The following is a 57,671-nucleotide window of genomic DNA, read 5'->3' as shown; positions in this document are numbered from 1 at the left end:
GAATACATCTAACATTGGTAAGCCAGTTGTCGTACCGAATAAGATGACAGAAACTAGCATCATCGGTACACCAACGATGAACGTTACTTTCACACGGCTAATACGAATTTTATCTTGGATTGCAGAAATAATTACTTCAATTACAGAAATGAATGAAGTTAATGCCGCAAAGGTTAATGAGCCAAAGAAAAATACACCTAGCACTTCACCAAATGGTGCTTTGTTGATGATGGTTGGGAACGCAAAAAATGCCAAACCAATTCCGCCTTTTGCCACTTCGCTAACCTCTTGACCTTGCGCTGTTGCAATAAAACCTAACGCCGCAAATACGCCGATACCCGCTAACACTTCAAAGCTACTGTTAGCAAAACCTACAACCAAGCCACTGCCAGTCAAATCGGATTCTTTTTTAAGATAAGAGGCGTAAGTCACCATAATCCCAAAGCCGATAGAAAGAGAGAAGAAGATTTGCCCATAGGCCGCAATCCACACACTTGGATTAGAAAGTTTCGACCAATCTGGCGTGAATAATGCATCCAAACCTTTTGCCGCACCTGGTAAGAATAAGGAATAAATCACAAGCGCTATAAACATTACAACGAGCACTGGCATTAATACAGAAGATGCTTTAGCAATCCCTTTTTGAACACCCATAGAAAGTACGCCTAATGCAACAATCCACATCGCAATTAATGGGCCAGTCACCATACCGACAAATTCAAAACTTACACCGTTTTTAATATCGCCCATTTTTAAGAATTCACCGATGAAGAAATCAATTGGTTTATCCCCCCATGCGCCAGTGAAAGAAAAATAGGTGTAGCTTGCCGCCCAGCCTAATACCACAGCGTAATATAATCCGATGATGACATTCACCATCATTTGCCACCAACCAAATACTTCAAAGTGCGGGCTAACGCGGCGATAAGAAAGTGGTGCACCACCACGATTGCGGTGACCAATTGCATAATCTAAGAATAAAAGAGGAATCCCTGCGGTTAACAACGCGATAAGGTAAGGGATGATAAATGCTCCACCACCATTTTCATAAGTGGTATAAGGGAAACGCCAAATATTACCAAGACCGACGGCTGAGCCAATCGCGGCCATAATAAATGCACGACGACCAGAAAAAGTCTCACGCTTTTGCGCTTTTTGGGCTGAGTGCGCCATAAATTATCCTATGTAAAAAAATGAAAAGAGTTTCAATATAATGAAATCTAATCATCAGTCAATAAATAAGCCAAAAGAGCGGTAAAAATTCACGAATTTTTTAATAAAAAGACCATAAACATTCAAAAAAAGCCAATTTTCACCGCACTTTTTTCGTTTTTTTCGCCCCAAACCCTACCAATGACTCGAAATTTCGCTACAATGCTGAACTTATCCCAAAATAAAAACAACTGGACGCAAACACAATGACAGGTGCACAACTCATCATGGAGTGCCTGAAAGCACACCATGTCACGACTCTTTTCGGCTATCCTGGTGGCGCAATCATGCCAACCTACGATGCCCTTTATGACGCAGGCTTAGATCACTTACTTTGTCGTAATGAACAAGGTGCAGCCATCGCAGCGATTGGTTATGCTCGTTCCACAGGAAAAGTGGGCGTCTGTATTGCAACATCAGGCCCTGGAGCCACCAATTTAGTTACTGGATTAGGCGATGCCATGATGGACTCCATTCCAGTTGTAGCCATTACCGGTCAAGTTTCCTCGCCATTAATCGGCACGGATGCGTTCCAAGAAGCGGATGTTCTTGGACTTTCCCTTGCTTGTACCAAACACAGCTTTATCGTGCAAAGTGAGGATGAATTAGCCGATGTTTTTGCGGAAGCCTTTGAAATTGCCCAAAGCGGACGTCCAGGCCCTGTTCTTATTGATGTGCCTCGCGATATCCAAATCGGTGAAGTGCCTGAGAATGTAAAAGCCTACGTTAAAACACCAGAAAAACCGACCGCACTTTCAGGAGATAAACTCGCTGAAGCAAAAGAATTATTAAAAAATGCTAAAAAACCTGTGCTTTATGTGGGTGGCGGCGTTGGTATGGCGAAGGCTGTTCCAGCCTTACGCGAATTTTTAGCCCAAACCCAAATGCCATCAGTCTCAACTTTAAAAGGTTTAGGTGCAATTGATCCAAATGATGATGTGTATATGGGAATGATTGGTATGCATGGTACAAAAGCTGCTAATTTTGCCGTGCAAGAAAGCGATTTATTACTTGTATGCGGCGCTCGTTTTGACGATCGTGTAACAGGTAAACTCGATACTTTTGCGCCTCATGCTAAAGTGATTCATTGTGATATTGATGCAGCGGAAATCCATAAATTACGCCGTGCAGATGTTGCCCTACAAGGAGATTTAATCCAAGCACTTAATGCTCTCAAACAAGAGCTTGATATTGAGCCTTGGCGTGAACAAATCAGAAATTTCAAAGCAAAATTAGATTTCACTTATATTGAAAATCAAGGCAATCGTCCAATTGATCCTTGGGCATTACTCAACAGCCTATCTAATCGCAAACCAAATAATGCTGTAATTTGTACCGATGTAGGTCAGCATCAAATGTGGTCAGCGCAACACATGAAGCATTTTGCGCCAGAGAACTACATTACTTCGGCAGGTTTCGGCACAATGGGCTTTGGCTTACCCGCTGCTGTAGGTGCAAAAAAAGCACGCCCGCAAGATGAAGTCATTTTGGTTACGGGTGATGGCTCACTCATGATGAATATCCAAGAATTGGGTTCAATCAAACGTGGCAATTTACCGGTAAAAATTTTGCTATTGGATAATCAACGCTTAGGTATGGTTCGTCAATGGCAGGATTTATTCTGGAATAAACGTCGCAGTGAAACTATTTTAGATGACAACCCAGATTTTGTGGTGCTTGCTAATGCGTTCGGTATTCCTGCAGAACGTATTGAGTCAGCCGATGATGTGGATGCAGCACTCAACCGATTATTAAACAGCAAGACAGCCTACTTATTACAAGTATGTATTCCACCGGATGAATGTGTATGGCCACTTGTGCCACCAGGTGCATGTAACGCGGATATGGTAGAGGAGATGAACTAATGAATGAATATAAATTGGAACTCGTCGCTCGCCATCGTCCTGAAGTACTAGAACGCATTTTACGCGTAACACGCCACCGCGGGTTTACCGTTACAACGATGGAAATGACACTAATTGAAACCCAAGTGCGATTAAAAATCACTGTAAAATCTGACCGCACTTTAGATCTATTAGTGAATCAGTTGGCGAAATTGCCAGATGTGCTGGAGATAAAATAATGAAAAATATACGTTTGTTATTGGAGTTACTTATTACTTTCGTACTATTTGGATGCACTTCATTACAAGATAAAGAACTATCTTCTCAAAAAGAAGTAATACACTCTTTCTTTATAGCAGAAGACAACATTTATGCTATAGGGCAACTTAATAGTTATCACTTTGCTGGTTCAAAATATAGTGAAACTGGAGATTTAATTCGCATCTTACGATCACCTTATGTAAAAAACATATCATCTGTAAAAATTCATTCTATCGCTAAAGATGTTGAAAAAAACAAAGTGAAAGCTACATTAACACTATATTTTAATGATAAAGAGCTTACCCAAAAGCAATCTAATGAGCTCTATGGACAAAATTATTACAATATGCAGGAGCATAATATATTTTTTAGAATGGAAGATGGTGAAATTGTTGATATTAAAAATAAAAATGAGATTTTAAAAAAAGCCAAATTGATTAAACCTTTGGAAACTAAGTACTTAGAATATCGTCAAGAAAAAAGATTCAGTGCTGAAGCAACAGAGGATAACATTACAGTAGCTGGACGAGCATCAGCGGCAATGATTATTTTTGTACCATTAGCAATTATCTCATTACCTTTTTATGCAATTCAGTCTTTATCTGGAAAATAAAAACAAACCCTAAAATTTACTCGGAGAGATTATTTATGCCAAAACTACGTTCAGCGACTAGTACACAAGGTCGTAATATGGCAGGCGCACGTGCCTTATGGCGTGCAACAGGGATGAAAGAAAATGACTTTGGTAAGCCGATTATTGCGGTGGTGAACTCTTTCACTCAATTCGTACCTGGTCACGTGCATTTAAAAGATATGGGACAGCTTGTTGCCGCAGAAATTGAAAAAGCAGGCGGCGTAGCAAAAGAATTTAATACCATTGCGGTGGATGATGGTATCGCGATGGGACACGGCGGGATGCTTTATTCTTTACCAAGCCGTGATTTGATCGCTGATAGCGTGGAATATATGGTCAATGCGCACTGTGCTGATGCGATGGTGTGTATTTCCAACTGTGACAAAATCACTCCAGGAATGTTGATGGCGGCAATGCGCTTAAACATTCCGACAATTTTTGTCTCAGGCGGCCCAATGGAAGCGGGCAAAACTAAACTTTCTGATCAATTAATCCGCTTAGATTTGGTTGATGCGATGATTGAGGCAGCCGATCCAAATGTGTCAGATGAACGCATTGATGCCATTGAACGCAGTGCGTGCCCAACTTGTGGTTCTTGCTCAGGGATGTTTACCGCTAACTCAATGAACTGTTTAACTGAAGCTTTAGGTTTATCTTTACCCGGCAATGGTTCCATGTTAGCCACTCACGCAGACCGCAAAGAATTATTCTTAAAAGCAGGTCGTCAAATTGTTGAGCTTTGCAAACGTTATTACGAACAAGATGATGTAAGCGTATTGCCTCGTTCAATCGGTACTTTTGATGCCTTTGAAAATGCAATGAGCCTCGATATCGCAATGGGTGGTTCAAGCAATACAGTTTTACACTTGTTAGCAGCAGCACAAGAAGCAGGCGTAGATTTTAAAATGGAAGATATTGACCGTTTATCGCGCAAAGTACCTTGTTTAAGCAAAATTGCACCAAACACCAATAAATACCATATGGAAGACGTACACCGTGCAGGCGGTATTATGGGATTGTTAGGTGAATTAGATCGCGCTGGATTAATTCATAAAAATACACACACCGTGCTTGGAATGAGCATGGGAGAACAACTAGACCAATACGATATTATTCGCAATCAAGATGAAGAATTACATAAATTCTTCCGTGCAGGCCCTGCAGGCATCCGCACAACTCAAGCATTCTCACAAGATTGTCGCTGGGATACCGTCGATAATGATCGTGTAAACGGCTGTATTCGAAATAAAGAAAATGCGATCTCGCAAGAAGGGGGCTTAGCCGTATTATTCGGTAATCTCGCTGAAGACGGATGTATCGTTAAAACCGCTGGTGTAGATGAATCTATTTGGAAATTCACTGGCACTGCTATAGTATTTGAAAGCCAAGAAGATGCGGTTGCAGGCATTTTGGGTGGCAAAGTCAAAGAAGGTCATGTGGTTGTTATTCGTTATGAAGGGCCTAAAGGCGGACCAGGTATGCAAGAAATGTTGTACCCAACCAGTTACTTAAAATCGATGGGTTTGGGCAAAAAATGTGCTTTATTAACGGACGGACGTTTCTCTGGTGGTACATCAGGTTTGTCTATTGGACATGCTTCACCAGAAGCTGCTTCTGGCGGTGCAATCGGCTTAGTACGCGATGGCGATATTATCAACATTGATATTCCAAACCGTGCAATTAACTTAGAAATCAGTAATGAAGAACTCGCTGCACGCAGAGCTGAACAAGATCAAAAAGGTTGGCAGCCAGCTAACCGTGAACGTGAAGTCTCTTTCGCATTGAAAGTATTCGGTCACTTTGCAACCTCTGCAGACAAAGGTGCGGTACGCGATAAAACATTATTAAAATAATTTAACGGTTCCCCCTCCTTCATAAGAGGGGGATAAAACAAAGGAAAAACTAACCGCACTTCATCATCAAAACAAACACTATGAAAAACCTACTCACCAATCCTCAACCCTCTCAATCAGATTATATCAATGCTATTGTTAAACTTGGTTCACGCGTATATGAAGCTGCGCAAGTGACCCCTTTACAAAAAATGGGAAAACTTTCTGAACGACTGCACAATAATATCTGGATCAAGCGCGAAGATCGCCAACCAGTAAATAGCTTTAAACTACGCGGTGCTTACGCAATGATTTCTAGCCTTCCAGCAGAACAAAAAGCAGCAGGCGTAATAGCGGCCTCTGCGGGTAACCATGCGCAAGGCGTGGCATTATCAGCGAAACAACTAGGCTTAAAAGCATTGATCGTCATGCCACAAAACACTCCAAGCATTAAAGTGGATGCCGTGCGTGGTTTTGGTGGTGAGGTGTTGTTGCATGGTGCTAATTTCGATGAAGCCAAAGCAAAAGCTATCGAGCTTTCAAAAGAAAAAAACATGACATTTATTCCACCATTCGATCATCCATTAGTGATCGCAGGACAAGGCACGTTAGCGATGGAAATGCTACAACAAGTGGCAGATTTGGATTATGTGTTTGTACAAGTCGGCGGTGGTGGCTTAGCTGCAGGTGTAGCAATTTTGCTTAAGCAATTTATGCCAGAAATTAAAATTATCGGTGTAGAATCAAAGGATTCTGCATGCTTAAAAGCCGCTCTCGATAAAGGTGAACCAACAGATTTAATCCATGTTGGATTATTTGCGGATGGTGTTGCCGTAAAACGCATTGGTGACGAAACATTCCGCCTATGCCAACAATATCTTGATGATATGGTATTGGTCGATAGTGACGAAGTATGCGCAGCAATGAAAGATTTGTTTGAAAACGTTCGTGCTGTTGCAGAACCATCAGGTGCATTAGGTTTAGCTGGTTTGAAAAAATATGCCAAACAAAACCATATTGAAGGCAAAAATATGGCGGCAATTTTGTCTGGCGCGAACTTAAATTTCCACACATTACGTTATGTATCTGAACGTTGTGAAATTGGTGAAAACCGAGAAGCTTTATTAGCCGTGACCATGTCTGAACAACCCGGTAGTTTCTTAAAATTTGCTTATGTATTAGGTAACCGAGCAGTAACAGAATTCAGTTACCGTTATGCAGATGATAAACGTGCTTGCGTGTTTGTCGGGGTAAGAACGACAAATGAGCAAGAAAAAGCAGACATTATTGCAGACCTCACTAAAAATGGTTTTGATGTTGAGGATATGTCTGATGATGATATTGCGAAAACGCATGTTCGCTATTTAATGGGTGGTCGCGCATCAAATGATAACGAACGCTTATATACGTTCGAATTCCCAGAGCAAAAAGGTGCGTTATTGAAATTTCTAGAAACCTTGCAAAATCGTTGGAATATTTCATTATTCCACTATCGTGCCCACGGCGCGGACTATGGAAATATCCTTGCTGGTTTCCAAATTGAAGAACGCGAACAAGCAGAATTTGAACTGGCACTTGCCCAACTCAATTATGTTTTTGAAGATGTAACAGAAAGCAAATCTTATCGTTATTTCTTACGTTAATCTTATAAAAATGGCGTGATATTTTTCGCGCCTTTGTATTATTCAAACTCTAATTCCACCGCACTTTCGCCAAGTAAATTCACCAATTCCGTCAGAATTTCATCTGTTGGAATGATCGACCATTGCACGCCCAAACGTAACAACGCACGACCTTTCGGACTTTGATAATACACATTAATCGGCAACGTTCCACCACTCACCGGCTCAAGTAATGCTTTAAGTAGTTTAATAAAACTTGGTGTAATTTGATGCTCAGAAAGACTAATAGCTAAGGATTTGATATAACGGGAACGAGCTTCATCTAAGGTCATTAACTCGCGCACCGTCATTTTTAAGCCACCAGAGAAATCATCAAAGCTAACCTGTCCAGAAGCAACAATCACTGTATCTTTTTGTAATTTCTCACCAAATTGTTCTAGGCTTTCACCAAATAATGTTAAATCTAAGCGACCTGAACGGTCATCCAATGTAGCAATACCTAGCCGATTGCCTTTTTTCGTCATCGCAATTCTCGATGCCACAACTAGCCCCGCCACAGTGCTAATTTGTCCACGACGATTTGGTGCAAGATCTTTTAAGCGAGTTGAAGTGTAATGAGAAAGTTCTTTCAAATAACGGCTAACAGGATGGCTACTTAAATAAAGCCCCAAGGTTTCTCGTTCACCATCAAGGATTTGTTTTTCGGTATAAGGTGGTGTATTAGCGTAAGCATTTTCCACTTCTTCATGGGTTTCTGTCAGCACGCCGAACATATCCGTTTGCCCCATTGCTTCATCTTTCGCATGCTGATCGGAAGCTCTAAGCGCGTCTTCCAAATTCTTAGAAAGTGCGGCGCGATGTGGGCCTAATTTATCAAAGGCACCTGACATAATTAGGCTTTCAAAGGTGCGGCGGTTAATTTTTTTCAAATCTACACGAGCGCATAAATCGAATAAATCTTTGAAAATTCCCCCTTCATTTCTTGCCGTAACAAGTGCTTCAATCGGGCCTTCCCCCACACCTTTAATCGCGCCAATCCCATATACAATTTCACCTTGTTCATTAACGCTAAAATGGTGTTTGCCGATATTAATATCTGGTGGCGTTACTTTTAAGCCCATACGCAGACATTCATCGTATAAACCTACGATTTTATCCGTATTATCCATTTCAGATGTCATTACCGCTGCCATAAATTCCGCAGGGAAATGAGTTTTTAACCAAAGGGTTTGGTAAGATACCAAGGCATAAGCAGCGGAGTGAGATTTATTAAAACCATAGCCAGCAAATTTTTCTACCAAGTCGAAAATCTTCATAGATAGCTCGCCATCAACACCGTTTTTCTCCGCCCCTTCTTTAAACACTGAGCGCTGTTTTGCCATTTCTTCTGGTTTCTTTTTACCCATTGCTCGACGCAATAAGTCAGCCCCACCCAGCGTATAGCCAGCCAACACCTGCGCAATTTGCATCACTTGTTCTTGGTACAAAATAATACCGTAGGTCGGCTCAAGAATAGGTTTCAAGCTTTCATGTTGATATTCCGCATCAGGATAAGATACTTCTTCTCGTCCATGTTTACGGTCGATAAAGTTATCCACCATGCCTGATTGCAACGGACCAGGACGGAACAATGCCACCAACGCGATGATATCTTCAAAACAGTCAGGTTGCAGGCGCTTAATCAAATCCTTCATTCCTCGCGATTCCAACTGGAACACGGCTGTAGTTTCGGAACGTTTAAGTAATTCAAAAGATTCTGGATCATCAAGTGGAATAGATGCAATATCTACTCGAGGCTTGCCCTCACGCACCATACGAGCATTAATCATATCCAATGCCCATTTAATGATGGTGAGAGTACGCAAGCCCAGAAAGTCGAATTTCACAAGCCCCGCATATTCCACATCATTTTTATCAAAGTGAGTAACAGGATGTAAGCCTTCATTATCACAATAGAGTGGTGCAAAATCAGTAATTAAGGTTGGTGAAATGACCACGCCACCAGCATGTTTACCTGCATTACGCGTCACACCTTCCAGCTTACGCGCCATATCAATCAACGCTTGCACTTCTTCATCGCTGTCGTAGGCTACCTGTAATTGTGGCTCGGCTTCAAATGCTTTCGCAAGCGTCATACCAGGATCTGGCGGAATTAATTTCGAAATACGATCAACGAAACCATACGGATGCCCCAGCACTCGTCCTACATCTCGAATAACAGCTTTCGCTGCCATGGTTCCAAAGGTGATAATTTGTGATACAGCGCCACGGCCGTAAGTTTCAGCAACGTGCTCAATCACTCGGTCTCGACCATCCATACAGAAATCCACGTCGAAATCGGGCATAGACACACGTTCTGGATTTAAGAAACGTTCAAATAGCAAATCAAACTCTAGCGGATCTAAATCAGTGATTTTTAATGCATAAGCCACTAATGAACCCGCACCAGAACCACGACCCGGCCCAACAGGAATGTCGTTATCTTTCGACCACTGAATAAATTCCATTACGATCAAGAAATAACCTGGGAATCCCATTTGGTTAATCACATCTAGCTCAACTTGCAAGCGCTCATCATATTTTGGTCTTTTTTCTAACCGCACTTTTTCATCAGGGAATAAAAAAGCTAAACGTTCTTCCAAACCTTCTTTGGCTTTTTGCACCAAGAAATCTTCTGTACTCAAATCTCCCGTCGGGAATTGAGGCAAGAAATATTGACCGAGACGAAGCGTTACACTACAACGCTGCGCAATTAATAAGGTATTTTCGAGAGCGGAAGGAATGTCAGCGAATAACTTGCACATTTCCTCTTCGCTGCGGAAATATTGTTGTGGGGTATAACGTTTTGGACGTTTAGGATCATCTAATGTATAGCCATCACGAATCGCAACACGAATTTCATGAGCTTCAAAATCATCAGATTTCAAAAACATCACATCATTCGTCGCCACCAAAGGCAATCCATGACTTTTAGCTAATTTTAATGCGGCTTGGATATAACGTTCTTCATCAGGTCTTCCAGTGCGCGTAAGTGCAAGATAAAAATGATCAGCAAAAAATTCTTGGTAAAAAGCAACCGCACTTTCAATTTCTGCAGCGTTTTCTTTCAACAATTTTTTACCCACATCGCCTTGCGTACCACCAGATAAAATAATCAGCCCTTCTCGGTGTTCAATTAACCAATTTTGATCGATATAAGGATAGTCATCATAACCGCGCTGATAGGCTTTTGAGAGTAATAATGTAATGTTTTTATAGCCTTCGTTATTCTTCGCCAAAAGCGTCAAATCAAACATTTCATTACCGCATAGTGCATTTTTCACTTTAACATCGGCGCCAATAATCGGCTTCATACCCGAAGAAAGCATTTCGCCATAAAAACGCACCACACCACAAAAATTAGCAAAATCCGTTAATCCCATTGCGACCATTTCATTGGCAGCACAAGCTTTCACAAGAGGTTTCACTTTGACAATACTGTCAATCATCGAAAAATCTGTGTGCGTGCGAAGATGGACGAAACGAGGCTGGGATGACATTGAAAATCCTTAAAGTGCGGTTAAATTTTGCCGTAAATATTGAGGCGGTATTATAGCGAATTTTTCAAACAAATGCCTATGCAACAAATGGCTTTCCTAATTAGTTCGGATAACCGATTGCGTGAACAAAAAATGTTAAGTAGATCAAAATTTTGATAATTATCCGTTCCCATTTTGGGTGATTTCGGCTAGTCTAGCAGCGATTTATTTATTTCAAGAGAATAAGGATGATCCTATGACAACTCTTTTTCATGTAGCGCAAAATTGGTTAAACCAAGATCCTGACGCAGAAACTCGTGCAGAATTAACCGCACTTTTAGATGCGGCAAAAGGCGGAGATAAAGCGGCAGAAGCAGAATTACATGCGCGTTTTGATGGTCGTTTACAATTTGGTACGGCAGGTTTACGTGGCCGTTTACAAGCTGGCTCAATGGGGATGAACCGAGTTTTAGTTTCTCAAGCTGCTGGCGGTTTAGCGGAATATTTAAAAGGTTACGATAAAGAACCATCAATCGTAATTGGTTACGATGGCCGTAAAAACTCTGATGTATTTGCCCGTGACACAGCTGAAATTATGGCCGGTGCAGGCGTAAAAGCTTATTTATTACCACGCAAATTACCGACTCCAGTTTTAGCTTATGCTATCCAATATTTTGATACCACTGCGGGTGTAATGGTGACAGCAAGCCATAATCCACCGGAAGATAACGGCTATAAAGTATATTTGGGCAAAGCAAATGGTGGCGGTCAAATCGTTTCACCGGCAGATAAAGACATCGCAGCATTAATTGATAAAGTTGCGGCTGGCAATATCCAAGATTTACCACGTAGCGATAATTATGTAGTGTTAAATGATGAAGTGGTAGATGCATACATTGCAAAAACTGCATCATTAGCTAAAGAGCCAGCTTGCGACATTAACTATGTTTATACCGCTATGCACGGTGTTGGCTATGAAGTGTTAAGTAAAACGCTAGCAAAAGCAGGCTTACCACAACCTCACGTAGTCGCAGATCAAATTTGGCCAGATGGCACATTCCCAACTGTGAATTTCCCAAATCCAGAAGAAAAAGGCGCATTAGATTTAGCAATTAAAGTGGCAAAAGAAAAGAATGCTGAATTTATCATTGCTAATGACCCAGATGCAGACCGTTTAGCCGTTGCTGTGCCTGATGCGCAAGGCAACTGGAAATCACTACACGGCAACGTGGTAGGCTGTTTCTTAGGTTGGTACTTGGCAAAACAATATCAAGGTAAACAAGGCACATTGGCTTGCTCACTTGTTTCTTCTCCTGCGCTTGCTGAAATTGCGAAAAAATATGGTTTCCAATCAGAAGAAACCTTAACCGGTTTCAAATATATCGGTAAAGTATCTGGCTTATTGTTTGGTTTTGAAGAAGCATTGGGCTATTTAGTTGACCCCGACAAAGTACGCGATAAAGACGGTATTTCTGCGGCAATCGTGTTCTTAGATCTTGTGCGTAACTTGAAAAAACAAGGCAAAACTTTAGCAGATTATGCTGATGAATTTACCAAAGAATTTGGTGCTTATGTGAGTGGACAAATCTCTATTCGAGTAAGCGATCTTTCAGAAATCGGAAAATTAATGACCGCACTTCGTAACAATCCACCAGCAGAAATCGCAGGCGTGAAAGTGGCACAATTTATCGACCATACTAAAACAGATCGTCAAAGCGATATCCTTGTATTTAACTTGGAAAATGGCGGACGCTTAATTGCTCGTCCTTCAGGTACTGAACCAAAAATTAAATTCTACTTAGATGCGCGCGGTAAAGATCCAAAAGATGCAGATCGCGTATTAGCAGAATTTGATGAAGGTGTTCGTCACATTCTTCGCCAAGATGCTTATGGCAAACAAGCTTGCTAATTGCTTCTAAAAATAACAAACCGCACGTAAAACGTGCGGTTTGTAGTTAGGGGTAAATATAATATGATACTTAGATAATTACAAAAACTAATGACGACCTAAGTCACATGTAAAGCGACTTAAATACATATTATTCTAATTAAATAAAAATTAGTTTTTCGCTGCTGCCGCTGCTTTCACGATGACTGCAAACGCAGGCGCTTTAAGTGAAGCACCGCCCACTAATGCACCATCGATATCTGGTTGAGTGAATAATTCTGCTGCATTAGCGTCATTTACCGAACCACCGTATTGAATGATCATTTGATCTGCTACAGCTTGTGATTTTGCTGCGATGTGGCCACGGATAAATGCATGAACAGCTTGTGCCTGTGCTGGAGTCGCTGATTTACCAGTGCCGATTGCCCAAATTGGTTCGTATGCGATCACTGCACCATTAAATGCTTCTACGCCTAATGCGTTGATGACGGCATCAATTTGACGTGCACATACTTCTTCTGTTTTACCTGCTTCGTTTTCAGCTTCAGTTTCACCAATACATAATACTGGTACTAAACCAGCTTCTTTTAATGCACCAAATTTCTTCGCTACAAATTCGTCGCTTTCTTTGTGGTAAGTACGACGCTCAGAGTGGCCGATAATGATGTATTTTGCGCCAAAATCTTTTAACATTTCACTAGAAATATCACCAGTAAATGCACCTTTCACATTGATATCTACGTTTTGTGCACCTAACTGAATCACACTTTTACCGCCGCAGCTGCAACCACAACCAGAAAGTGCTGCTTCAGCCGTACCTAAATACATCACTGGTGGGGCAATTGCCACATCACAACCTGTTACATCATGTAATTCTGCTTTTAATCCTTCGATTAATTCTTTGGTGAACGCTTTGGAACCGTTTAATTTCCAGTTACCCATCACTAAAGGACGACGTGCCATTTTTGTTTCTCCATAGTTGATAAAATTAACTTGCTTACTATACCAAAATTTCACCACGATTCTTTGCAGAAGATCATAAAATTAAAAAAATTCTCATAGAAAGATGATTATCTTGTGCTAAAAAGCTACAATTACCTGTATGGAACCAATAAAAAATAACCAATTATGAAACTTTTCAAAGCCGAACAATGGAATATTGACGTGCTTCTTCCTCTTTTTGAAGCCTATCGCCAAGCCTATGGACAAGCAGAGAATCCAGAACGCACCTTGGCTTTTTTAACTAATCGTATGCGTTTTAATGAAAGTCTGTTTTTTATTGCGGTGGATGAAAATGAAAAGGCTATTGGCTTTGTGCAGCTTTTCCCTCGCCTTTCTTCTTTACAATTACAACGCTATTGGCAAATCACCGATATTTTTGTGTTGGAACATGCTCAACAAACGGAAATTTATGCGGCGCTGATTTCTAAAGCAAAAGACTTTGTGCATTTCACGCAATCCAATCGTTTAGTGGCAGAATTAGCGCAAAATCAATATTCAATGTTGGAATCGGAAGGGTTTAAATTGAACCCGAAAGAACGTTTATTTGAATTGAGTTTGTAATGCTAACCGCGTTAAATCGTTATTGGGATTATTTGCGGATTGAACGCCAAATGAGCCCTCACACGCTCACTAATTATCAACATCAACTTGATGCCATCATCAAAATTTTAGCGCAACAAGACATTCATGCTTGGGCACAAGTAACACCCAGCGTGGTGCGCTTTATTTTGGCAGAAAGCAAAAAACAAGGCTTAAAAGAAAAAAGCTTGGCTTTGCGTTTATCCGCATTGCGCAGATTTCTCAGTTTTTTGGTGCAACAAGGCGAATTGAAAGTGAATCCCGCCACAGGCATTTCCGCACCGAAACAAGGCAAGCATTTACCGAAAAATATGGATGGAGAGCAAGTTCAACAGTTGCTTGCCAACGATAGCAAAGAGCCAATTGATATTCGTGATCGTGCTATTTTGGAATTAATGTACAGTTCAGGTTTACGTTTATCTGAATTACAAGGCTTAGATTTAAACAGCATTAATACCCGAGTGCGGGAAGTGCGTGTTATTGGGAAAGGCAACAAAGAGCGTGTGGTGCCGTTTGGGCGTTACGCTTCGCATGCAATTCAAGAATGGTTAAAAGTGCGGGCATTATTTAACCCAAAAGATGAGGCATTATTTGTTAGCCAGCTTGGAAATCGTATTTCTCATCGAGCGATTCAAAAACGTTTGGAAACTTGGGGCATTCGTCAAGGCTTAAATAGCCATCTTAATCCGCACAAATTACGTCATTCTTTTGCGACGCATATGTTGGAAGCCAGTTCTGATTTACGCGCCGTTCAAGAATTGCTTGGGCATAGCAATCTTTCCACCACTCAAATTTATACTCACTTAAATTTTCAACATCTGGCGGAAGTGTACGATCAAGCTCATCCAAGAGCAAAACGTAAAAAATAAAAATACGGTAAAAATTAAAAGCCTACACTATTTACTCAAGGACGGATGACGATATTTTATCGAACTCAGTCCTTTTAATTTTAGTTGAATCTGTCGGTAATTATACTAATCTCAACAATCCCTAACTGCATCAACTATCATCTCTCTACTATTAAATTCCCAATCATAAAAATATTCTGTTTTTAATAGCCTAAAGAAACTTTCCATCACAATATTGCCCGAGCAATTCCCTTTTCTCTACATACTTTGAATAATGCTATTTTCAGCCAATATTTGACAATAAGCCACTATTTGATACAGCCAAGCTTTGGCCTGAATGTAAAATGACTTCATAGGCTTTATTTAATCAGAATAGATTGGAGAACCTATCATTTAAATTCGATTGTGTAGTATTTACCCATAAAAAAATCTGCACCTCAATTGTTAGTTTGTTCAATCCAACTTTTGGGGTGCAGATCATTTTTCATCATACTTTTTTTATTATCGTCTTGTTTTCAAGAGTTTTTCAGTCAACTCATAAGCTCGAAGTTTTGCTAACTCTTTAGAAAGTTTCGCAACCAGTAAATCATGATCTACATCTGATGCATGAGATACAATGTTCTCTTCAGCTTTACGTTTTGCTTCGCGAATACGATCTGCATCTAATTCACTACCACGGATAGCAACATCTGCTAGCACCGTAACAATATTTGGTTGAACCTCTAAAAAACCACCGGAAACATAGATAACTTCTTCATTTCCATCTTGAAGAGTAAATTTAACAATCCCTGGCTTAATTGCCGTTAGCAATGGAGTGTGTCCAGGGAGAATACCTAATTCCCCCTCAACACCTGTTGCTTGGATTTGTTTTACTTCACCTTCAAAGATTTTTCGCTCTGCGCTTACTATTGTTAAATTAAATGTCGCCATTTTTGTTCTCCTTCAAATGACTTGAAGTGATTACATATTTTTGGCTTTTTCTAGCGCTTCGTCGATTGAACCTACCATATAGAACGCTTGTTCTGGGATATGGTCGTAATCACCGCTTAAAATACCTTTAAAGCCGCGAATGGTTTCTTTTAATGGAACATATTTACCCGGAGTACCGTTAAATACTTCAGCAACGAAAAACGGTTGTGATAAGAAACGTTCAATTTTACGCGCACGTGCTACCACTAATTTATCTTCTTCAGATAATTCGTCCATACCAAGAATTGCGATAATATCTTTCAATTCTTTATAACGTTGTAAAATACCTTGTACACCACGAGCAATATCATAATGTTCTTGACCAACAACAAGTGGGTCTAACTGACGTGAAGTTGAATCTAATGGGTCAACCGCAGGGTAGATACCTAAAGATGCAATTTGACGACTTAATACAACGGTTGAGTCTAAGTGTGCGAAAGTTGTTGCTGGAGATGGGTCAGTTAAGTCATCCGCAGGTACATATACCGCTTGTACAGAGGTAATAGAACCTGTTTTGGTTGATGTAATACGTTCTTGTAACACACCCATTTCTTCAGCTAAGGTTGGTTGATAACCTACCGCTGATGGCATACGACCTAATAACGCAGATACTTCAGTACCAGCAAGGGTATAACGATAGATATTATCCACGAAGAATAATACATCACGACCTTCATCACGGAATTTTTCTGCCATGGTTAAACCAGTTAACGCAACACGTAAACGGTTACCTGGTGGCTCATTCATCTGACCATAAACCAAAGATACTTTATCTAATACGTTAGAATCTTTCATTTCATGATAGAAGTCGTTACCTTCACGAGTACGTTCACCTACACCCGCAAATACAGAGTAACCTGAGTGTTCGATCGCGATGTTACGAATTAATTCCATCATGTTTACGGTTTTACCTACACCCGCACCACCGAATAGACCAACTTTACCACCTTTAGCAAATGGACAAATTAAGTCAATAACTTTGATACCAGTTTCTAATAATTCCGTACTGTTTGATTGTTCTTCATAGCTTGGTGCAGAACGGTGGATAGCCCAACGCTCTTCTTCACCGATTGGACCTTGTTCGTCAATTGGTTCACCCAATACATTCATAATACGACCAAGGGTTTTTGTGCCTACCGGTACTTGAATCGGATCATTCGTATTTTCTACTTTTAAACCACGTTTTAAACCGTCAGAAGCACCTAATGCGATACAACGTACCACACCGCCACCTAATTGTTGTTGCACCTCAAGTGTTAAACCTGATTCAACTTTTAATGCATCGTAAACTTTTGGCACTGCATCTTGTGGAAATTCAACGTCAATCACCGCACCGATGATTTGTACAATTTTTCCTGCTGACATTACCGTTCCTCTTTTCTTAAATCGCTGCCGCACCGGCTACGATTTCATTCAATTCATTTGTGATACTTGCTTGACGAGCTTTGTTATACACCAACCGCAGATCATTAATTAAATTACCTGCATTATCAGTTGCTGCTTTCATTGCTACCATTCGAGCCGCTTGTTCTGAAGCTAAATTATCTACAACCGCTTGATAAATTTGAGATTCTAAATAACGAACTAAAAGACTATCTAATAGTACTTTTGGTTCTGGTTCATAAAGATAATCCCAAGTCTGTTGTCTTTCATTTAAATGATCGTCTTTAGATTCTGGTAAAGGAACTAATTGTTGTACAACAGGTTTTTGCGACATCGTATTAACAAATTTATTGTATGCAATATAAACTGCATCAATTTCACCATTACGATAAGCATCAAACATTGTATTTGCGACACCAATTAATTCTTCTAGAGCGGGCGTATCGCCTAAACCAGAAAGTTGACCTTTGATATTAAATCCAAAGGAACGGAAAAAACTAATCCCTTTTGAACCTATTAAGCCCAAATCTGTAGAAATATTTTGTTCTTTCCAATTTTTGATTTGGTTAAGTGTGGTTTTGAATAAATTAACATTTAAACCACCACACATACCACGATCTGTTGAAATAACCAAGATACCGATTTTCTTCACTTCACGCTCAACTAAGAACGGATGTTTATAACCGACACTTGCTTTAGACACATGACTAATAACGTTACGGATAGTTTCAGAATACGGACGAGATGCAGCCATACGATCCTGCGTTTTACGCATTTTCGAGGTTGCCACCATTTCCATTGCCTTAGTAATTTTTTGTGTACTTTGTACACTGGCAATTTTGGTTTTTATCTCTTTTGCACCTGCCATCTTATCTCTCCGTTACTACCAAGCACTATTCGCTTTAAAACTATCTAAAATACCTTTTAATGTATCTTTGATTTCGTCATTATAGTTACCGGTTTTAGTAAGCTCTTGCATAAACTCAGCGTGATTACGGTTAGAATAATCTAAAAGTGCGGTCTCAAAACTTGCAATTTTTGATAATTCCACGTCATCCAAATAACCAAATTCAACAGCAAACAATACAACCGCTTGTTCTGCAACAGATAATGGAGCAAATTGTTTTTGTTTTAATAATTCAGTTACTTTTTCACCGTGAGAAAGTTGCTTACGAGTCGCATCATCAAGATCTGATGCAAACTGTGCAAACGCTGCTAATTCACGATATTGAGCTAGCGCGGTACGAATACCACCCGCTAATTTCTTAATAACTTTAGTTTGCGCTGAACCACCAACACGAGATACCGAAATACCTGGGTTTACCGCAGGACGAATACCTGAGTTAAACAAGTTAGATTCTAAGAAGATCTGACCATCGGTAATAGAAATTACGTTGGTTGGAACAAACGCAGATACGTCGCCAGCTTGGGTTTCAATAATCGGAAGTGCGGTTAAAGAACCAGTTTTTCCTTTCACTTCACCTTTAGTGAATTTTTCTACGTAATCTTCGTTTACACGAGAAGCACGTTCTAGTAAACGAGAATGTAAATAGAATACATCACCTGGATAGGCTTCACGACCTGGTGGACGGCGTAATAATAATGAAATTTGACGATAAGCTACGGCTTGTTTTGATAAATCATCATAAACAATTAATGCATCTTCGCCGCGATCACGGAAATATTCACCCATCGCACAACCAGCATAAGGTGCTAAATATTGTAACGCTGCTGATTCAGATGCTGATGCGGCTACCACGATAGTGTTTGCAAGCGCACCATGTTCTTCTAATTTACGCACGACGTTTGCAATAGTAGAGGCTTTTTGACCAATCGCAACATAGATACATTTAATACCAGAATTACGTTGGTTAATAATAGCGTCAATTGCTAACGCAGTTTTACCCGTTTGGCGGTCACCGATGATTAATTCACGTTGACCACGGCCGATTGGCACCATTGAGTCAACAGCTTTATAACCAGTTTGAACAGGTTGATCAACAGAACGACGATCGATAACACCTGGCGCAATCACTTCTACTGGTGAGAAACCATCATTTTCAATTTCGCCTTTACCATCGATTGGTTGACCAAGCGTATTAACTACACGACCTAATAAACCACGACCAACTGGTACTTCAAGAATACGACCTGTACATTGAACTTCCATACCTTCCGCTAAGTCTGCGTAAGGACCCATTACTACCGCACCAACAGAATCACGTTCAAGGTTAAGTGCCATTGCGTAACGGTTGCCTGGTAAGGCGATCATTTCGCCTTGCATCACATCGCTTAAACCGTGGATTCGAATAATACCATCGCTTACAGAAACAATTGTCCCTGTATTACGCGCTTCACTTACCACGTCGAATTGAGCAATGCGTTTTTTAATCAATTCACTAATTTCAGTTGAATTTAGTTGCATCTTGTATTCCTCTTATAATTGCAACTCGTTTGCGAGACGAGTAAGTTGCCCACGGCTACTTCCGTCAATCACAAAGTCTTCAGTACGAACAATCACACCAGCAATAAGTGCGTTATCCACGTTGCAATTTAATTTCACTTTGCGAGCTAATCTTTTTTCCATTGCAGCTGCAATTTTTTCGATTTGTGTTGCATTCAATGGTTGCGCAGACGTTACTTCAACTTCTGCAATAGCTTGGTGCTCCTCTACGTGATGTTTAAATTCTTCAAACACCGCAGGAATAGCACTCAAACGCTTATTTTCAGCCATTAACCGAATAAGATTTTGCCCATATTGATCCAATTGTTCGCCACAAATAGAAATTACTGTATCAGCTAATTTCTGTGCAGAAAGAGAACTACTTAAATAAGCTTTTACCGTTTCATCTTCAGCTACGGCTGCAGCAAAACCTAACATTTCAGTCCATTTTTCGACCGCACTTTGTTCAATGGCAAAGTCAAATGCAGCTTTTGCATAAGGGCGAGCTATTGTAGTTAATTCTGACATAAGCTAAGCCTCTTATAACTCTGCAACTAATTTATCAATAATGTCATTGTTTGCCGCTTCATCAATAGAACGACCCACAATTTTCTCAGCACCAGCCACTGCCAAGGAAGCCACTTTAAGACGTAATTCTTCTTGAACACGTTTACGTTCTGCTTCTACTTCTGCATAACCTTGAGCAATAATTTTTGCTTTTAGTTCTTCGGCTTCTGCCTTCACTTCGTCTAATACTTCATTGCGACGTTTATTCGCAGCATCTAAAATGTCTTGAGCTTGTACTTTTGCAGCTGAAAGTTCTTGTTCAACAAGATTTTTCGTATCTGCTTGCTCTTTTTTAGCTGCTTCAGCTGACGCTAAAGCGTTCGCAATTTGGCTTTGACGTGTTTCAATCGCATTAATAATTGGTGGCCAAACAAACTTCATGCAAAACCACACGAAAAGTGCGAATGCGATAAGTTGACCAATCAATGTTGCATTTAAATTCACAACGTCCTCCTTACTATGCTTGTTTTACGTTGATAAGCAAATAAGGTGATTAGTGTAATAAACCGATGAATGGGTTTGCGAAAATGAAAAGTAATGAAATACCAACAGCAATCATTGCAATCGCATCTAAAAGACCAGCCACGATAAACATTTTAGTTTGTAAGCTAGATGCTAATTCTGGTTGGCGAGCTGATGATTCTAAGAATTTACCACCTAGAATAGCAAAGCCAATTGCAGTACCTAATGCAGCAAATGCAAGAAGAATTGATGCACCGATGATTGTAGCTGTAATTACAGTTTCCATAATTTTCTCCAATAGAAGTTAAGTTTTAGCCCTAGAGCCGGTTAATAAAAAATGATTAATGATCTGCTTTGTTATAAGCAATACTTAAATAAACAACCGTCAACATCATAAAGATGAAAGCCTGCAAGGTAATAACCAAAATATGGAAAATAGCCCAAGCAAGATGTAACGGAATCCCTAATGCTGCAATGGCCATATTAGCGGAATACATCACAGCGATAAGAATAAAGATCAATTCCCCTGCATACATGTTACCAAACAAACGAAATGCGAGTGAAATTGGTTTAGCCAATAAAGTCACGGTTTCAAGAATAAAGTTAACAGGAATAAACGCCCAATGGTTGAATGGATGAAGCGTATATTCTTTAACTAAACCTTTGAATCCTTTAGATTTTATTGTGTAGAAAAGAATTAAAAAGAAAACACAAATGGACATACCCAAAGTTGCGCTAATATCTGCTGTCGGCACTGCACGAAGATAATGAATACCGAACAAACCTGCAAATTGAGGTAAGAAATCAACAGGAATTAAGTCGATAGCATTCATGATGAATACCCAACAGAAAATGGTTAATGCAAGTGGCGCAACTACGTTACGTGGACCATGAAAATTTTCTTTCACGATTCCATTAACCCATTCCACAACAATTTCAACTAAGCATTGCATTTTTCCTGGAACGCCAGTTGTTGCTTTTTTCCCTACTCGAGAAAAAACAAATAGGAAAATAACCGCAGCAAGAATAGAAAAGAACAACGTATCTATATGAACATTCCAAAATCCATCCCCTGTTTTGAGAAAGGATAAATGGTGGCTAATGTATTCTGATGTTGTTTGTCCAGACATAATAAACCCTTAGTACAAGTATAAAAATCAAATTCGGCGAAGCAAAAATGGAACTAAATTATTCAACATTAATGCAATAAAAAAACCACTAAAAAAAATAATAAAATTTGTAACCGAAAAGTATTTAAATGAAATACTAATAAAAACAATGGTTAGAGCAAATTTTATTGCTTCTCCTTTATAAAGTGCGGTCAATTTTGTGGCTAAATGTTGTTTTCTATAAAAAACCACATACACAAAAACACCGAAAGGAATTAATGCCGAAAGAAATCCGAATAAAAAATCAAGCGCACTTTTCATTTGCCATAAAGCAAAAAAACAAGCCAATAGCAGCATAATGACTATTTCAATAAAAATAGCTTTTTGATACTGAACTTTCGCTTGTTGTACAATTCTCGACATTTTTAAAACCTTAAAACGTTCTAATTATACATTTGATCAAATTAGATTCAACTTAAAAAGCACTGAAAAACGTTAACTAAATCACACTTTTAGAAAAATTTTTACAAAATTGTAACTATTTAACGCAAAACGATTAAATGTCGTTCACCTACAAGTTCTGGAACATGTAATTCAATCACTTTTTGAATAGTATGTTTTTTATTCAATTCATTAATTTCATCTTCCTGATAAATCCCTTTTAATGCATAAAAATATCCATTTTCTTTTGGTAAATGATGACACCAATCTGTCATATCTTTTAACGAAGCAAAAGCACGACTTAATACACCGTCGAATTTTTGTTCAGGTTGATATTCTTCTACTCGACTTAAAATAGGGGTTGCATTAGTTAGTCTAAGCTCACGTATAGCATTTCGAATAAAACTAATACGCTTGCCTAAACTATCAAGGAGGACAAATTGTTTGGAAGGATTAATAATTGCCAAAGGTAAACCAGGCAAGCCAGGGCCTGTACCGACATCAATAAAACGATCACCCTGTAAATAAGGACTTACAACAAGACTATCTAAAATATGTTTAACTAACATTTCTTGTGGATCACGAACTGACGTCAAATTATAAGCTTTATTCCATTTATTGAGTAAATTGACCAGATCAATCAACTGCTGAATTTGTTGATCACTTATTTTTATATTTGCTTGCGCAAGTAAACTGACTAATTTGGCTTTCATATTTATTATCTCTTTGGAAAATTGCGCTATTTTACTTAAAAGTGCGGTAGATTTCCTTAATGTTTTTTTGTTGCAGCCAAAATTCCTGTCAAATTTGTTTCCAACCAATCCACCAACTCAAACATCTTATTAGATGCTTCTGTCCCAAATTCTGTTAACGTGTAATCTACTTGTGGTGGCACAGTATTATAGGATTTACGAATTAACATGCCATCTGCTTCTAACTCTTGTAGCGTTTTTGTCAACATACGTTCGCTAACACCATCAATCGCACGGCGAAGCTCACTAAAACGCTTGGTACCAGAATGTAAACTCACCAACACCAATGCTCCCCAACGACTGGTTAAATGTTGCAAAATTTGGCGAGAAGGGCAAGCTGAAGCCAGAACATTCCCACGATTTAAATTTTTTTCCATTTTTAATTCATTAAAAATCAACAGGTTAAAAATTATTTTTTAAAAAATTCCAAAACTTACGTTTATGTAAGTACTTCTCAAAAGTAAGTATTGAAATATAATACGCCACATCAAGCGAACAATCAAATGTTCAAATATCATTTCAACTTAACAAGAAGGAAAACATCATGACAACTAAAACTATCGCAATTACTGGTGCAACAGGTCAATTTGGCGCAATCGCATTAGACTTATTAAAAGCAAAACACGCAAACGTCATCGCGCTTGTACGTAATCCTGCAAAAATTTCAGGTGTAGAAACCCGCAAATTTGATTATTCAAAAACAGAAGGTCAAGTAGAAGCATTACAAGGCGTAGATACTTTAATTCTTGTTTCAAGTAATGAAGTCGGTCAGCGAGCAGTACAACACAACAACGTGATTGAATCAGCGAAAAAAGCAGGCGTGAAACATATTATCTACACCAGCTTACTCGGTGCCACCAACGACAACACAGTGAAATCTCTTGCCGGTGAGCACGTTGAAACTGAAGCCGCATTAAAAGCTTCGGGCATTACTTACACCATTTTACGCAATAGTTGGTACACCGAAAACTACACTGAATCAGTCTCAGCTGCATTAGCAAACAATGATTTCTATGGTTCAGCAAAAAACGGCAAAATTTCGTCTGTACTCCGTGCAGAACTTGCTGAAGCAGCAGTAAACGTTGCATTAAGTAAAGGGCATGAAAATCAAACTTACGAGCTTTCCGGGTCAACCAGCTGGACATTAGCTGACCTTGCAGCAGAAATCAGCAAACAAACAGGTAAAGATATCCCTTACGTGGATATTCCTGCAGCAGATTATGCCGCAGCACTTGTACAAGCAGGATTAGATGAAGGCTTTGCAGGATTAATTGCTCAATGGGATGTAGATGCGTCAAACGGTGCATTATTCTCAGAAGACAAAACCCTTGAGAAATTACTAGGTCGCACAACAGCTGGATTGGATGTGGCGGTAAAACAGGCTCTTGCCCATTAATTATATTTTTTAAATTAATCTATAAAAAAGTGCGGTCAAAATTAACCGCACTTTTCATTTCTAAACATTATTCTCCACGTTTTAGCATGCCTTGTTTTTTCAAATTCACTAGGATAATTGAAATCGCTGCAGGGGTAACACCTGAAATTCGGCTCGCTTGGCCAATGGAAACTGGACGATGCTGTTCCAATTTCGCACGTACTTCATTAGATAAACCAGACACTTTGCTGTAATCAAAGTTAGCCGGGATAGCTGTATTTTCGTGACGTTTTTGTTTTTCAATTTCTTCTTGTTGATGCTCAATATAGCCTTGATACTTAATAGCAATTTCCACTTGTTCTACGGCTTCTCTATCTTCCATTGCTGGTTTGTATGGCGTTAAAGAAGTCAAAATATCGTAGGTCATTTCTGGACGGCGCAATAAATCTTCACCGCTGGCTTCACGCACAAGTGGGCTACCAAGCACTTTATTCGCTTCTTCTAAATATTCAGAACGCGGATGCAACCAAATGCTACGTAAACGTTGGCGTTCTTGTTCAATATTTTCCATTTTTTGATTAAAGCGTGCCCAACGAGCCTCATCAATCAAACCTAATTCATGGGCTATTGGCGTTAAACGAATATCCGCATTATCTTCACGTAATAACAAACGGTATTCTGCACGAGAAGTAAATACGCGATATGGTTCTTTGGTACCAAGTGTACAAAGGTCATCCACCAATACGCCTGTATAAGATTGATCACGACGTGGATACCATGCCTCTTTTTCTTGTACGTAAAGACCTGCGTTAATCCCCGCCAATAAGCCTTGTGCCGCCGCCTCTTCATAACCTGTTGTACCGTTAATTTGACCTGCGAAGAATAAACCTGAAATAGCTTTTGTTTCTAATGTTGGTTTTAAATCACGTGGATCAAAATAATCGTATTCAATGGCATAGCCTGGCTTCACAATACGTGCATTTTCTAAACCTTTCATGGAATTAACAATACCCATTTGTACGTCAAACGGTAAACTGGTAGAGATCCCATTTGGATACACTTCATTACTGGTTAAGCCTTCTGGTTCCAAATAAATTTGATGTGAATTACGATCCGCAAAACGCATCACTTTATCTTCAATGGATGGACAATAACGCGGACCGATCCCTTCAATTACACCGGTATACATTGGACTGCGATCCAAGTTATTACGGATCACTTCATGAGTTTGTTCATTGGTGTGAGTAATATAACAAGGAATTTGTTGTGGGTGATCAGAAACAGATCCCATAAAAGAAAATACGGGTAATACGGCATCACCATGCTGTTTAGCTAAAATATCAAAATTGATCGTACGCGCATCAATACGTGGTGGTGTACCTGTTTTAAGGCGATCCACACGTAATCCGAGATCTCTTAATCGATGTGAAAGATTTACAGAAGCAGGATCTCCAGCACGACCACCTTCATAATTTTCCAATCCAATATGAATTTTACCAGCTAAGAAAGTACCTGCAGTTAATACCACTGATTTAGCACGAAAAGTTAATCCCATTTTTGTACTAACGCCTGTAACTCGATCTTGCTCAATCAGAATATCTGTCGCTTCTTGTTGGAAAATATCTAAATTGGGTTGATTTTCTAATGTAGTACGAACAGCTTGACGATATAAAACTCTGTCAGCTTGAGCTCGAGTAGCACGTACTGCTGGGCCTTTACTGCTATTTAAAGTACGAAATTGAATCCCTGCTTTATCTGCAGCATGCGCCATTAAACCGCCCATTGCATCTACTTCTTTTACTAAATGACCTTTACCGATCCCACCAATTGCAGGGTTACAAGACATTTGCCCTAAAGTATCTACATTATGTGTTAATAAAAGGGTTTTTAATCCCATTCGAGCTGGTGCAAGCGCGGCTTCTGTACCCGCATGACCACCACCGATCACAATCACATCATAAGTTTCAGTGTAAAACATATCTATCTCTATATTATTCGGATCAAAAAATTGGCGTTATTTTACAGAAATTTAAAACACCTGACAAAAAAAGAATGGATCTATTGATCCTTTGAAAGATCACGTTTGTATTAGTAAATAAGATCTCTTTTTATATATAAAGATCTTATTATTGTTACTATTAAGATCCTTTGCGGTTGTGAGTAACCTTATTCGATCCTTACGGAAGCTGGTGTTATAGAATCTAAAGATCTTGTGAAAATGCGATCATTTTCTTTAAAAATCTTGTGTGTAAAATGGAAAGTTATTAACAACTTTATTTTTTCTCAAAGTTATCAAGTGAGTAAAAACAGTTTTATGACAGATTATTTATGAGTTATCCACAGATAAAAATGAATTTTTATTGAAATCTCTATAATTTAGATTTTTTTAAGCAATTAATTTTATTAAATGTAAGTTTTATGATTTGACTTTGTAGTTACTACAGGTTTTATGCTTCCTTCAAATCAAATAGTTAAGGAAATAAAATGAAAGAAGTTTCTCTAGTAAAAAATTATACTCCTAAAGAATATCAGCAGCACGCATCTTGCCCTCATAGTCAAATTTCTAAAAATAAAATGGTATTAGGCATCAGTTTTGCAATTATTACCTTTTATATGGTTGTTGAATTTCTAGGGGGATATTGGTTTAACAGCCTTACTTTGATGGCTGATGCTGGGCATATGGCAAATGATAGTTTATCTATTTTTTTAGCATGGATTGGGTTATTTTTAAGTCTAAAATGGCAAAAATGGTTAGCTTTAATCAATGGAATTTCATTAGTTTGGGTCGCTATTTGGATTTTTATTGAGGCTGTAACACGTTGGCAGGCTCCGATAGAAATAGCCGCTTTGCCAATGTTAGATGTAGCTTTACTAGGGTTTGGGATTAATTTGTTGGTAGCTTTTATAATGCTAAAAAGTAATCGCCATAATTTGAATATTCGTGCAGCATATTTGCATGTTTTAGTAGATTTATTTGGTTCGGTTGTTGCTATTATTGCAGGAATAAGTGCTTGGTGGTTAAATTGGCAGTGGGTTGATGTAGTTGCTAGTGGTATCTTAAGTATTTTTGTATTACAAAGCGGTATTTCTACAGTTTTTCAAGCTATTAAATCCTTATATAGTAGCGATGACAATTCATTGCCGAATGATCATTCTCATTAAAGTAAAAAATTGCTTGAGGAAATAATGAAAATTAATGAATTAAGTAAATCTACACATACTAATATTGAAACTATTCGCTACTATGAGAAACAAGGAGTATTACCTCCACCTAAGCGATTGGCTAATGGTTATCGATTTTATGATGAAGAGAGTATAGAGCAATTAAACTTTATTAAAAAATGTCGAATGTTGGGCTTCTCTTTAGAGAATATTCGGGAACTCAATCGTATTAGATTTAGTACGAAAGATCATTATCAAGCAGATCAATTAGTACTTAATCAACTTATTCAAGTAGAAAATAAAATATCTCAATTATTAGAAATTAAAGCTTTTTTACAATCTATTGTTACCGAAAGTGAACATAATGAAGAGGAATGTAAAGCAATAGAAGGATTGAAAAGCGAATGCAATTTGTAAAAGAGAGAAGGTAGATTAAAAATACTCAGAAATTTGACCGCACTTTAGAAGAAAAAATGCCGTCTAAATTTTGATATTCAGGCGGCATTTTATTTTTCTAATTATTATTTAGATAAATCAATTTGGTATACAGCAAATCCAACTTCATCTGTACCCACTTGTTTCATTGGATACTGTGCTTTTTCTTTGATGAATTGGGCTGCTTGTTCGCTTGGTGAGGTTTCAAAACGAACATCTAATTTATCGTTGCCTTTGATTGGCGTAAAGCGCCAGTTTTTATCTGCGCTAGGGTTTACAGAACCTTCTTTTTCACTGGTTACTTTAATGTAATCAGCTAAAATTTGACGGTTTTCATCTGGTGATGCGTAAACAATATGTTGATCGCCAGTGCCTGGGAATTTATTACCATAAGCACGATAGTTATTCGTTGCAATCAAAAATTCTGCTTTTGGATCAACTGGTTTGCCTTGATAAGTGAGGTTCACTACACGATGCGATTCTGGGTTAATTAATTTACATTCACCATCGTAACGAGCAGGTTTGGTTAGATCGTATTCATAATTAACGCCATCAATCACATCAAAGTTATAAGTGCGGAAACCTTCCCAGTCGATTAATGATTGTGGTTTATCACTTGTAGGGTCAATTTGTTTAAACATACCTGCACTGCATTCTAACCATTCTTTTAATTGCTCGCCTGTCGCTTTAACAACTACTAATGTATTTGGATAGAGATATAAGTCCGCAGCATTACGGAAAGTTAATTCACCTTTGTTCACTTCGGTATAGCCCGTTGGGTCATTTTTACGACCACCCGCTTTAAATGGAGCACCTGCACTTAGAATAGGTAATCCAGCCATTGCTGCAACACTTGGTGCAACTTTTTCTACATAGGCTTTTTGTGCTTGATTCACAATTTGAATGGTTGGATCATCTTGTACTAATGCAAGATAGCTGTACATATTATCTGTTGCTTTACCAATAGGTTGAGAAACAAACTTACGTGTCGCTTCGTGAACTGGTTTTAAAAGTGCGGTAATTTCTGGGTCATTTTCTGCAAGCGCTTTTTTATTTTCTGCATCATAGATTGGACGAAGAACCGCTTTTCCAGAGGTAACAATCCATTTACCTTTGTGTTCTGTTAATCCTAAATCCACCACGCTGATATTATTTGCCCAGTAACCAGCCATACTTTCTGGTACACCTTTTACTGTACCATTCACAATGTCTGCATTTGGTGATTTCGCAAATTCTTTATTTGGGAATAAACGGTGTGAGTGACCAAAAATGACGGCGTCAATATGTGGAACATCCGCTAAATAGAATGCCGAATTTTCAGCGCCTTCTTGATAAGGTTCATCAGATGGGCCTGTGTGAGCTAATGCAACGACAATATCAGCCCCTTTTTTCTTCATTTCAGGTACATATTTTTGTGCTGTTTTTACAATATCACGGGTTTCAACTTTGCCTTGAAGGTTCGCTTTATCCCAAACCATAATTTGCGGTGGCACAAAACCGATGTAACCAATTTTTAATTTATGTGTTTTACCGTGATTATCCACCACAGATTTTTCTTGAATGACATAAGGTGTGAAATAAGGTTCTTCAGTTCCGACTTTTACTACGTTGGCATTTACAATTGGGAATTTAGCTTGTTTGATACAGTCAGCTAAATAATCTAAACCATAGTTAAACTCATGGTTACCTAAAGTTCCTACTTCATAGTGCATTGCATTTAAGCAATCAACTGCAGGGTTAGATTTGCCTTCTTTATAGCCTTGTGCCGCTTGATAATCAGCAATAGGGTTACCTTGAATTAAATCCCCGTTATCAACCAATACGCTATTTTTTACTTCAGAACGTGCTTGACGAATAAGACTTGCTGCACGAGTAAAACCGAATTTCTCGGTTGGTGCGTCTTTATAATAATCAAAGTCTGTTAAGAAACTGTGAACGTCAGTAGTAGCAACAATACGTAAATCTACATCATGTTTACCTTTTGCTGTTGCAAAATGGCTTGCACTTAATGCAAGAATACTGCTTGCACCGATTTGAATAAAATGACGTCTATTAATCATTGAGTTTTCCTTATAAGGTGGGTAGATATTGCCTTTATTCTAAGAAAAATAGAGGATTCTTAAAAGAAAGGAGTAAAAATATTTTTTATTTAATTAAGCTAATAATCTTTGTACTAAAGAAGTATAAATATTAACCCCAGTAAGCAATTGATTTTCATCAAAATCAAATTCAGCTTCATGATGACCTGCTGTGCGATCTGCACCAAGAATGAAGTAAATAGCTTTGCCCCCATGTTCTTGTACACGTCTACCTAAAATAGTCGCATCTTCACTTGCATTGAAAGCATAATCTGAATTTACGTTATTTATTTGTGGTTGTTCAAGAGATATTTCTTCGATGAGTTTTATAAGTTCAACATCATTATTCATATCCACGGCTTCACCTACAATTTCAGTTTCATATGCGACATCAAAACTTATAGAGATACCTTTGGCTATTTGCATGACTTGTTCAGTCATGTATTCATTAATTGCTTTATTTTCTCCCCGCACTTCTAATTGTAATTCAGCAGAGGATGGAATGACATTTCGTCCTTCACCTGCTTTTAGCACACCCACATTAATTCTTGTCATGCCTTCACCATGGCGTGCAATACCATGAAGTTGAGTGACTGTATGCGCTGCAGCTAATAAAGCATTACGACCTAAATGAGGCGCAGCACCTGCGTGTGCAGGTTTACCTTTATAGTGAATATCAATTTTTGTGGTGGAAAGAAAATTTCTTGGATTAGCAATAACTGTGCCTGTATTCGCGCAAAAACTAATGTGTGAAGAAGCAAAATAATCTGCATCATCAATTATGCCACTTTGTGCAATGGCTGCTGCACCTCGAACACCTTCTTCTGCTGGTTGGAATACAATTTTTACTTTTCCAGTGAGTTTATCTTTGTTCTGAGCGATCCATAATGCAACGCCTAAACCTATTGTAATATGTGAATCATGTCCACAAGCATGCATAAAACCATCGTTAATTGAGGCAAAACCTTCTTTATTTGGAATATGCTCGGGCGAGCGAGTTTCCGTTACATTCACACAGTCGATATCAAAACGTAATGCGATGGTTTTTCCTAGTTTACCTGAATCAAATAATGCCACACAACCAGTATATCCTTCCATTTTTTCGAGCCATTTTTCATTGGCTCCATAGGCTTTTGCATTAGCTAAACCTTTATCTACTGCGGCTTGTTTTCGTCCACGAACAAAGTCTGGATTTATAATTTGTTTGCCAAGAAAAATTTCAAAACAACCTAAGTCTTCCAAGTAATCCGCAATGCGAGAAGTTGTCCAAAATTCACTCCAGCCAATTTCTGGAAAACGATGAAATTCACGACGCCATTTAACAAGTTGATTTAAATCTAAGTTCATTTTTTTCTTCCTTTAAAAGTCTATAAAAACAGACCGCACTTAAATAAAGTGCGGTCAATTTTTTACTATTTCTACAACATAAATAATGCTAAGAATAAAACAGCAAGTATCATGCCTGGTGCGGTACGTTTTACCATTTCTACTGGGCTTACCATCGCAAGGCCTGCACAAACAATGGTTACACCTGCAATTGGTGAAGCTGTACGACCAATTGCACCAGCAATGGCTGCTGCCATACCAAGATTTACATGAGTGTAGCCAAGTTCTACAGCATGTGGTGTGACGGCACTGTTAAAGGCAATCGCTGCTGCATCGCCAGAGCCTGTAATTAAGCCCATTAAGAATGGTCCAATTGTTGCGCCCCAACGTACAAATTCGTTGGATTCTTTTAAGAAAGAAATTGCAGCATCAACTGCGCCCGTAGATTTTAATCCTGCTACAAATACGCTGGCTGCAATGATGATACCAAGTACGTTTGCATAAGAATTTCCCATACCATTGAAAAATTCTTCAGTGATTTTTACTGGGGAAATGCGAGTTACTATAATGCCGTAAATTGCACCAATAAGCATCGCTTGAGGAACGCCCATTTTAGTCCATTCAAGACCCGGCACTTGTTGTAATGACGTTCCACCAATTACTAAAATAACTAATGGTATTAATGGTGCAAGGGCATAAAGTACATTGACGCCTTCAACAACTTTTATTTCACTTTCTTTTTGTTCTGCAAGATAAGCTTGGCGATGTTGTTCACCATAATCTTTAAAAACAAGCGCAAGAATTGTTAAAACAACCGCACCTATTGCTCCCGCAATCATATTATATGGCGCATGAGAAAGGTTTACTTGAGCGATAGTTAAGCCTGACATTTCACTAATCATTGCTGAGTGAGAAGAACCTGGGCTCATCATTGATCCAAAAGTCCCAGCTAAAATAGCTGCACCAGCAGTAGCTGGTCGAACACCCGCACTTTTTAAAACAGGAATTAATGTTGCACCAACCGCAGCTGCACAACCAGCAGCAGAAGGAATAGCAATATTGATGAAAAAGGTGATGACTGTTGCAATCGGAATTAAGAAGAATTTTAATCCGCTTAATGGTTTGGTAAGTAAATGTACCAGATGAGTATCACATTGAGTGTATTTCATTACATAAGCAAAACCCATACTAGAACAGATAGCCATAATTAATCCGCCAGATGTCATGCTTTTAGCAAAAGCATCTAATGCACCCATTGGATTAAGCGTCAGAATGGACATTATTAAACCAACACCAATCAAAACGGTTCGGGTTTCGGCTTTTTTAATTAGAAAATAAATTGTGGCAATAATGCCAACCACTGCAACGATGGATTTAAATAATTCCATTATATGTTCCTTTTAAGTTAATAAGAAAAAGTTGTATTGATATCAAATGTGCCACATTCCATATTTTCACTGAAGCACAAAATAGGATTTTCGCCCAACACAGTTGCTATTTCATTTTGTATATGAAGCGCAGAACCTTCAGGTAAGGCATATACAAATGCAGTTGGATTAACGAGTAAAAATTCTGCCAAACGTTCTTCTCGGCTTTCACCATTGTGGCCTTGCATTTTACCTGAAATAAAGTGCGGATTAATTTGATGAGGAAAAAGTTGTAATGCTTGAAATGAAGGAGGATAAGTAATTGGCATATCATTAGTTGTCATAATAGATGCGCCAGCTACATTGGCCCCAGCACTCCAACCAAAATAAGGCGTACCGTTATTTACTTTTTCACGAATGATATCAATCAAATTGTGTTCATAAAGCTGTTTTAACAAACAAAATGTATTCCCGCCGCCAATAGCGATGACATCTGCTTGTTCAATGATATCTCGATGTTGTTTACCACGATGAACGGAAACAATATTCATCCCTAAATCAGAAAGTGCATTTTGCACAGTTTTTTCATATTCATCAAAAGTGCGGCGTACCCCAGCATAAGGCACAAAAGCAATTGTTTTACCACGATAATCAGTCAGGAAATTTTGTAACCAAGGTAGGGTATGTTCAAGATAACCCGTGTTCTTGTATTTTGAGCTACTGAGCAGTAACATGTTTTTCATATTTATAATCCTTTTTAGGGATGAAATATTATTGCTATTATGCCGAAGCTAAAAACAAAATCCAGCATAAAAGCTGGATTTTTATAAAGGCAATTCAGTTGTTGACTTAACCGTTTTTAGAGTAACTTCTGATTTTAAGGTTTTAATGCCAAGCCTAGAATTGAGATAGGTGTTTTTGATGTAATTAAATTGGTCAAGATCGGATACATTGAGTTTCAATAAGAAATCAAAGCTACCAGCCATAAAATGGCATTCGGTAATTTGAGGGATTAATTTCATTTCAAAAATAAACCGCTCTTTTAATTCTGGATCTTCTTCAAAGAAAGAACCTAATGCATAAACGATGAGATTACAGTTTACTTTTTTAGGATTTAATAAAGCTACATAGTTATCAATAACGCCAGTTTCTTCCAAGTGATTCACTCGACGTAAACAAGCTGAATTGGAGAGACCTATTTCGTTGGCCAGTTCATTATTTTGTAATCGACCATTTCGTTGTAATGCTTTAAGAATTCGAGTATCGATATTATCGAAACATTTTTTAAGCATAGTAAATCCTTTTTATGCTAACAAAAAAGATAACTTATTATAAAAGAAACCGCCTAGAAAAACTGTGATCTAGGCGGCAATTTGACTAATTAGTTAAACACTATATAAAGATACTTGTACTACCAATAAAATGGAACCAATTAGCAATAAGCATCCAATCATTGGCATGACGAATTTAACCCATCTATCAAATGGAATATGCAACATTTGGAGAGTCACCAATACTAATCCTGTTGGTGCCAAGAATAGCATTGCATATTGTCCCCAGTTGTAAGCGGAAACCACGATATCACGTGGAATACCCACTGAGTCAGCAAGTGGTGCCATAATTGGCATTGAAAGTACAGCTAAGCCAGAAGAAGATGGTACGATTAAACCTAGGAAAATAAATACGACTAATTGACCTAAGATAAATACGCTACCTGGCATACCACTAACCACATTAGACATATAATCAAGGATAGTGTCAGAAATCATACCTTGTTCGAGCACTAAGTTCACGCCACGGGCAAGACCGATGATTAAGGATACCCCTACTAATTCTGATGCACCTTCTGTGAAAGATTCCACAATATCTTTTTCAGACAATCCACTGATAAACATAATAATGATAGTAATGGCAAGGAAAGATGCAGCCATTTGAGGGAACCACCATCCGCCAACCATTACACCCCAAATCATAATAGGGAATGCGATGCAGAAAAGCGTTAAGATTAATTTGCGACGAGCTGAGAATGCGATAGTTGTGTTCGGATCAAAGTTTTTCATATAACGTTGACGGAATTCTTCGCGATCGTCGTAAGTATAAGAAAAACTTGGGTCAGCTTTGATTTTTTTACAGTACCAATAAAGATATGCGATTACGCAAGTTGCCCCTAAAACTAAACCTAGAGCACGGAAACCAATACCTTCAGTAAATTGAATACCAGCTGCATTTGATGCAATAACAACGGAGAATGGGTTAATTGTAGAGAATGCGGTTCCCATAGATGAAGCAAGGAATATAGCCCCTACGCAGACTATCGCATCATATCCCAGAGCCAAGAATACTGGCACCAGAATTGGATAGAATGCCACGGCCTCTTCTTCAATACCACATGTTGTACCGCCTAACACCATTAAGACGGATACGCTGAATACAATAAAAAACTCATTACCTTTGGTTTTCTTCGCGAGTGCCATTAAACCAGCATTAAAAGAACCTGTGCGGTTAATGACACCAATCATACCACCTAACACGAAAATAAAGACCATGACATCAACAGCTTCAATGGTGCCTTCCACCATACTTTTGGTGATGTCTTCAATGCCTTTGTGGTGTTGTTCTACACGTTGATAAGTGCCTGGAATAGCGATTGGTTTTTTGATCACGCCTTCGGTGAAGTTTGAGAGTTTAATTTTGATATTGAGATTATCAAGAGTGTCTGTTGTGGCGGGATAAGTTTTATCGTCAACGCCGTAAGCTTTGACCACAAAAACATTATCAGTGGAGTTATATGTTAATTTTGAATATGAACCGGATGGAATAACCCAGGTCAATCCAACAGCGAGAATTAAGATTGCAAATAAAATAGTAAACGCTGATGGGAAATTAAACGTTTTCTTCTTTTTGGACGCATCCATAGTGAGCTCCTTATGTTAACGTTTAAAGTGCGGTTGGTAAAAACATCGGTTAAACCGACCGCACTTTTTACTTTGAGAATGACTTCTCAAAGTTCTTTTATTATTTAAGCATAATAGGATATGCCTTCAGCTTTTTTCGTAATACGAGTACCAGCTTTTCCTTTCACAATGTCCACAATATCAGATAAAGAGCCTATTACTGCATCTTTTCCTGTTTGTTTCGCAAAGTTGATCGCGGCTTGTACTTTCGGCCCCATGGAACCTGCAGCGAAACCAAGTTCTGAAATGGCTTCAGGTGATGCGACAGAAATTGCTTTTTGAGTTGGTTTACCCCAATCTACGAAAGTTGCAGAAACGTCAGTTGCGATGATAAATAAATCAGCGTCAAGATTTTCTGCAAGTAAAGCTGAACATAAATCTTTGTCGATAACAGCTTCAACACCTTGTAAATTATGATGTTCATCATAATAGGTTGGAATGCCACCACCACCTGCACAAATTACGATACTGCCTTTTTCAAGCAACCATTTGACTGGACGAATTTCAAAAATACGTTTTGGCAATGGACTTGGCACAACACGACGATATTTATCACCATCTTGTGCGATAGACCAATTTTTTTCTTTTGCCAAACGTTCAGCTTCTTCTTTCGTATAAACAGGGCCAATTGGTTTAGTTGGATTTTTGAAAGCTGGGTCGTTGATATCAACTTCTACTTGAGATAATAAAGTTGCAAATGGCACTTCAAATGGAACTAAATTACCGAGTTCTTGTTGAATCATATAACCAATCATTCCTACTGATTCTGCACCTAATACATCTAAAGGATAGGTTGGTACATCAGTATAGGCAGCGCCTTGTAAGGCGAGCAAACCCACTTGTGGGCCATTACCGTGTGCAATTACTAATTCATTATTTGGCCAAATCTTAGCAATTTGCTCACAAGCAATACGAACATTTTGTCGTTGATTTTCGGCTGTCAGCGGCTCTCCGCGTCGTAATAACGCATTACCGCCTAATGCAATCACTATTCTCATACGTTCTCCTTATGCCAAACTTGCTACCATTACCGCTTTAATTGTGTGCATACGGTTTTCTGCTTGTTCAAATGCAATGTTCATTGGAGATTCAAATACGTCTTCAGTTACTTCAATACCATTAGCTAATTCAGGATATTTTTCAGCAATTTGACGACCCACTTTGGTTTCACTGTTATGGAAGGCTGGTAAGCAGTGCATAAATTTCACTTTTGGATTACCAGTGCGTTTCATTAATTCAGGTGTGACTTGATAAGGAAGTAATAATTTAATGCGTTCGCCCCAAGTTTCTAATGGTTCACCCATTGAAACCCACACATCAGTATGGACAAAATCTACACCTTTCACCGCTTTGTCGATATCTTCAGTTACAGTAATACGAGCGCCACTTTCTTTCGCAAATTTTTCGCACATTTCCACAAGACTTGTTTCTGGTAATAAAGCTTTAGGTCCGCAAATACGAACATCCATACCTAATTTTGCACCAATTAATAAAAGTGAATTACCCATGTTATTGCGAGCATCCCCAATATATACATAGCTAATTTCGCTTAATGGTTTGTCGCAATGTTCAATCATGGTAAGTACGTCGGCAAGCATTTGTGTTGGGTGGAATTCATCGGTTAAACCATTGAATACTGGCACACCAGCATAATCAGCAAGTTCTTGAACGATACTTTGTTTAAAGCCACGATATTCAATGCCATCATACATTCTGCCTAATACGCGGGCGGTATCTTTCATACTTTCTTTGTGGCCAATTTGGGAGGAGTTAGGGTCGATGTAGGTGACTTGTGCGCCTTGGTCATAAGCGGCGACTTCGAATGCACAGCGTGTGCGGGTGGAGGTTTTTTCAAAGATGAGCGCGATATTTTTGCCTTTTAATTTTTGTTGTTCTGTGCCGGCATATTTGGCTCGTTTCAAATCTCGGGAGAGATCTAAGAGATATTTAATTTCACGTTCTGTGTGATGAACAAGACTAAGTAAATGTCTGTTTTTCATATTGAAAGCCATAATAATCTCCTTGTTTTTTGACTATCCATTGGGGAATAAACATACATCATTCGAGATACTGCTTGTTGTTCGAACAGTTGCATTATAAGAGAAATAAAATGAAATTTGTTATCGTTTTTCAACTGGTAATGCCAATATATGAAATTTTATTGCGTGGTTTTTAGTATTGTTAGAATTTGTGTTATTTCAAATAAAAATAGATTAATTCGTTATTGGTATTAATTTAATCTAGATCAAACAAATTCTAATTAATCAAATTTCCTTTTGTATCTGCAAGAAAAAAGGTTTTATTATTCTTTTATAAATCTGAGTGATTTTATCGGGTTTATAACGAAACTTTCTATTCTAATCAAAAGGACTTAATTATGTACTGCGTACAATGCGAACAAACAATGCGCACACCAGTGGGTAACGGTTGTAGTTACTCTCAAGGAATGTGCGGTAAAACTGCGGAAACTTCTGATTTACAAGACCTCCTTGTTGCAACTCTGCAAAGCTTATCTGCTTGGGCTATTCAAGCGAGAGATTTAGCTATTATCGATAATGAAATTGATGCTTTTACGGCACAAGCATTTTTTTCTACCTTGACTAATGTAAACTTTGATTCTCAACGTATAGTTGAATATGCGCAACAAGCTATCGCTTATCGTGATAATTTAATGAAACGTTGCCGTACACTGAATCCAAGTATTGATATAAACCATCCATTAGCTCATTTACAGCTTAAAGGTGCAACGATTTCTGATTTAACAAAACAAGCTGCGAATTTTGCCCTAAATTCTGACCGCACTTTAATTGGGGAAGAAGTACATGGCGTGCGTATGCTTTGTTTATACGGTTTAAAAGGTGCGGCTGCTTATATGGAACATGCCCATGTTTTAGGTAAATTTGATAATGAGGTATATCGTCAATTCCATGAGTTTATGGCGTGGCTAGGAACGAATCCAAGCGATCTAAATGAATTGTTAGAAAAGGCGCTTGGCATCGGTAATATGAATTTTCAAGTAATGAGTTTATTAGATGCGGGTGAAACAGAAGCATTTGGTCATCCTGTTCCCGCAACGGTAAATGTGAAGCCTGTAGCAGGAAAATGTATTTTAATTTCTGGTCATGATTTAAAAGATTTAAAAGCTCTTTTAGAACAAACGGAAGGCACAGGGATAAATATTTATACTCATGGTGAAATGTTGCCTGCGCATGGTTATCCAGAATTGAAAAAATACAACCATTTAGTTGGTAACTATGGAAGCGGTTGGCAAAATCAGCAGAAAGAATTTGCCAAATTCCCTGGTCCTGTAATTATGACGTCTAACTGTATTATTGATCCTAATGTTGGTAATTACGCAGATCGTATTTATACCCGTAGTATTGTGGGCTGGCCTGGTGTAACGCACATTGAAGATCGTGATTTCAGTCAAGTTATCGCGAAAGCGCAAGAAATGGCAGGATTCCCTTATGATGAATTAGAACACAAAATTACCGTTGGGTTTGGACGTCAAACTTTATTAGATGCTTCAGATGCAGTGATAAATCTTGTTGCTGGTGGAAAATTGCGTCATGTTTTCTTAGTGGGCGGTTGTGATGGTAGCAAAGGTGAACGTAGCTATTACACTGATTTCGCTCGTCAAGTACCAGAAGATTGTGCGATTTTAACTTTAGGTTGTGGTAAATATCGTTTTAATAAATTGGATTTTGGCGCTATTGATGGGTTACCTCGCTTGTTAGATGTTGGGCAATGTAATGATGCGTATTCTGCGATAATGCTTGCTGTAAATCTTTCACAAAAACTGGGTATTGGCGTTAACGAATTGCCATTAACACTTGTGCTTTCTTGGTTTGAGCAAAAAGCTATTGTTATTTTGCTTACCTTATTAGCGTTAGGTGTAAAAAATATCTATACAGGACCTACTGCTCCAGCGTTTTTAAATGATAATGTGATGGCATTATTAAATGAAAAATTCGGTTTGCGCGGTTTGACTACGCCTGAACAAGATATGGCAGAAGCTTTAGCTAAATAATATTTCATAGAAAAGTGCGGTCGATTTTTTAATTTGTAGTATTAGTTTTATAAACATTTTAAAAATCCACCGCACTTTTTTCTATCTTCAAAGAGAAAATTCTATGTCAAATAATCAGAATCCGTTGTGTTATAACGAAATGCAGGTGCATTCCATTCATCAGGAAACTGATGATGTCTATACAATTGAATTAATAGCACAAGATTTTTACCCTTATGAGCCTGGTCAGTATGCTTTAGTCAGTATTCGTAATACACCAAATATTGTACGAGCTTATACACTATCATCTACGCCAGGAATGAGCCGTTTTGTTACTTTAACCGTTCGTCGTATTAAAAATGGAGTTGGTTCTAATTGGATTACATACGAAATTAAAGAAGGTGATCAAATTTGGCTATCTGATCCAATGGGTAAATTTACCTGTACCCGCATTGTAAGTGATCGATATTTACTTGTGGCTGGTGGATGTGGCGTTACGCCAATCATGTCTATGACTCGCTGGTTATTAAAAAATAAACCGGGTGTAGATGTGGTTGTATTCTATAGTGTCCATTCACCTAAAGATGTTATTTTCAAACGAGAATGGGCATTACTGAAAGAACAATTTCCACAGTTAAAATTATTTATTAATGCTTCTGTTGATGCAGATGATGGCTTTATCGCTGGACGTTTAAATAGTCAAATGTTATCTGAACTTGTACCCAATATAGCTGATTATACAGTGCTGACTTGTGGCCCAGAAAGTTATATGCGTGATTTACGTGCGATGACAGAATCCCTTGGTATCCCATCTGAGCGTTTCTTTTTGGAGCAATTCCATTCTTCAGCAGAAAATTGTATGTTAGATAATAGTAAACAAGTGACGCTTTCTATTACTAATCCAGTACCTCAAACTTTTTCTGTACCAGTTGGAAAAACCTTATTAACTGCTTTGGAAGAACATAAAGCACCGATTATTGCCGCCTGTAGAGAAGGTATTTGTGGTTCTTGTAAAACTTTAGTGGTGAGCGGGGATTATGAAGTGAGTTCAAACGGACCGCTGACAGAAGATGAAATTAAACAAGGTTATGTTTTAGCGTGCTGCTGTCAAATGAAAGGAAATATATCAGTTGATTTAATGCCTTAATCCTTAATAAAGTGCGGTTATTTTTATTACGGTTTTTTATACATTGATCTTGGACAAGGGCAATTTGTATATTTAGTGATATGATAACCGCAAATTATTTTTTGAGGTTTTTATGAATTTACCTTTTCGAGCAATGGTGTCTGATTTAGATGGCACCCTTTTAACTCCTGAACATTTAGTCGGTGATCTTACCATTGATACGCTGAGAGCATTAGAGCAAAACGGTGTGGATATCATTTTGGCAACGGGGCGTAACCATACCGATGTGTCATCTATTCTTGGAAAAATTGGTGCGGAACGTGCGGTTATGATTACATCAAATGGTGCTCGAGTACGGGATTTACAGGGTAATTTGCTTTATAGCAACAGCTTGCCTGAAGAATTAGTTCTTGAGCTTTACAAAACGCCATTTGATACTTCCAAAGTATGCATGAATAGCTATCAAGATGAAGGTTGGTTTACTAATAAAGATATTCCTGCAATGCGTCAGTTCCACAAAGAATCTGGATTTGATTATAACGTTGTCGATTTCTCTAAACACCATGGACGTGAGACAGAAAAAGTCTTTTTTATTGGTAAAACTCCTGAGGATTTAGTTGAAGTAGAAACTTATTTACGAGATAAGTTTGGTGACGTAACGACAATTGTTTATTCTGCATTAGCTTGTTTGGAAGTAATGAATAAGAATGTTTCAAAAGGGGATGCATTAAAACATTTACTCGAATCACGCGACTATGAGTTAAAAGACTGTATTGCTTTTGGTGATGGAATGAATGATGTAGAAATGCTTTCTTGGTCTGGTAAAGGATGTATCATGCAAGATGCAGATGCTCGTTTAAAAAAAGCTTGTCTAGAGTTAGAAGTTATTGGCTCAAATAAAGAAGAATCAGTCGCTCGTTATTTGCGAACCCAATTTGGATTAGATTATTAATGCAGGCATTATTATTCATAAGTTGTGGTGCAATATTAGGTGCGTCATTGCGTTGGGCTATAGGATTGTTATTTAATCCTTTATTTTCCTCATTTGCTTTTGGAACTTTAATCGCTAATTTGCTTGGTTGCTTAATTATTGGTGTATTACTTGGGCTTTTTTGGCAATTTCCACAAATTAATTCTGAATGGCGGTTATTTTTAATTACCGGTTTTTTAGGATCGCTAACCACATTTTCTTCTTTTTCTTCCGAAGTTGTGGAATTATTTTTTTATGATAAATGGTTAAATGGATTTAGTGTACTGGCTATGCATTTATTCGGATGTTTAGCTATGACAACATTAGGCATTTGGATATATAAAATTTGTTCTCAACTTTTAAATTAATCCCATTCACTTTGGTTTTTCCCAATTAAATCAGCAAATTCATCGCTACGAAATCCGTGTGATAGCATATATTGCCAAATTTTTTGTTTCATTTTAGGCATTTGCTGTTCGTTGTAATTTGGGAATTTTTTACGTAACAAGTTCTCAGCCATTTCATACCAATCAATTTCTGACTCCATTAAAACTTCATCAATAATATCAGAAGACACACCTTTTAATTGGAGTAATTCTTGTCGAATTCTTCCTACACCATAACCTTTTTGTACGCGTGAATTTAGATAATTTTCTGAAAAACGACGATCACTTTGCCAATTTTTTGCCTGGCATAAAGATAATGCATCATCAATTTCTTCTTCCGAAAAGTTCTTTTCCTGCATTTTATTGCGGAGCTCGAATTCACTATATTCTCTGCGAGAAAGAAGATTAACTATGTAATTAAAAGCAAGGGATGACAAGGAATGATTCCTTTATTTTTTATTGAATTGATATAAAGTGCGGTTAAAAATGACCGCACTTTTGGCGTTGATGATTTGATTTATTCAAAATCACTTTCTGATTCTGAACTATTTTCAGATTGTTCAATGTCAGCCATTAAAGCTTGTTCTGGATTAGCCACTAATTCTGTGCGTAAACGTGCTTCTAATTCATCAGCTTTTTCTGGATTTTCATTGAGCCATTTCATTGAGTTAGTTTTACCTTGGCCAATTTTTTCTCCATTATAGGCATACCATGCACCTGATTTCTCTACAAGCTTGTGTTTTACACCAAGTTCTAATAATTCCCCTGCTTTTGAGATACCTTCGCCATAAAGAATTTGGAAATCTACTTGACGGAATGGTGCCGCTAGTTTGTTTTTTACTACTTTTACGCGGGTTTCATTTCCAATAATATTTTCGCCATCTTTTACAGAACCAGTGCGACGGATATCTAAGCGAACAGAAGAATAGAATTTTAATGCATTACCGCCAGTGGTGGTTTCAGGGTTACCAAACATCACACCTATTTTCATTCGGATTTGGTTAATAAATACAACTAAACAGTTTGCATTTTTAATTTGGCCAGTAAGTTTACGCAAAGCTTGTGACATTAAACGAGCCTGTAGCCCCATATGGGAATCACCCATATCCCCTTCAATTTCAGCTTTTGGTGTCAGTGCGGCAACGGAGTCTACAATGATTACATCAATTGCGCCAGATCGAACTAATGCATCACAGATTTCAAGCGCTTGTTCACCATTATCAGGTTGAGAAATAAAAAGTTCTTTTACATCCACCCCAAGTTTTGCTGCATAAATAGGATCAAGGGCGTGTTCTGCATCAATAAATGCACAGGTTTTTCCCGCTTTTTGTGCTTGAGCAATGACGGAAAGAGTCAATGTTGTTTTACCAGATGATTCAGGCCCGAAAATTTCTACAATTCGTCCCATAGGTAAACCACCAATTCCTAGTGCAACATCTAAGCCAAGTGATCCGGTAGAAATAGATTCTACATCCAACGTTTTGGTATCACCTAACTTCATAATTGAGCCTTTACCAAATTGTTTTTCGATTTGTCCTAATGCTGCAGCTAGTGCTTTTTGTTTTTCTTCTTTAGTCGCCATAAGTGAATTCCTGTTTGAATGTTCAAGTTTTTGTGATTATATCTGTATTGATGTACAGGTCAAGAAAAAAATTCATATTTGGAAAAATATGGGATCTGTATTCCAAAAAAAGCAGATCTAAACCTTAAAATGAGAGGGGGATAAAAGCTTGTTAATTGAATTGTTAGGTTGAATTATATACAAAACATCATAATGGTAAGAAAATTTTTAAATATAGTATATTTATATATAAACCAATTGTTTACATAAAAATAAATTTCAAATTTACGATCAGCTTCACAAATCTGAAATTTATTCTTAGTCAGATTAAAAACTTCATGATATAAACCAAATCAGAAGTACTTCTACTGACCATCTTTAAAATTGTTATTCATAGGAGATTTATATGAATATAAAAGACGAGCATATAGATAATGTTTGCTCTATATTAGATCAGTTAGTAGGAAATGTAACCTTTAAAAATCTTTTTACAGGTTACGGTTTGTTTCACAAGGAAGAGACAATGTTTGCCATTTGGCAGAATAAAAAACTTTATCTACGTGGTGAGGATGAACTTGCTATTCAATTAAGTAAATTAGGTTGTGAACCATTTACAACAAATGAGTTGAATAAGAGATTTGTACTTTCTCAATATTACGCACTTTCAGAGCAGGTGATGCGTAATAATATGTTGTGTAGAAAGTTGATTATTCTTTCTATTCAGCAAATTCGCGATCAGAAGTTAGATCGTACTTTAAGAAAGCTAAATAGATTAAAGGATTTACCCAATTTAACAATCAAGCACGAAAGAGCGCTAATAAAAGCTGGCATTACTGATGTTGCTATGCTAAGAGAAATTGGTGCAGAAAATGCATTGGTGGAATTAAAGAAAAGCGGAAGTGGAGCAACTTTAGATTTTTATTGGAAGTTAGTATGTGCTTTGCAAAATAAAAATAGTCAATTTTTAAGTCAATCGGAAAAAGAGCGTTTATTGAAAAAGTTAAACGAAGTTTTGAGAAAGAATGGCTTAAAAGGTTATAGAAAATTAGATGACGAATAAAATTTGTTCATTTAAATAATTTTTTACAAAAAGTACTTGCAAGGGTTTTGAAAATCTCTATAATGCACCGCACACAACGACGCACTGTTGTGAAGTATTTAAGTTTGCACGTGCGTCGTTGTTTTTTGCTCTTTAACAATATATCAGACAATCTGTGTGGGCACTTGTTGATTGACTTGTTTTAAAAATATTTTTTAATTTTGAAGTCTTAATAGGTGCTAACTAGAAATTCATTATACTTTTTAAGTAGTGACATTTTATGTCAGCAGTATTGAGCGATTGAACTTGAATTGAAGAGTTTGATCATGGCTCAGATTGAACGCTGGCGGCAGGCTTAACACATGCAAGTCGAACGGTAGCAGGAGAAAGCTTGCTTTCTTGCTGACGAGTGGCGGACGGGTGAGTAATGCTTGGGAATCTGGCTTATGGAGGGGGATAACTACGGGAAACTGTAGCTAATACCGCGTAATATCGAAAGATTAAAGTGTGGGACCTTCGGGCCACATGCCATAAGATGAGCCCAAGTGGGATTAGGTAGTTGGTGGGGTAAAGGCCTACCAAGCCGACGATCTCTAGCTGGTCTGAGAGGATGACCAGCCACACTGGAACTGAGACACGGTCCAGACTCCTACGGGAGGCAGCAGTGGGGAATATTGCGCAATGGGGGGAACCCTGACGCAGCCATGCCGCGTGAATGAAGAAGGCCTTCGGGTTGTAAAGTTCTTTCGGTATTGAGGAAGGGATGTGTGCTAATAGTAGACATCATTGACGTTAAATACAGAAGAAGCACCGGCTAACTCCGTGCCAGCAGCCGCGGTAATACGGAGGGTGCGAGCGTTAATCGGAATAACTGGGCGTAAAGGGCACGCAGGCGGTTATTTAAGTGAGGTGTGAAAGCCCCGGGCTTAACCTGGGAATTGCATTTCAGACTGGGTAACTAGAGTACTTTAGGGAGGGGTAGAATTCCACGTGTAGCGGTGAAATGCGTAGAGATGTGGAGGAATACCGAAGGCGAAGGCAGCCCCTTGGGAATGTACTGACGCTCATGTGCGAAAGCGTGGGGAGCAAACAGGATTAGATACCCTGGTAGTCCACGCTGTAAACGCTGTCGATTTGGGGATTGGGCTTAAAGCTTGGTGCCCGTAGCTAACGTGATAAATCGACCGCCTGGGGAGTACGGCCGCAAGGTTAAAACTCAAATGAATTGACGGGGGCCCGCACAAGCGGTGGAGCATGTGGTTTAATTCGATGCAACGCGAAGAACCTTACCTACTCTTGACATCCATGGAATCCTGTAGAGATACGGGAGTGCCTTCGGGAACCATGAGACAGGTGCTGCATGGCTGTCGTCAGCTCGTGTTGTGAAATGTTGGGTTAAGTCCCGCAACGAGCGCAACCCTTATCCTTTGTTGCCAGCGATTTGGTCGGGAACTCAAAGGAGACTGCCAGTGATAAACTGGAGGAAGGTGGGGATGACGTCAAGTCATCATGGCCCTTACGAGTAGGGCTACACACGTGCTACAATGGCGTATACAGAGGGTGGCGAAACTGCGAGGTGGAGCGAATCTCAGAAAGTACGTCTAAGTCCGGATTGGAGTCTGCAACTCGACTCCATGAAGTCGGAATCGCTAGTAATCGCGAATCAGAATGTCGCGGTGAATACGTTCCCGGGCCTTGTACACACCGCCCGTCACACCATGGGAGTGGGTTGTACCAGAAGTAGATAGCTTAACCTTTTGGAGGGCGTTTACCACGGTATGATTCATGACTGGGGTGAAGTCGTAACAAGGTAACCGTAGGGGAACCTGCGGTTGGATCACCTCCTTACCAAAGACGAGAGACAGCGAGTGCTCACACAGATTGGCTGATTGTTGTAGACAAGATTTGAAACGAAGCGAAAGCAACGTTGAAAGATAAGAATAAGATAGAGTATCTTTAATTGATGTCCCCATCGTCTAGAGGCCTAGGACATCGCCCTTTCACGGCGGTAACCGGGGTTCGAATCCCCGTGGGGACGCCAATTAAAGATAACTTTGTTAGATTATCTTACTGTTCTTTAAAAAATTGGAAACAAGCTGAAAACAAGAGATTTTCGAGAGAAAGTCTGAGTAGGCAAGGCAGGAAAGTGAAAGAGGGAACTGAAAAGGGAAATCTAAAAATAAAACCTGTTTTGCATAAAATCTTGATTGAACAAAAGCAATCAAGTGTTTAGTTGAATGAAGATACGCATCAAATTGACCGCACTTTCAAGTGAAAACTTAAAGTGATTGAAAACATTTGAGGTTGTATAGTTAAGTGACTAAGCGTACAAGGTGGATGCCTTGGCAATCAGAGGCGAAGAAGGACGTGCTAATCTGCGAAAAGCTTGGATGAGTCGATAAGAGGCGTTTAATCCAAGATATCCGAATGGGGAAACCCAGTAGATGAAGAATCTACTATCACTTACTGAATACATAGGTAGGTGAGGCAAACCGGGAGAACTGAAACATCTAAGTACCCCGAGGAAAAGAAATCAACCGAGATTTCGTCAGTAGCGGCGAGCGAAAGCGAAAGAGCCTGTTAATGATAGCAGCAGAGATAGAGGAATAAGCTGGGAAGCTTAGCGACACAGGGTGATAGCCCCGTACTCGACATCCAGGCTGTGGTACTAAGTTAACGATAAGTAGGGCGGGACACGTGATATCCTGTTTGAAGATGGGGGGACCATCCTCCAAGGCTAAATACTCCTGATTGACCGATAGTGAACCAGTACTGTGAAGGAAAGGCGAAAAGAACCCCGGTGAGGGGAGTGAAATAGAACCTGAAACCTTGTACGTACAAGCAGTGGGAGCCTGAAAGGGTGACTGCGTACCTTTTGTATAATGGGTCAGCGACTTATATTTTGTAGCGAGGTTAACCGAATAGGGGAGCCGAAGGGAAACCGAGTCTTAACTGGGCGAATAGTTGCAAGGTATAGACCCGAAACCCGGTGATCTAGCCATGGGCAGGTTGAAGGTTGGGTAACACTAACTGGAGGACCGAACCGACTAATGTTGAAAAATTAGCGGATGACTTGTGGCTGGGGGTGAAAGGCCAATCAAACCGGGAGATAGCTGGTTCTCCCCGAAATCTATTTAGGTAGAGCCTTGAGCGGACACCTTTGGGGGTAGAGCACTGTTTCGGCTAGGGGTCCATCCCGGATTACCAACCCGATGCAAACTACGAATACCAAAGAGTGATACTCAGGAGACACACGGCGGGTGCTAACGTCCGTCGTGGAGAGGGAAACAACCCAGACCGCCAGCTAAGGTCCCAAAGTCTATATTAAGTGGGAAACGAAGTGGGAAGGCTTAGACAGCTAGGATGTTGGCTTAGAAGCAGCCATCATTTAAAGAAAGCGTAATAGCTCACTAGTCGAGTCGGCCTGCGCGGAAGATGTAACGGGGCTCAAATATAGCACCGAAGCTGCGGCATCAGACGTAAGTCTGTTGGGTAGGGGAGCGTTCTGTAAGCGGATGAAGGTGGCTCGAGAGGGCTGCTGGACGTATCAGAAGTGCGAATGCTGACATAAGTAACGATAAAACGGGTGAAAAACCCGTTCGCCGGAAGACCAAGGGTTCCTGTCCAACGTTAATCGGGGCAGGGTGAGTCGGCCCCTAAGGCGAGGCTGAAAAGCGTAGTCGATGGGAAACAGGTTAATATTCCTGTACTTGGATAAACTGCGATGTGGGGACGGAGCAGGTTAGGTTATCGCACTGTTGGATATGTGCGTTTAAGTTGGTAGGTGGGAAGTTTAGGCAAATCCGGACTTCTATTAAACACTGAGAGATGATGACGAGGCTCTACGGAGCTGAAGTAACCGATACCACACTTCCAGGAAAAGCCACTAAGCTTCAGGTTTATCTAAACCGTACTGAAAACCGACACAGGTGGTCAGGTAGAGAATACTCAGGCGCTTGAGAGAACTCGGGTGAAGGAACTAGGCAAAATAGCACCGTAACTTCGGGAGAAGGTGCGCCGGCGTAGATTGTAGTCCCTCGCGGGCGAAGGTTGAACCGGTCGAAGATACCAGCTGGCTGCAACTGTTTATTAAAAACACAGCACTCTGCAAACACGAAAGTGGACGTATAGGGTGTGATGCCTGCCCGGTGCTGGAAGGTTAATTGATGGTGTAATCGAAAGAGAAGCTCCTGATCGAAGCCCCAGTAAACGGCGGCCGTAACTATAACGGTCCTAAGGTAGCGAAATTCCTTGTCGGGTAAGTTCCGACCTGCACGAATGGCATAATGATGGCCAGGCTGTCTCCACCCGAGACTCAGTGAAATTGAAATCGCCGTGAAGATGCGGTGTACCCGCGGCTAGACGGAAAGACCCCGTGAACCTTTACTATAGCTTGACACTGAACATTGAATTTTGATGTGTAGGATAGGTGGGAGACTTAGAAGTAGTCACGCCAGTGATTATGGAGTCGTCCTTGAAATACCACCCTTTAACGTTTGATGTTCTAACGAAGATTGCGGAACGCGGTCTCGGACAGTGTCTGGTGGGTAGTTTGACTGGGGCGGTCTCCTCCCAAAGAGTAACGGAGGAGCACGAAGGTTTGCTAATCACGGTCGGACATCGTGAGGTTAGTGCAATGGTATAAGCAAGCTTAACTGCGAGACAGACAAGTCGAGCAGGTACGAAAGTAGGTCATAGTGATCCGGTGGTTCTGAATGGAAGGGCCATCGCTCAACGGATAAAAGGTACTCCGGGGATAACAGGCTGATACCGCCCAAGAGTTCATATCGACGGCGGTGTTTGGCACCTCGATGTCGGCTCATCACATCCTGGGGCTGAAGTAGGTCCCAAGGGTATGGCTGTTCGCCATTTAAAGTGGTACGCGAGCTGGGTTTAGAACGTCGTGAGACAGTTCGGTCCCTATCTGCCGTGGGCGTTGGAGAATTGGTTGGGGCTGCTCCTAGTACGAGAGGACCGGAGTGGACGCACCACTGGTGTTCCGGTTGTGTCGCCAGACGCATTGCCGGGTAGCTAAGTGCGGAAGAGATAAGTGCTGAAAGCATCTAAGCACGAAACTTGCCAAGAGATGAGTTCTCCCAGATTATAAATCTGTAAGGGTTGTTTAAGACTAAGACGTAGATAGGTGCGGTGTGTAAGTGTAGTGATACATTGAGCTAACGCATACTAATTGCCCGAGAGGCTTAACTATACAACGCTCAAGTGTTTTTGGAAAACAGAGTGAAAGAAAAAGAAATTAACTAAACGTTCAGCTTGTGGCCAATGAAGAACATAGATAGAATTTAAAATAAACGTTATCAAAGAATTATCCTGGCGGCGATAGTGCGGTGGAACCACCTGACACCATACCGAACTCAGAAGTGAAACGCTGTAATGCCGATGGTAGTGTGGGGCTTCCCCATGTGAGAGTAGGGCACCGCCAGGTTACCAAATACTTATCTAAGTTAAATTAAATAAAAAAGAAGAACCCCGTGTCGAAAGATATGGGGTTTTTGTTTTTTGGTTTAACAAAATCAGTTTAGATAAAGTTTATATTTATTAGTGAGAAAAATACGCATTAGTGATACAATCCGCAAAATTTTTGGAAGGATACCTTATGGCTCGTAAGAAAAAAACACGTCGAATTACCGATATTATGCCAATTCGAAAAGCAGATAAAAAAATAGATATAACAAAGGCACGCTCTGGTAAAAAGCTTACACGTTATGAATTGGACGCTAAAGCTCGTGAAGATAAGAAAAAACGTAAGCACAAAGGTTTAGCTTCAGGATCTCGTCATAGTGCGGTTGAAGAAAAATCGAATAAACTTCAAAATGAAATTAGAGATCCAAAAATCGGTAGTAAGAAAAAGATACAGTTGGTTGTTGAATTTATTAATAAGCCTGAAAAAGGTCAATTAATTCCTGTAATAAAACAGGTGAAAAAACAAGATCCAATGAAAGAGCTTGAAAATCTGGAAAATAATGAAATTCTTAATGAATTATTGGATGCTTTAGATGAAGGTAAAACTATTAGTAAAGCAGATCAACAATTTGTAGATGAATGCTTAGATAGAATTTCTGAATTAATGGAAGAACTTGGCATTGAAGACGAAGATGAAAGTGAAGATGATTTATACCGAACTTTCGAGCGTATTGATATTAACCAATTTAGATAAGTTATGATTTGGCTATTTATTGTAGTTGCATTTTTCTTGGTGATTGGATTGAGTTTATATGCAATATATTTATTAAAACAGTTAAAAATCCAAAAGAAATTGATTAATAAAGCCAAGCGTCAGCGCACTATACGATTAAAAGAAAGCATTGATGTTATTGCTCGAGCAATGCAATCTGGAGAATGTAATACTTCAGAGGGAGTGCTCCGTCTTACAATTCTATTAAGGCCTTTTGGTAAGAATTTATCTGCTTATCCTGCGATGGCTAACTTATATGAAGTTGTGCGTGATATGCCTACACATGATGCTCGTAAATTGCTTGATAAAAGAGAAAGAATGCGTCTAGATTTAGATCGAGAAAGTGCAGAAGTACAATTTGAACAAGATATTAAAAAAGAATTGTATATATTATTAGAAGATATTAAATCTATTGAATTAATGTAAATAGTGTGACTGTAAAGAAAAATGCGCTAAGTTCATCCTAGCGCATTTTTTATGATTATTTTTGTTAACGATTTTGTTCAAAAAATAATACCGTTGCAGCAACGCGAGAATGTACATTTAATTTGCGCAATAAATTACGGATATGTACTTTCACGGTTTCTTCTGAAATAAACAGTTGTGCTGCAATTTGTTTATTTGATAGACCTGTCGCAATTTGACGAAGTACGCCCATTTCACGATCAGTTAGGCTGTCTAATGGATTTTCTTCATGAGTACGTTCTAACAGTAAATTTTTAATAGAATCGCTCAGAATGACTTCACCTTGTGCAATGCGCTTTATTTGGTCTAGCAACGTATCTGGTTCCGTATCCTTTAGCAAGTAACCATCTGCACCTGCATCAATCAAAGTATAAATATCATTTTTTGCATCAGACACTGTTAAAATTAAGATTCGTGCATCAACACCTTCTGAGCGTAATCCTTTGAGTGTATCTAACCCAGAAAGTCCTTTCATGTTGAGATCTAAAATGATCACATCAGGTGATGTTTGTAATGCCACAGAAATCCCTTCTGTGCCGCTGCCTACGTCAGCCACTACTTCAAAATTATCGTCTAATTCTACAAGTTGTTTAATGCCACGACGCATTAACGGATGGTCGTCAATCAATAAAACCTTTAGTTTTTCTTGCATAATTTCCCCTTTAGTGGAAAAAGTCCACTTTAAAAAACGTAGTATTCTATAAAGAATTCAATTCTATGCCAATCTAGAATAGAAAAAAATTTGATTTATCTCACAAACTTACCGTTTGAGATAAGTTTATTGATGGATGGAAAAAGAGCGGTAGAAAAATAGATAATTTTTTTACCGCTCTTTTAGGATAAGAAAGATTAAATGGTCGACTCTAATGCCCAAAGTTCTTGTAAGGTTTCTCGACGACGAATTAAATAGGATTTATCTCCATCTACTAGAACTTCTGCAGTACGAGGTCTTGAGTTATAGTTTGATGACATGCTTGCTCCATAGGCGCCTGCTGAGCATTGAGCTATATAATCACCTTCAGCAATAGAAAGTTCTCGTTGTTTGCCTAAGAAATCTGACGTTTCACAAACTGGCCCGACAACATCATAAATGGCTTTTTCTCTTACTAAAGTGCGGTCAATTTCTACGATATTCATATAAGCCTCATACAATGCAGGGCGGATCATATCGTTCATTCCTGTGTCGGTAATGGCGAAATTACGACTTTCATTATTTTTTAGGTATTGTACTTTTGCTACTAAAATTCCTGCATTTGCAGAAATTGCTCTGCCTGGTTCAAGAATAATTTCAAGTTCGGAATAATCTTTTAGTTTTTCTAATAACGCATTTGCGTAATCGCTTGGATGCGGAGGCATTTCATCCGTATAAGTCACGCCTAAACCACCGCCTAGATCGAGATGTTTTAATTTAATCCCATCCTCTTTTAATTGTTCCATTAGGATAATTAAGCGATCTGTTGCATCTAAGAATGGTTGTAATTCAGTGAGCTGCGAGCCTATGTGGCAATCCATCCCTGTTATTTTTATGTTTGGCAGCGTTGAGGCTAATTTATATACCTCTCGAGCTTCATTTACGCTTACACCAAATTTATTTTCTTTTAATCCTGTTGAGATATAAGGGTGTGTATGCGCATCAACATCTGGATTCACACGCAAAGAAATTGGTGCTATTTTCCCCATCTCGCCTGCAATTTGGTTAATGTATTTGAGTTCAGAAATTGATTCTACATTAAAGCAACGGATTTCAACTTCTAGTGCACGAATAATTTCTTCTCGGGATTTAGCAACGCCCGAAAAGACTACTTTTGATGCATCGCCACCCGCTGCAAGTACACGCTCAAGTTCGCCTTGCGAGACAATATCGAAACCTGAACCTAGTTTTGCCATGATGTTTAATACGCCGATATTCGAGCAAGATTTTACGGCAAAGCAAATTAAGTGAGGACGATTACCGAAGGCTGAGTCAAAAGCATGCCAATGGCGTTCAAGTGTTGCGCGAGAATATACATAAAGAGGTGTACCGAATTGTTCAGCAAGTTGTTGAACCGGAATATCTTCAGCATAAAGCTTATTATTTTTATATTGGAAGAAATTCATGTTGTGTTCCTGTTTTTATTTTGGGATTGTAATTGGATAATCGCTTATTTGGTTTGTTGTGCTTGTTCTTTTTCTGGGAAATATAAAGGACCTTTTACGCCGCATCCTGTTGTCACAATGCAAATTACACTAAGCACTAAAATTGATAGTAGTTTTTTCATTTTTCTCTCTCTTACTTATCGGTAAATCCGCCTTTCACAAGCTAAAGAAAGGCTTTATAATTTGCCGCATTCTATCAGATTTAAACAGGAATATTTTATGAATATTGCAGAATTTCACCAAAATATTGAACAAGTTTGGCAAAAAATTGAAGAAGAATTAGAAGAGCAAGGTGCGGATGTAGATTGTGAAACGCAAGGTTCAGTATTTACAATCACCTTTGATAATCGCACACAAATAGTGATTAACAAGCAAGAACCATTACTTGAGCTTTGGATTGCGAGTAAATTAGGTGGTTTTCATTTTGCTTTTAAAAATGGCGACTGGGTTTCTAATGACGGAAAACGTTTTTGGGATTGTTTAGTAGAAGCTTGTGCTGCACATGGCGAGAACGTGCAGTTCTAAGATGCTTGATTCTCATTTATCACCAAAAATAATAGAAAAACCAACCGCTCTTTCTGTTTTGAAATCGGTTTTTGGTTATCAATCTTTCCGTAAAGGGCAGGAAGAGGTCATTAATGCCGCTTTAAACGGACAAGATGCTTTGGTGGTAATGGCAACGGGGAATGGCAAATCGCTCTGTTATCAAATTCCCGCACTTTGTTTTGCTGGTTTAACTTTAGTGATTTCTCCGCTGATTTCCTTGATGAAAGATCAAGTGGATCAGTTGCAAGCTAATGGAATTGAGGCGGATTTTCTTAATTCTAGTCAGACTTTAGAACAGCAGCAACAAGTACAAAATAAGCTTATTTCTGGGCAACTTAAACTGCTCTATGTGTCGCCAGAAAAAGTGATGACGAACAGTTTCTTTCAACTTATTTCTTATAGTCGAGTCAGCTTTATTGCGATTGATGAAGCACATTGCATTTCTCAATGGGGGCATGATTTTCGTCCTGAGTATACCCAGCTTGGCGGTTTAAAAGCTTGTTTCCCTCATGCGCCAATTATGGCGCTCACCGCGACAGCCGATTATTCGACTCGCCAAGATATTTTGACTCACCTCAATCTGGAAAATCCGCATAAATATATTGGTAGTTTTGATCGACCAAATATTCGTTATACTTTGGAAGAAAAATATAAACCAATGGAGCAATTGACACGTTTTGTGTTGGCTCAAAAGGGCAAAAGTGGGATTATTTATTGCAACAGCCGAAACAAGGTTGAGCGAATTGCGGAAAGTTTACGCAATAAAGGTGTCTCTGCTGCTGCTTACCACGCGGGAATGGAAACAGCATTGCGTGAGCGCGTGCAACAGGATTTTCAGCGTGATAATGTTCAAGTAGTCGTCGCAACCATTGCTTTTGGAATGGGGATTAATAAATCCAATGTGCGGTTTGTTGCTCATTTTGATTTACCTCGCAGTATTGAATCTTACTATCAGGAAACAGGGCGAGCAGGGCGTGATGATTTACCTGCTGAGGCTGTTTTGTTTTATGAGCCTGCGGATTACGCTTGGTTACAAAAAATTCTCTTAGAAAAGCCAGAAACGCCACAGCGTCAGATTGAGCAGCATAAATTAGAAGCTATAGGTGAATTTGCAGAAAGCCAGACTTGTCGCCGTTTAGTGCTTCTCAATTATTTTGGTGAGCATCGACAAACACCATGTAATAACTGTGATATTTGCCTTGATCCTCCTAAAAAATATGATGGCTTAGTCGATGCGCAAAAAGTAATGTCTACTATTTATCGAGTGGGCCAATGTTACGGTGCTCATTATGTGATTGCGGTGTTGCGTGGAATGCACAATCAGAAAATTATTGAACGCCAACATGATAAACTTTCAGTGTATGGTATCGGAAAAGATAAAAGCAAAGAGCATTGGCAGTCTGTCATTCGTCAGCTTATTCATTTGGGTTTTGTGCAACAGGTTATTAGTGAATTAAATCCAACGTTGCAACTTACTGAAGGTGCGAAAGTAATTCTGAAAGGTGAAGAACCATTAGAACTGGCAATGCCTCGTATTTCTGCAATCAGTAAAATTACCCATAATCCACAACGCCAAAGTGTTACAAATTACGATAAGGATTTATTTGCACGCTTGCGTTTCTTACGCAAACAAATTGCCGATAAAGAAAATATTCCGCCGTACATTGTCTTTAATGATGCGACTTTGCAAGAAATGGCACAATATATGCCAACAAGCAATATTGAAATGCTGCAAATTAATGGCGTGGGCTCTATCAAATTAGAACGGTTTGGTCAGCCTTTTATGGCATTGATTCAGGAACATAAAGCAATTTTGGCGAAAGCGTAAAATAATGAGTAAGTATCGAAAGTGCGGTTAAAAATCACCGCACTTTTTGTTATACTTGCGCCAATTTTTTCAGTTCTTAGAATCTAAGGTTAAACAATGCGTACAAGTCAATATTTATTCTCCACCCTTAAAGAAACGCCAAATGATGCTCAGGTAGTGAGCCACCAATTAATGTTGCGTGCAGGTATGATTCGCCCAATGGCATCAGGTTTATATAACTGGTTGCCGACGGGTATTCGCGTATTGAAAAAAGTAGAAAAGATTATTCGCGAAGAGATGAACAAAGGTGGGGCAATTGAGGTATTAATGCCTGTGGTGCAACCTGCGGAATTATGGGAAGAGTCTGGCCGTTGGGAGCAATATGGCCCTGAGCTTCTTCGTTTTGAAGACCGCGGAAACCGTAACTTTGTACTTGGGCCAACTCACGAAGAAGTGATTACTGATTTAGTGCGCCGAGAAGTTTCTTCATACAAACAACTTCCACTTAACTTATACCAAATTCAAACTAAATTCCGTGATGAAGTACGTCCTCGTTTTGGTGTGATGCGTTCGCGTGAATTTATTATGAAAGATGCCTACTCGTTTCACACTACACAAGAAAGTTTGCAAGAAACTTATGATGTGATGTACCAAGTATACAGTAACATTTTTAACCGTTTAGGCTTAGATTTCCGTGCGGTGCAAGCGGATACGGGTTCAATCGGTGGTTCTGCTTCTCATGAGTTCCAAGTGTTAGCTTCAAGTGGGGAAGATGATGTTGTATTCTCAACAGAATCGGATTTTGCGGCGAATATCGAATTGGCAGAAGCGGTAGCAGTCGGCGAACGCCAAGCACCAACGGTAGAAATGACCTTAGTAGATACTCCAAATGAGAAAACCATTGCGGAGTTAGTAGAACAATTCAATTTACCGATTGAGAAAACCGTGAAAACCTTGATTGTAAAAGGTGCCGATGAAAATCAACCTCTTGTTGCTTTAATTATTCGTGGTGATCATGAATTAAATGAAATTAAAGCTCAAAAACATCCATTAGTGGCAGATCCTCTTAAATTTGCAGATGAAGCAGAAATAAAAGCGAAAATTGGTGCGAGCGTGGGGTCATTAGGCCCTGTGAATTTAAATATTCCAGCAATTATTGACCGCACAGTGGCGTTAATGTCTGATTTTAGTTGTGGTGCGAATATCAATGGAAAACATTACTTCAATGTGAACTGGGAACGCGATGTTGCAATGCCAGAAGTATTTGATTTACGTAATGTCGTTGAAGGTGATCCAAGTCCAGATGGTAAAGGTACTCTTCAAATTAAATGTGGTATTGAAGTGGGACATATTTTCCAACTTGGTAAAAA

Annotated in this window: 50 protein-coding genes, 1 tRNA gene and 3 rRNA genes (2 of these 54 only partly in view); 25 read left to right on the top strand and 29 right to left on the bottom strand. The window is 39.0% G+C overall.

The window, feature by feature from the left end; all coding sequences use genetic code 11:
* Window positions 1-1,173: the 5' portion of a sodium-dependent transporter gene (locus AC6H22_RS07800; RefSeq protein WP_118817541.1), read on the bottom strand. It extends 354 nt beyond the left edge of the window; the window shows 1,173 of its 1,527 coding nt (coding positions 1-1,173); its start codon is at window positions 1,171-1,173; the stop codon falls past the left edge of the window.
* A 245-nt stretch (window positions 1,174-1,418) separates the two neighbouring features.
* On the opposite strand from AC6H22_RS07800, the gene ilvG reads away from it, so the two are divergent.
* From ilvG to ilvA, 5 genes are all read left to right on the top strand, one after another.
* Window positions 1,419-3,077, top strand: a complete 1,659-nt coding sequence (ilvG, locus tag AC6H22_RS07795; RefSeq protein ID WP_118817542.1) for an acetolactate synthase 2 catalytic subunit — start codon at window positions 1,419-1,421, stop codon at window positions 3,075-3,077.
* Window positions 3,077-3,295 (top strand): acetolactate synthase 2 small subunit, encoded by a 219-nt coding sequence (gene ilvM, locus AC6H22_RS07790; protein WP_118817543.1) that lies wholly within the window; start codon window positions 3,077-3,079, stop codon window positions 3,293-3,295. Before ilvG ends, ilvM begins: the two co-directional genes overlap by 1 nt.
* Window positions 3,295-3,930, top strand: a complete 636-nt coding sequence (locus AC6H22_RS07785) for a hypothetical protein (RefSeq protein WP_046943106.1) — start codon at window positions 3,295-3,297, stop codon at window positions 3,928-3,930. The genes ilvM and AC6H22_RS07785 overlap by 1 nt, the downstream gene beginning before the upstream one ends.
* Before the next feature lie 35 nt (window positions 3,931-3,965).
* On the top strand, window positions 3,966-5,804 hold the full coding sequence (gene ilvD / locus AC6H22_RS07780) for a dihydroxy-acid dehydratase (protein ID WP_118817544.1): 1,839 nt from the start codon (window positions 3,966-3,968) through the stop codon (window positions 5,802-5,804).
* An 80-nt stretch (window positions 5,805-5,884) separates the two neighbouring features.
* Window positions 5,885-7,426 (top strand): threonine ammonia-lyase, biosynthetic, encoded by a 1,542-nt coding sequence (ilvA, locus tag AC6H22_RS07775; RefSeq protein WP_118817545.1) that lies wholly within the window; start codon window positions 5,885-5,887, stop codon window positions 7,424-7,426.
* 38 nt (window positions 7,427-7,464) lie between these two features.
* Here the strand turns inward: ilvA and dnaE are convergent, their stop codons facing one another.
* Window positions 7,465-10,944: a DNA polymerase III subunit alpha gene (gene dnaE, locus AC6H22_RS07770; RefSeq protein ID WP_118817546.1), complete on the bottom strand. Its 3,480-nt coding sequence runs from the start codon at window positions 10,942-10,944 to the stop codon at window positions 7,465-7,467.
* Window positions 10,945-11,179: 235 nt separating this feature from the next.
* Between dnaE and AC6H22_RS07765 the strand changes: the two genes are divergently transcribed.
* On the top strand, window positions 11,180-12,832 hold the full coding sequence (locus AC6H22_RS07765) for a phospho-sugar mutase (RefSeq protein ID WP_118817547.1): 1,653 nt from the start codon (window positions 11,180-11,182) through the stop codon (window positions 12,830-12,832).
* A 150-nt stretch (window positions 12,833-12,982) separates the two neighbouring features.
* Here the strand turns inward: AC6H22_RS07765 and tpiA are convergent, their stop codons facing one another.
* On the bottom strand, window positions 12,983-13,774 hold the full coding sequence (gene tpiA / locus AC6H22_RS07760; RefSeq protein WP_005629227.1) for a triose-phosphate isomerase: 792 nt from the start codon (window positions 13,772-13,774) through the stop codon (window positions 12,983-12,985).
* Between the two features lie 165 nt (window positions 13,775-13,939).
* Between tpiA and AC6H22_RS07755 the strand changes: the two genes are divergently transcribed.
* Together AC6H22_RS07755 and xerC are read left to right on the top strand one after the other, a co-directional pair.
* Window positions 13,940-14,374, top strand: a complete 435-nt coding sequence (locus tag AC6H22_RS07755; RefSeq protein ID WP_005629228.1) for a GNAT family N-acetyltransferase — start codon at window positions 13,940-13,942, stop codon at window positions 14,372-14,374.
* Window positions 14,374-15,261 carry a tyrosine recombinase XerC gene (gene xerC, locus AC6H22_RS07750; RefSeq protein WP_005644230.1) on the top strand — a complete coding sequence of 296 codons (888 nt, stop codon included), beginning with the start codon at window positions 14,374-14,376 and terminating at the stop codon, window positions 15,259-15,261. Before AC6H22_RS07755 ends, xerC begins: the two co-directional genes overlap by 1 nt.
* 111 nt (window positions 15,262-15,372) lie before the next feature.
* Here xerC and AC6H22_RS07745 read toward each other — a convergent pair whose 3' ends face one another.
* The 12 genes from AC6H22_RS07745 to AC6H22_RS07690 form a co-directional block, all read right to left on the bottom strand.
* Window positions 15,373-15,468, bottom strand: coding sequence for an IS3 family transposase (locus AC6H22_RS07745; protein ID WP_114892481.1), 96 nt, complete (start codon window positions 15,466-15,468; stop codon window positions 15,373-15,375).
* Window positions 15,469-15,741: 273 nt separating this feature from the next.
* Window positions 15,742-16,170 (bottom strand): F0F1 ATP synthase subunit epsilon, encoded by a 429-nt coding sequence (locus tag AC6H22_RS07740; RefSeq protein ID WP_005629232.1) that lies wholly within the window; start codon window positions 16,168-16,170, stop codon window positions 15,742-15,744.
* A gap of 30 nt (window positions 16,171-16,200) precedes the next feature.
* Window positions 16,201-17,574 carry a F0F1 ATP synthase subunit beta gene (gene atpD / locus AC6H22_RS07735; protein ID WP_005629235.1) on the bottom strand — a complete coding sequence of 458 codons (1,374 nt, stop codon included), beginning with the start codon at window positions 17,572-17,574 and terminating at the stop codon, window positions 16,201-16,203.
* A gap of 16 nt (window positions 17,575-17,590) precedes the next feature.
* Entirely contained in the window at window positions 17,591-18,460 is an 870-nt protein-coding gene (gene atpG, locus AC6H22_RS07730) for a F0F1 ATP synthase subunit gamma (protein WP_005632226.1), read from the bottom strand.
* A gap of 15 nt (window positions 18,461-18,475) precedes the next feature.
* Complete coding sequence (gene atpA / locus AC6H22_RS07725; RefSeq protein WP_005629241.1) at window positions 18,476-20,017, bottom strand: F0F1 ATP synthase subunit alpha; 1,542 nt, start codon at window positions 20,015-20,017, stop codon at window positions 18,476-18,478.
* 12 nt (window positions 20,018-20,029) lie between these two features.
* On the bottom strand, window positions 20,030-20,563 hold the full coding sequence (atpH, locus tag AC6H22_RS07720; RefSeq protein ID WP_005642563.1) for a F0F1 ATP synthase subunit delta: 534 nt from the start codon (window positions 20,561-20,563) through the stop codon (window positions 20,030-20,032).
* Window positions 20,564-20,575: 12 nt separating this feature from the next.
* Window positions 20,576-21,046 (bottom strand): F0F1 ATP synthase subunit B, encoded by a 471-nt coding sequence (atpF, locus tag AC6H22_RS07715; RefSeq protein ID WP_005649414.1) that lies wholly within the window; start codon window positions 21,044-21,046, stop codon window positions 20,576-20,578.
* A 49-nt stretch (window positions 21,047-21,095) separates the two neighbouring features.
* On the bottom strand, window positions 21,096-21,350 hold the full coding sequence (gene atpE / locus AC6H22_RS07710) for a F0F1 ATP synthase subunit C (RefSeq protein ID WP_005629249.1): 255 nt from the start codon (window positions 21,348-21,350) through the stop codon (window positions 21,096-21,098).
* A gap of 55 nt (window positions 21,351-21,405) precedes the next feature.
* Entirely contained in the window at window positions 21,406-22,194 is a 789-nt protein-coding gene (gene atpB / locus AC6H22_RS07705; RefSeq protein WP_005629251.1) for a F0F1 ATP synthase subunit A, read from the bottom strand.
* Between the two features lie 27 nt (window positions 22,195-22,221).
* Window positions 22,222-22,596 (bottom strand): ATP synthase subunit I, encoded by a 375-nt coding sequence (locus AC6H22_RS07700; RefSeq protein WP_046953383.1) that lies wholly within the window; start codon window positions 22,594-22,596, stop codon window positions 22,222-22,224.
* Window positions 22,597-22,715: 119 nt separating this feature from the next.
* Entirely contained in the window at window positions 22,716-23,327 is a 612-nt protein-coding gene (rsmG, locus tag AC6H22_RS07695; protein WP_497515600.1) for a 16S rRNA (guanine(527)-N(7))-methyltransferase RsmG, read from the bottom strand.
* A gap of 56 nt (window positions 23,328-23,383) precedes the next feature.
* A complete protein-coding gene (locus AC6H22_RS07690; RefSeq protein ID WP_032825546.1) occupies window positions 23,384-23,743 on the bottom strand; it encodes a winged helix-turn-helix transcriptional regulator in 360 nt (119 codons plus the stop codon).
* Between the two features lie 167 nt (window positions 23,744-23,910).
* On the opposite strand from AC6H22_RS07690, the gene AC6H22_RS07685 reads away from it, so the two are divergent.
* Window positions 23,911-24,762, top strand: a complete 852-nt coding sequence (locus tag AC6H22_RS07685; protein ID WP_497515599.1) for an SDR family oxidoreductase — start codon at window positions 23,911-23,913, stop codon at window positions 24,760-24,762.
* Between the two features lie 67 nt (window positions 24,763-24,829).
* Here AC6H22_RS07685 and mnmG read toward each other — a convergent pair whose 3' ends face one another.
* Window positions 24,830-26,719 (bottom strand): tRNA uridine-5-carboxymethylaminomethyl(34) synthesis enzyme MnmG, encoded by a 1,890-nt coding sequence (mnmG, locus tag AC6H22_RS07680; RefSeq protein ID WP_497515598.1) that lies wholly within the window; start codon window positions 26,717-26,719, stop codon window positions 24,830-24,832.
* Window positions 26,720-27,225: 506 nt separating this feature from the next.
* On the opposite strand from mnmG, the gene AC6H22_RS07675 reads away from it, so the two are divergent.
* On the top strand, window positions 27,226-27,903 hold the full coding sequence (locus AC6H22_RS07675; protein ID WP_140584142.1) for a cation diffusion facilitator family transporter: 678 nt from the start codon (window positions 27,226-27,228) through the stop codon (window positions 27,901-27,903).
* A gap of 24 nt (window positions 27,904-27,927) precedes the next feature.
* Window positions 27,928-28,320 carry a MerR family transcriptional regulator gene (locus tag AC6H22_RS07670; RefSeq protein WP_065245484.1) on the top strand — a complete coding sequence of 131 codons (393 nt, stop codon included), beginning with the start codon at window positions 27,928-27,930 and terminating at the stop codon, window positions 28,318-28,320.
* Window positions 28,321-28,424: 104 nt separating this feature from the next.
* On the opposite strand, the gene cpdB is transcribed toward AC6H22_RS07670, so the two are convergent.
* The 8 genes from cpdB to AC6H22_RS07630 all read right to left on the bottom strand — a co-directional run bounded on the left by cpdB (window position 28,425) and on the right by AC6H22_RS07630 (window position 38,075).
* Window positions 28,425-30,398 (bottom strand): 2',3'-cyclic-nucleotide 2'-phosphodiesterase, encoded by a 1,974-nt coding sequence (gene cpdB / locus AC6H22_RS07665; protein WP_497515597.1) that lies wholly within the window; start codon window positions 30,396-30,398, stop codon window positions 28,425-28,427.
* 93 nt (window positions 30,399-30,491) lie between these two features.
* Window positions 30,492-31,763, bottom strand: a complete 1,272-nt coding sequence (locus AC6H22_RS07660; protein ID WP_118817554.1) for a M20 family metallo-hydrolase — start codon at window positions 31,761-31,763, stop codon at window positions 30,492-30,494.
* 71 nt (window positions 31,764-31,834) lie between these two features.
* On the bottom strand, window positions 31,835-33,130 hold the full coding sequence (dcuC, locus tag AC6H22_RS07655; protein ID WP_005627117.1) for a C4-dicarboxylate transporter DcuC: 1,296 nt from the start codon (window positions 33,128-33,130) through the stop codon (window positions 31,835-31,837).
* A 17-nt stretch (window positions 33,131-33,147) separates the two neighbouring features.
* Complete coding sequence (pepE, locus tag AC6H22_RS07650) at window positions 33,148-33,852, bottom strand: dipeptidase PepE (RefSeq protein ID WP_192885357.1); 705 nt, start codon at window positions 33,850-33,852, stop codon at window positions 33,148-33,150.
* A gap of 81 nt (window positions 33,853-33,933) precedes the next feature.
* The gene (locus AC6H22_RS07645) at window positions 33,934-34,401 is read right to left on the bottom strand and encodes an Lrp/AsnC family transcriptional regulator (RefSeq protein WP_118817555.1); all 468 of its coding nucleotides are present in this window, start codon (window positions 34,399-34,401) and stop codon (window positions 33,934-33,936) included.
* Window positions 34,402-34,494: 93 nt separating this feature from the next.
* Window positions 34,495-36,024, bottom strand: coding sequence for a YfcC family protein (locus tag AC6H22_RS07640; protein ID WP_005627273.1), 1,530 nt, complete (start codon window positions 36,022-36,024; stop codon window positions 34,495-34,497).
* A 104-nt stretch (window positions 36,025-36,128) separates the two neighbouring features.
* Window positions 36,129-37,061 (bottom strand): carbamate kinase, encoded by a 933-nt coding sequence (gene arcC, locus AC6H22_RS07635; RefSeq protein WP_005627271.1) that lies wholly within the window; start codon window positions 37,059-37,061, stop codon window positions 36,129-36,131.
* Window positions 37,062-37,070: 9 nt separating this feature from the next.
* Window positions 37,071-38,075: an ornithine carbamoyltransferase gene (locus AC6H22_RS07630; RefSeq protein ID WP_114891305.1), complete on the bottom strand. Its 1,005-nt coding sequence runs from the start codon at window positions 38,073-38,075 to the stop codon at window positions 37,071-37,073.
* Window positions 38,076-38,440: 365 nt separating this feature from the next.
* Here AC6H22_RS07630 and hcp point away from each other — a divergent pair, with 365 nt between their 5' ends.
* From hcp to crcB, 4 genes are all read left to right on the top strand, one after another.
* Window positions 38,441-40,093 carry a hydroxylamine reductase gene (hcp, locus tag AC6H22_RS07625; RefSeq protein ID WP_118817556.1) on the top strand — a complete coding sequence of 551 codons (1,653 nt, stop codon included), beginning with the start codon at window positions 38,441-38,443 and terminating at the stop codon, window positions 40,091-40,093.
* A gap of 103 nt (window positions 40,094-40,196) precedes the next feature.
* A complete protein-coding gene (gene hcr / locus AC6H22_RS07620) occupies window positions 40,197-41,219 on the top strand; it encodes an NADH oxidoreductase (protein ID WP_005627262.1) in 1,023 nt (340 codons plus the stop codon).
* 112 nt (window positions 41,220-41,331) lie between these two features.
* Window positions 41,332-42,150, top strand: a complete 819-nt coding sequence (locus AC6H22_RS07615) for a Cof-type HAD-IIB family hydrolase (RefSeq protein ID WP_005627260.1) — start codon at window positions 41,332-41,334, stop codon at window positions 42,148-42,150.
* Window positions 42,150-42,536: a fluoride efflux transporter CrcB gene (gene crcB, locus AC6H22_RS07610; RefSeq protein WP_046953370.1), complete on the top strand. Its 387-nt coding sequence runs from the start codon at window positions 42,150-42,152 to the stop codon at window positions 42,534-42,536. Before AC6H22_RS07615 ends, crcB begins: the two co-directional genes overlap by 1 nt.
* On the opposite strand, the gene recX is transcribed toward crcB, so the two are convergent.
* Both recX and recA read right to left on the bottom strand, forming a co-directional pair.
* Window positions 42,533-42,991: a recombination regulator RecX gene (recX, locus tag AC6H22_RS07605; protein WP_046953369.1), complete on the bottom strand. Its 459-nt coding sequence runs from the start codon at window positions 42,989-42,991 to the stop codon at window positions 42,533-42,535. The two genes, crcB and recX, sit on opposite strands and share 4 nt — an antisense overlap.
* 80 nt (window positions 42,992-43,071) lie before the next feature.
* The gene (gene recA / locus AC6H22_RS07600; protein WP_118817557.1) at window positions 43,072-44,136 is read right to left on the bottom strand and encodes a recombinase RecA; all 1,065 of its coding nucleotides are present in this window, start codon (window positions 44,134-44,136) and stop codon (window positions 43,072-43,074) included.
* 385 nt (window positions 44,137-44,521) lie between these two features.
* Here recA and tfoX point away from each other — a divergent pair, with 385 nt between their 5' ends.
* The 7 genes from tfoX (at window position 44,522) to AC6H22_RS07565 (ending at window position 51,773) form a co-directional block, all read left to right on the top strand.
* A complete protein-coding gene (gene tfoX / locus AC6H22_RS07595) occupies window positions 44,522-45,175 on the top strand; it encodes a DNA transformation protein TfoX (RefSeq protein WP_118817558.1) in 654 nt (217 codons plus the stop codon).
* Window positions 45,176-45,462: 287 nt separating this feature from the next.
* Window positions 45,463-47,002, top strand: a 16S ribosomal RNA gene (locus AC6H22_RS07590).
* A 117-nt stretch (window positions 47,003-47,119) separates the two neighbouring features.
* Window positions 47,120-47,195: transfer RNA gene (locus AC6H22_RS07585), tRNA-Glu, on the top strand.
* Window positions 47,196-47,464: 269 nt separating this feature from the next.
* Window positions 47,465-50,363: ribosomal RNA gene (locus tag AC6H22_RS07580) — 23S ribosomal RNA — on the top strand.
* A 118-nt stretch (window positions 50,364-50,481) separates the two neighbouring features.
* Window positions 50,482-50,597: ribosomal RNA gene (gene rrf / locus AC6H22_RS07575) — 5S ribosomal RNA — on the top strand.
* Together the 16S, 23S and 5S rRNA genes with 1 tRNA gene alongside form the textbook arrangement of a ribosomal RNA operon.
* Before the next feature lie 171 nt (window positions 50,598-50,768).
* Window positions 50,769-51,329, top strand: a complete 561-nt coding sequence (yihI, locus tag AC6H22_RS07570) for a Der GTPase-activating protein YihI (RefSeq protein ID WP_118817532.1) — start codon at window positions 50,769-50,771, stop codon at window positions 51,327-51,329.
* A 3-nt stretch (window positions 51,330-51,332) separates the two neighbouring features.
* Window positions 51,333-51,773 carry a DUF2489 domain-containing protein gene (locus AC6H22_RS07565; RefSeq protein ID WP_005626031.1) on the top strand — a complete coding sequence of 147 codons (441 nt, stop codon included), beginning with the start codon at window positions 51,333-51,335 and terminating at the stop codon, window positions 51,771-51,773.
* 64 nt (window positions 51,774-51,837) lie between these two features.
* Here AC6H22_RS07565 and AC6H22_RS07560 read toward each other — a convergent pair whose 3' ends face one another.
* From AC6H22_RS07560 to lptM, 3 genes are all read right to left on the bottom strand, one after another.
* Entirely contained in the window at window positions 51,838-52,464 is a 627-nt protein-coding gene (locus tag AC6H22_RS07560; RefSeq protein WP_118817531.1) for a response regulator, read from the bottom strand.
* A 197-nt stretch (window positions 52,465-52,661) separates the two neighbouring features.
* Entirely contained in the window at window positions 52,662-53,909 is a 1,248-nt protein-coding gene (lysA, locus tag AC6H22_RS07555; protein WP_497515596.1) for a diaminopimelate decarboxylase, read from the bottom strand.
* A gap of 44 nt (window positions 53,910-53,953) precedes the next feature.
* On the bottom strand, window positions 53,954-54,070 hold the full coding sequence (gene lptM / locus AC6H22_RS07550) for an LPS translocon maturation chaperone LptM (protein WP_497515595.1): 117 nt from the start codon (window positions 54,068-54,070) through the stop codon (window positions 53,954-53,956).
* A 97-nt stretch (window positions 54,071-54,167) separates the two neighbouring features.
* On the opposite strand from lptM, the gene cyaY reads away from it, so the two are divergent.
* From cyaY to proS, 3 genes are all read left to right on the top strand, one after another.
* On the top strand, window positions 54,168-54,473 hold the full coding sequence (gene cyaY, locus AC6H22_RS07545) for an iron donor protein CyaY (protein ID WP_005643206.1): 306 nt from the start codon (window positions 54,168-54,170) through the stop codon (window positions 54,471-54,473).
* A gap of 1 nt (window position 54,474) precedes the next feature.
* Window positions 54,475-56,322: a DNA helicase RecQ gene (gene recQ, locus AC6H22_RS07540; protein ID WP_497515594.1), complete on the top strand. Its 1,848-nt coding sequence runs from the start codon at window positions 54,475-54,477 to the stop codon at window positions 56,320-56,322.
* A gap of 96 nt (window positions 56,323-56,418) precedes the next feature.
* Window positions 56,419-57,671, top strand: partial view of a proline--tRNA ligase gene (gene proS / locus AC6H22_RS07535; RefSeq protein WP_497515593.1) — the 5' portion only. Its footprint extends 466 nt past the window's final position; the window shows 1,253 of its 1,719 coding nt (coding positions 1-1,253); the start codon lies at window positions 56,419-56,421; its stop codon lies beyond the right edge, outside the window.

It is taken from the genome of Haemophilus sp. THUN1690, assembly GCF_059704375.1.
The sequence above is the reverse complement of the archived record's forward strand: the minus strand, read 5'-3'. Positions and strand labels throughout refer to the sequence as shown.

Bases quoted from the DNA above. Each gene is read 5' to 3' on its own strand.
- ilvG (WP_118817542.1), top strand. From the start codon at position 1,419: ATGACAGGTGCACAACTCATCATGGAGTGCCTGAAAGCACACCATGTC.
- ilvM (WP_118817543.1), top strand. From the start codon at position 3,077: ATGAATGAATATAAATTGGAACTCGTCGCTCGCCATCGTCCTGAAGTA.
- AC6H22_RS07785 (WP_046943106.1), top strand. From the start codon at position 3,295: ATGAAAAATATACGTTTGTTATTGGAGTTACTTATTACTTTCGTACTA.
- ilvD (WP_118817544.1), top strand. From the start codon at position 3,966: ATGCCAAAACTACGTTCAGCGACTAGTACACAAGGTCGTAATATGGCA.
- ilvA (WP_118817545.1), top strand. From the start codon at position 5,885: ATGAAAAACCTACTCACCAATCCTCAACCCTCTCAATCAGATTATATC.
- dnaE (WP_118817546.1), bottom strand. From the start codon at position 10,944: ATGTCATCCCAGCCTCGTTTCGTCCATCTTCGCACGCACACAGATTTT.
- AC6H22_RS07765 (WP_118817547.1), top strand. From the start codon at position 11,180: ATGACAACTCTTTTTCATGTAGCGCAAAATTGGTTAAACCAAGATCCT.
- tpiA (WP_005629227.1), bottom strand. From the start codon at position 13,774: ATGGCACGTCGTCCTTTAGTGATGGGTAACTGGAAATTAAACGGTTCC.
- AC6H22_RS07755 (WP_005629228.1), top strand. From the start codon at position 13,940: ATGAAACTTTTCAAAGCCGAACAATGGAATATTGACGTGCTTCTTCCT.
- xerC (WP_005644230.1), top strand. From the start codon at position 14,374: ATGCTAACCGCGTTAAATCGTTATTGGGATTATTTGCGGATTGAACGC.
- AC6H22_RS07745 (WP_114892481.1), bottom strand. From the start codon at position 15,468: ATGGAAAGTTTCTTTAGGCTATTAAAAACAGAATATTTTTATGATTGG.
- AC6H22_RS07740 (WP_005629232.1), bottom strand. From the start codon at position 16,170: ATGGCGACATTTAATTTAACAATAGTAAGCGCAGAGCGAAAAATCTTT.
- atpD (WP_005629235.1), bottom strand. From the start codon at position 17,574: ATGTCAGCAGGAAAAATTGTACAAATCATCGGTGCGGTGATTGACGTT.
- atpG (WP_005632226.1), bottom strand. From the start codon at position 18,460: ATGGCAGGTGCAAAAGAGATAAAAACCAAAATTGCCAGTGTACAAAGT.
- atpA (WP_005629241.1), bottom strand. From the start codon at position 20,017: ATGCAACTAAATTCAACTGAAATTAGTGAATTGATTAAAAAACGCATT.
- atpH (WP_005642563.1), bottom strand. From the start codon at position 20,563: ATGTCAGAATTAACTACAATAGCTCGCCCTTATGCAAAAGCTGCATTT.
- atpE (WP_005629249.1), bottom strand. From the start codon at position 21,350: ATGGAAACTGTAATTACAGCTACAATCATCGGTGCATCAATTCTTCTT.
- atpB (WP_005629251.1), bottom strand. From the start codon at position 22,194: ATGTCTGGACAAACAACATCAGAATACATTAGCCACCATTTATCCTTT.
- AC6H22_RS07700 (WP_046953383.1), bottom strand. From the start codon at position 22,596: ATGTCGAGAATTGTACAACAAGCGAAAGTTCAGTATCAAAAAGCTATT.
- rsmG (WP_497515600.1), bottom strand. From the start codon at position 23,327: ATGAAAGCCAAATTAGTCAGTTTACTTGCGCAAGCAAATATAAAAATA.
- AC6H22_RS07690 (WP_032825546.1), bottom strand. From the start codon at position 23,743: ATGGAAAAAAATTTAAATCGTGGGAATGTTCTGGCTTCAGCTTGCCCT.
- AC6H22_RS07685 (WP_497515599.1), top strand. From the start codon at position 23,911: ATGACAACTAAAACTATCGCAATTACTGGTGCAACAGGTCAATTTGGC.
- mnmG (WP_497515598.1), bottom strand. From the start codon at position 26,719: ATGTTTTACACTGAAACTTATGATGTGATTGTGATCGGTGGTGGTCAT.
- AC6H22_RS07675 (WP_140584142.1), top strand. From the start codon at position 27,226: ATGAAAGAAGTTTCTCTAGTAAAAAATTATACTCCTAAAGAATATCAG.
- AC6H22_RS07670 (WP_065245484.1), top strand. From the start codon at position 27,928: ATGAAAATTAATGAATTAAGTAAATCTACACATACTAATATTGAAACT.
- cpdB (WP_497515597.1), bottom strand. From the start codon at position 30,398: ATGATTAATAGACGTCATTTTATTCAAATCGGTGCAAGCAGTATTCTT.
- AC6H22_RS07660 (WP_118817554.1), bottom strand. From the start codon at position 31,763: ATGAACTTAGATTTAAATCAACTTGTTAAATGGCGTCGTGAATTTCAT.
- dcuC (WP_005627117.1), bottom strand. From the start codon at position 33,130: ATGGAATTATTTAAATCCATCGTTGCAGTGGTTGGCATTATTGCCACA.
- pepE (WP_192885357.1), bottom strand. From the start codon at position 33,852: ATGAAAAACATGTTACTGCTCAGTAGCTCAAAATACAAGAACACGGGT.
- AC6H22_RS07645 (WP_118817555.1), bottom strand. From the start codon at position 34,401: ATGCTTAAAAAATGTTTCGATAATATCGATACTCGAATTCTTAAAGCA.
- AC6H22_RS07640 (WP_005627273.1), bottom strand. From the start codon at position 36,024: ATGGATGCGTCCAAAAAGAAGAAAACGTTTAATTTCCCATCAGCGTTT.
- arcC (WP_005627271.1), bottom strand. From the start codon at position 37,061: ATGAGAATAGTGATTGCATTAGGCGGTAATGCGTTATTACGACGCGGA.
- AC6H22_RS07630 (WP_114891305.1), bottom strand. From the start codon at position 38,075: ATGGCTTTCAATATGAAAAACAGACATTTACTTAGTCTTGTTCATCAC.
- hcp (WP_118817556.1), top strand. From the start codon at position 38,441: ATGTACTGCGTACAATGCGAACAAACAATGCGCACACCAGTGGGTAAC.
- hcr (WP_005627262.1), top strand. From the start codon at position 40,197: ATGTCAAATAATCAGAATCCGTTGTGTTATAACGAAATGCAGGTGCAT.
- AC6H22_RS07615 (WP_005627260.1), top strand. From the start codon at position 41,332: ATGAATTTACCTTTTCGAGCAATGGTGTCTGATTTAGATGGCACCCTT.
- crcB (WP_046953370.1), top strand. From the start codon at position 42,150: ATGCAGGCATTATTATTCATAAGTTGTGGTGCAATATTAGGTGCGTCA.
- recA (WP_118817557.1), bottom strand. From the start codon at position 44,136: ATGGCGACTAAAGAAGAAAAACAAAAAGCACTAGCTGCAGCATTAGGA.
- tfoX (WP_118817558.1), top strand. From the start codon at position 44,522: ATGAATATAAAAGACGAGCATATAGATAATGTTTGCTCTATATTAGAT.
- yihI (WP_118817532.1), top strand. From the start codon at position 50,769: ATGGCTCGTAAGAAAAAAACACGTCGAATTACCGATATTATGCCAATT.
- AC6H22_RS07565 (WP_005626031.1), top strand. From the start codon at position 51,333: ATGATTTGGCTATTTATTGTAGTTGCATTTTTCTTGGTGATTGGATTG.
- AC6H22_RS07560 (WP_118817531.1), bottom strand. From the start codon at position 52,464: ATGCAAGAAAAACTAAAGGTTTTATTGATTGACGACCATCCGTTAATG.
- lysA (WP_497515596.1), bottom strand. From the start codon at position 53,909: ATGAATTTCTTCCAATATAAAAATAATAAGCTTTATGCTGAAGATATT.
- lptM (WP_497515595.1), bottom strand. From the start codon at position 54,070: ATGAAAAAACTACTATCAATTTTAGTGCTTAGTGTAATTTGCATTGTG.
- cyaY (WP_005643206.1), top strand. From the start codon at position 54,168: ATGAATATTGCAGAATTTCACCAAAATATTGAACAAGTTTGGCAAAAA.
- recQ (WP_497515594.1), top strand. From the start codon at position 54,475: ATGCTTGATTCTCATTTATCACCAAAAATAATAGAAAAACCAACCGCT.